Here is a 57671-nt window from a genome sequence, read left to right on the forward strand (position 1 = left end):
AGATGTATCAGCGGCATCTCGATAAACCGATCCCGGTGCGCCGCGCGCTGGCGCTGGCTCACCACCTGGCGGAGCGCACCATCTGGATCAAGCACGATGAGCTGATCGTCGGTAACCAGGCCAGCGAAGTGCGCGCCGCGCCTATTTTCCCAGAATACACCGTCAGCTGGATTGAGAAAGAGATCGACGATCTCGCCGACCGCCCCGGCGCCGGCTTCTCGGTCAGCGAGGAGAATAAACGCGTATTGCATGAAGTGTGCCCATGGTGGCGCGGCCAGACCGTACAAGACCGCTGCTACGGTATGTTCACCGATGAGCAAAAGGCGCTGCTCGCCACCGGCATTATTAAGGCGGAAGGCAATATGACCTCCGGGGATGCTCACCTCGCGGTCAACTACCCCTTGCTGCTGGAGAAAGGCCTCGACGGGATGCGTGCGAAAGTCGCCGAACGCCGCTCGCGTATCAATTTGACGGTACTGGAAGACCTGCACGGCGAGCAGTTCCTGAAAGCGATTGATATCGTGCTGGAAGCGGTCAGCGATCACAGCAAACGCTTCGCCGCGCTGGCGCGCGAGATGGCGACAGCAGAATCCCGCGAATCACGCCGCCACGAACTGCTGACGATTGCCGAAAACTGCGACGTCATCGCCCATGAGCCGCCGAAAACCTTCTGGCAGGCGCTGCAGCTGTGCTACTTCATTCAGCTTATCCTGCAGATTGAATCCAATGGCCATTCGGTATCCTTCGGCCGTATGGACCAGTACCTCTACCCGTACTACCGCCGCGACGTTGAGTTGCAACAGTCACTGGATCGCGAACAGGCCATTGAGCTGCTGCACAGCTGCTGGCTGAAGCTGCTGGAGGTCAATAAGATCCGTTCCGGCTCGCACTCCAAAGCCTCTGCCGGCAGCCCGCTATACCAGAACGTCACCATCGGCGGCCAGAATCTGGTGGATGGTAAGCCGCAGGACGCGGTCAACCCGCTGTCGTATGCGATCCTGGAATCCTGCGGTCGCCTGCGTTCTACCCAGCCGAACCTCAGCGTGCGCTACCACGCCGGGATGAGCAACGACTTCCTCGACGCCTGCGTCCAGGTGATCCGCTGCGGTTTCGGCATGCCGGCGTTTAACAACGATGAAATCGTCATCCCGGAATTCATTAAGCTGGGCATTGAGCCGCAGGACGCCTACGATTACGCGGCTATCGGCTGTATCGAAACCGCGGTCGGCGGTAAGTGGGGCTACCGCTGTACCGGCATGAGCTTTATTAACTTCGCGCGGGTGATGCTGGCGACGCTGGAAGGCGGCCGCGATGCCACCAGCGGTCAGGTGTTCCTGCCGCAGGAGCACGCCCTGTCGAAAGGCAACTTCGCTAACTTCGATCAGGTGCTGGCCGACTGGGACCGCCAGATTCGTTACTACACCCGTAAATCCATCGAGATTGAGTACGTGGTCGATACCATGCTGGAAGAGAACGTCCACGATATTCTCTGCTCGGCGCTGGTCGATGACTGCATCGAACGGGCGAAAAGCATTAAGCAGGGCGGCGCGAAGTATGACTGGGTTTCCGGCCTGCAGGTGGGTATCGCCAACCTCGGCAACAGCCTCGCGGCGGTGAAAAAACTGGTCTTCGATCAGGGCGCCATCGGCCAGCAGGAGCTGGCGAAGGCGCTGGCGGAAGATTTCGACGGACTGACCCACGAGCAGCTGCGCCAGCGGTTGATCAACGGCGCGCCGAAGTATGGTAACGATGATGACAGCGTCGACGAGTTGCTGGCGCGGGCCTACCAGACCTATATCGACGAGCTGAAGCAATATCACAACCCGCGCTATGGCCGCGGCCCGATTGGCGGCAATTATTACGCTGGCACCTCCTCTATTTCCGCTAACGTCCCGTTCGGCGCGCAGACCATGGCGACGCCGGATGGCCGTAAAGCGCATACCCCGCTGGCGGAGGGGGCCAGCCCGGCCTCCGGTACCGACCATCTGGGTCCGACGGCGGTTATCAGTTCGGTGGGCAAGCTGCCGACCGGGGCGATCCTCGGCGGCGTGCTGCTTAATCAGAAGCTGAATCCGTCAACGCTGGAGAACGAGTCCGATAAGCAGAAGCTGATGGTGCTGCTGCGCACTTTCTTCGAGGTGCACAAAGGCTGGCATATCCAGTACAACATCGTGTCGCGCGACACGCTGCTGGAAGCCAAGAAACATCCTGACCAGTACCGCGATTTAGTGGTCCGCGTCGCTGGATACTCGGCATTCTTCACCGCCCTGTCGCCGGATACCCAGGACGATATCATCGCCCGTACCGAACATACGCTGTAATCCTTCGTGCCCGCTGGCGCTATGCTTAGCGGGCCAACCCTGTTCTGCAGGCCGGAAAAGACATGCCCTTCCGGCATTTTCTGAATGCGTGAACTTTCATTCGAAATAAATTTGTGCTCCTCATCACATTGTAATTAGAATGTTACTGGTCGAAGTTAAGCCAGGAGCACTCTCTTATGACCGTTAAAGTTATCGTCACCGATATGGACGGAACTTTTCTCAATGACGCCAAGCAGTACGACCGCCCGCGTTTCCTCGCCCAGTTTGCGCAGCTCAGGCAGCAAGGTATTGAATTCGTTGTCGCCAGCGGCAATCAGTACTTTCAGCTGATCTCATTTTTCCCGGAAATTCGCGAGCAGATTTCATTCGTCGCAGAAAACGGCGCTCTGGTTTATGAACATGGCAAGCAGCTGTTCCACGGCGAACTGACCCGCCACGAATCACAAGTGGTGATTGGCGAATTGCTCAAAGATCCGCAGCTCAACTTTGTCGCCTGCGGCCTGCAGAGCGCCTACGTCAGCGATAAAGCTCCGGACGCCTTTGTTGAGCTAATGTCGAAGCACTACCATCGCCTACAGCGGGTGAGCGACTATCACGCCATCGACGATACGCTGTTTAAATTCTCTCTCAACCTGCCGGACAGCGAGATCCCACAGCTGATTGATAAACTGCACGTGTCGCTCGACGGCATCATGAAGCCGGTCACCAGCGGCTTTGGCTTTGTCGATTTGATTATCCCTGGCCTGCATAAAGCCAACGGCATCAGCCGTTTGCTCAAGCGTTGGGATCTTTCGCCGCAGCAATGCGTCGCCATCGGCGACAGCGGCAATGACGCCGAAATGCTGAAGCTGGTGAAATACGCTTTCGCCATGGGTAACGCTGCCGACAGCATCAAGGCCATCGCCGGCTACGCTACCGACGATAATAACCATGACGGCGCGCTGAACGTTATCCAGGCCGTCCTCGATAACACCCCGCCCTTCAACGCCTGACCCTTCGCCGGGGCATCGCGCCCCGGTTTTCCATTTTGTGCGCCGCAGCAAGATTTTAAACTTGCATTAACTCCATTTTAACTTAAATTAACGTTTGTAAGATTTAATACTTTCGAATGAAAGATACAGCGAGGTTATTATGGCTGCTCTCCCGACCCACGAAACCCTTCCCGCCGATCACAAAGCGGCGATTCGCCAGATGAAACAGGCCCTGCGGGCGCAAATTGGCGACGTCCAGGCGGTGTTCGATAAGCTCTCAGCGCGCATCAGCGAGCGGCTGCAGGAGATTGAGACACTGAAAGCCGCAGGCCAGGAGGTCTGGCCAACCGTTCCGTTCCGCGATATCGCCGAAGGAACAGTGAGCGATGAGCAGCGCGCGGCCATTAAGCGACGGGGCTGCGCGGTGATTAAAGGCCACTTCCCACGCGAACAGGCGCTGGCGTGGGATACCGCGATGCTGGAATATCTGGATCGCAACCATTTCGACGATGTTTACAAAGGGCCTGGCGACAGCTTCTTCGGTTCGCTGGAGGCTTCGCGCCCGGAGATCTACCCGATCTACTGGTCGCCCTCGCAAATGCAGGCGCGGCAGAGCGATGAAATGGCGGCGGTGCAATCTTTCCTCAACCGCCTGTGGCGTTTTGAACAGAATGGCAAACGCTGGTTCGATCCGGACGTCAGCGTGATCTATCCCGACCGCATCCGCCGCCGCCCGCCGGGAACCACTTCGAAGGGGCTGGGGGCGCATACCGATTCCGGCGCGCTGGAGCGCTGGCTGCTTCCCGCCTATCAGCAGGTTTTCGCCAACGTTTTTAATGGCAATATCGACGCCTACGACCCGTGGGACGCCGCGCACCGTACCGAAGTGGAAGAGTATACCGTCGACAACACCACCAAATGCTCGGTGTTCCGCACCTTCCAGGGCTGGACCGCGCTGTCGGACATGATCCCGGGTCAGGGGCTGCTGCACGTGGTGCCGATCCCGGAGGCGATGGCTTATGTGCTACTGCGCCCCCTGCTCGACGATGTGCCGGAAGATGAGCTGTGCGGCGTTGCGCCGGGCAGAGTGCTGCCGATCTCTGAGCAGTGGCACCCGCTCTTAATTAAAGCGTTAAGCTCGATTCCAGCGCTGAATGCCGGGGACTCCGTCTGGTGGCACTGCGACATCATTCACTCGGTGGCGCCGGTGGAAAATCAGCAGGGCTGGGGAAATGTGATGTACATTCCGGCCGCGCCGATGTGCGAGAAGAACCTCGCCTACGCGCAGAAAGTAAAAATCGCCCTGGAAAAAGGCGCCTCGCCGGGGGATTTCCCGCGCGAGGACTATGAAGCCAGCTGGCAGGGGCGCTTCACCCTGGAGGATCTGAATATCCACGGCAAACGGGCGCTGGGTATGCCGGTCTAATCGTCATACAGCCCCTGCGGCTCGACGGCGGTATGGCCTTTGCCCGGCCGGATCCGCCGTACCGAATCGCGTACCACCAGCGTGCCATGCAGCAGTAGCGAGCCGTGCGGCGCCTCCGGGCGCAGCAGGCGCTGCTGCAGGAGATGCACCGCCTCGCTGCCCAGCTCATCCCGCGGCACATGCACCGCGGTCAGCGGCACCTCCTGAATCGCCGCCAGATTAAATCCGTCAATGCTCATCACCGAGACATCCTGCGGCACCCGCAGGCCACGCTTTTGCAATGCGCTGACGGTGCCGGCGGCCATAAAATCGCCGCCCACCAGGAAGGCGGTGGGCAACGGCCTGCCCTGTAAGCCGTCAAGCCAGGCGCCCACCTGCTCTTCCGTCTCTCTGGCGCTAAAGTTGGCGACGCTGATAAGATCCCGGCTGGCGGTAAAGCGCAGATTACGCGCGCGCCACGCCTCCTGAATCCCCCCCAGCCGCAGCTCCATGGTATAGCGGCGCAGGCACATCACGTTCATCACCGCCCGATGCCCCATATCAAACAGATAGCGGGCCGCGCACTGGCCGATCAGCCGATGATCGGGAGCGATGGACGGCAGCCGCATCCCTTCATCCCGACAGTTGATCAATACGCAGGGTTTGCCCAGATCCGCCGCCAGGCCATGAATATGCGGATCGTCGATCCCCAGCAGCACCGCGGCCTGGGTCTCAGGTTCATTCATGCGGGCAAGAAACAGGTTGGCGTCGCTGTCGTTCTCATCCAGCGCGCAGTAGCGCAGGCGCACTTCATGCGCCGCCAGCGCGTTATTGATACTCTGGATCACCCGGTAGTAGAAGATATCCGATCGCTCATCGAATGCGCGCTGCGGGGCAAACACCAGCAGATGATTGAGCAGCAGACGCCCGGCGGCCAACCCCTGCATGACACCCAGCTCGCGGGCGCACTCCAGCACCGCCCGGCGCGCCTTGTCGCTGGTATTCGCTTTCCCGGCCAGGACGCGTGAAACGGTGCTGGGCGATAGCCCGGTGCGGGCGGCAATTTCGGCGACGCGCAGCTTTTTATCCATTTTGTGATCCAGCTCCGATTGAAAAATGAAAGAATTTTCATAATCGCCAAAGCACACGTTACAAGCAAATTCCGCTGTCAAATATGCGATCTCGCTCATTTCATGAAAAAACTTGCATAAATAGCGCTTTGCCAGACGATTTTTCTGCCCTAGCCTGAATTGGTCCAATATCTCCCATACTAGTTATACCAATGATGTTGAGATTAAAAATAGACTATTCAAATAGTTAATAAATCTACGTGACCACTCAGGGAGTGAGACCGTCACTTTCCCCTACAAACGTCTTGTGGAGTGTGCTATGAGTCAAGGCCTCAACAATGATATCGCCGTCAGCAAAACGCGCCGGGTAGTGAAAAACCTGCGCTGGTGGGTGCTGGTCCTGTTTTTACTTGGCGTTACCGTCAACTACATCACACGCAACTCGCTGGGAATTATCGCGCCGGAACTGAAAGCGACCCTCGGCATTACTACCGAACAATACTCGTGGATCGTCGGCGCGTTTCAGCTGGCTTACACGATTTTCCAGCCGCTGTGCGGCTGGCTTATCGACGTCATCGGCCTGAAGCTTGGCTTTATGATCTGCGCCACCCTGTGGGCGCTGGCCTGTATCGCCCACGCCGGGGCCGGTAGCTGGCTGCACCTGGCTATGTTGCGCTTCTTTATGGGGGGGGCCGAGGCGGCCGCTACTCCGGCCAACGCCAAAACCATCGGCGAATGGTTTCCGAAATCTGAACGCCCGATTGCCGCCGGCTGGGCTGGCGTTGGGTTCTCCATCGGCGCGATGCTGGCCCCGCCGATCATCTACTTCGCCCACGCCTCCTTCGGCTGGCAAGGGGCGTTTATGTTTACCGGCGCGCTGGCGCTACTGTGGGTAGTACTATGGTGGGCCTTCTATCAGACCCCGGAAAAGCACCCCAATCTCAGCAAAAGCGAGCTGGAGTACATCAAACAGGATAACGAAGCCCCGCCGGTAAAACAGCCCTTCTTTACCGCGCTCAAAACCGTCTCGAAAAATAAACGTTTCTACGGGATCGCCATTCCCGCCTTTATGGCCGAGCCCGCCTGGGCGGTGCTGAGTTTCTGGGTGCCGCTGTACCTGGCGAAAGAGCACGGCATAGATTTGAAGCAGATCGCCATGTTCGCCTGGCTGCCGTTTCTCGCCGCCGATCTCGGCAGCGTGGTCAGCGGCTACCTCACCCGCCTGTATGTTCGCTGGTTCGGCTGTACGCGAGTGAACTCGGTGATCGCCAGCTCGGTAACCGGCGCGTTCCTGATGCTCTCCCTGGCCCTCGTCGCCATCACCCGCGATCCCTATATCACCATCATCCTGATCTCCATTGGCGGCTTCGGCCATCAGATCATCTCCTGCATGCTCAGCGCGCTGGTGGTGGAGTCTTTCGACAAGGGACAAATGGCGACGGTCAACGGTATGCGCGGCTCCGCAGCGTGGATCGCCAGCTTCTTGTTCTCGTTATTAATCGGGGTGACCGCCGACAAAATCGGCTTCAACCCGCTATTCATCGCCATGGGTTTCTTTGACCTGATTGGCGCCGTTTTCCTGGTGGCATTTATTGCTGAACGTCGCGCCAAGCGCGCCTGAGAGTGGATGTAAGATATGAAGACGCTGAAACACTGGAGTTTGCATCAACAGCTGGAGCATCACGTTGAACTGACGGTCGATGGCCAGCACACCCTGTGCCTGTACGTACTGGAAGAGAATTTGTTCCGCGTCCTGCTAAAACGCCAGGGCCAGCTGGCGCTGGATCGCACCTGGAGCATCGCTCCGCAGCAGGATGTGCCGTGGGAAGGCCGCGCCCGGGATGACCTCAGCGGTTTTAGTCTCCCGGCCTGGCAGCTGGCCCAGGAGGGCGATACGCTGACTATCGCCACCCGCCAGCTGCGCGTCACCGTTTACCAGCCGCTGTGGCTGGAGTGGAGCTATCGCGACGAGGCCGGCGAATGGCAGCCGCTTGCCAATGACCGTCCGACCAGCGCCTACCTGGCGAATGCCCACGGCGACGGCGTCGCCCATTATCTGAGCCGCCGCAAAGACGAGCGTTTTTACGGCCTGGGCGAAAAGGCCGGCGACCTGCAGCGCACCGGTAAACGCTATGAGATGCGTAACCTCGATGCCATGGGCTACAACGCCGTCAGCACTGACCCGCTGTATAAACATATTCCGTTCACCATCACCCAGCGCAGCGATATCAGCTACGGCCTGTTCTATGACAACCTGAGCAGCTGCTGGCTGGATCTGGGGAACGAGATCGACAACTACCACACCGCCTATCGCCGCTGGCAGGCGGAAGCCGGCGACATCGATTATTACCTGTTTACCGGTAAGCAGGTGCTGGATGTGACCAAAGCCTTCGTTCGCCTGACCGGTAAAACGCTGTTTGGACCCAAATGGAGCCTCGGCTACAGCGGCTCCACCATGCACTATACCGACGCGCCGGATGCGCAAAATCAGCTGATGAACTTTATCCGCCTGTGCGAGCAGCACGCGATCCCCTGCGATTCGTTCCAGCTCTCTTCCGGCTATACCTCAATCAACGGCAAGCGCTACGTCTTTAACTGGAACTACGACAAGGTGCCGCAGCCCAAAGTGATGAGCCAGTCGTTTCACGATGCCGGGCTGAAGCTGGCCGCCAATATCAAACCGTGCCTGCTGCAGGATCACCCGCGCTACGGCGAGGTGGCGGAGCGCGGTCTCTTCATTCGCGATTCGCAAACTGACGCTCCGGAGCGTTCCAGCTTCTGGGATGATGAAGGGTCGCATCTCGATTTCACCAATCCGCAAACCGTGGCCTGGTGGCAGGAAGGCGTGACCACCCAGCTACTGGAGATGGGCATCGATTCGACCTGGAACGATAATAACGAATACGAAGTATGGGACGGCGAAGCCCGCTGCTACGGCTTTGGCCGCGAAATCGCCATCAAACATATTCGCCCGGTGATGCCGCTGTTGATGATGCGCGCCTCGCTGGAAGCCCAGCAGCGCTTTGCGCCGCAAAAGCGCCCATATCTGATCTCCCGCTCCGGCTGCGCCGGGATGCAGCGCTACGTCCAGACCTGGAGCGGCGACAACCGCACCAACTGGGATACGCTGCGCTATAACATCCGCATGGGCCTGGGGATGAGCCTTTCCGGGCTGTTTAACGTCGGCCACGACGTCGGCGGTTTCTCCGGCGATAAACCCGAGCCGGAACTGTTTGTGCGCTGGGTACAAAATGGCGTCATGCATCCGCGCTTTACCATTCACTCGTGGAATGACGACCAGACGGTAAACGAAGCATGGATGTATCCGGCCATCACTCCGGCGATCCGCTCAGCCATTGAGCTGCGCTACCGCCTGCTGCCCTATCTGTACACTCTGCTATGGCAGGCGCATGCTGATGATGAGCCGATGCTCCGCCCGACCTTCCTCGATCACCAGCACGATGCGCAGACCTTCGCCGAATGCGATGACTTCCTGCTGGGCCGCGACCTGCTGGTGGCCAGCGTGGTCGAGCCGGGCGCCCGCCAGCGTGAAGTATGGCTGCCAGATAATCAGGCCGGTTGGTACGATTTCTACAGCCATCAGTGGTTCGCCGGCGGCCAGTGGGTGACGCTGGACGCGCCGCTGGAAAAACTGCCGCTGTTGGTCCGCGCCGGCGCCGGTCTGCCGCTTAGTGAACGTATCAGCCATGTCGATGCGCAAAAAGACGATCGTCGCGAACTGCAGCTGTTCCCGCTGAAAGGTACCGGCTCAACCCGCGGTCTGCTGTTTGAAGACGACGGCGAAAGCTGGGGCTATAAACAGGGGGATGCGCTATGGCTGGAGTGGGAAATGACCTGCAGCGCCAGCAGCATAAACCTGGATATCAACGCCCGCGGCAACTATCGCCCGGCGTGGAAAGCGCTGAAGCTGTCATTACCGGTAGGAGAAAAGCGTAAGCTGCTGGTGAATGGCGTTGAAGGAACGGAGTGGAGGTTCTGACCATAGGCCGGCTGAAATGCCGGTATTGGTGGTCTAGAAATCCCCGGTGGCGCTATCGCTTACCGGGGCTACAGCACTATGCGGTTTGGTAGCCCGGGTAAGGCGTAGCCGCTACCCGGGTAACGGACAGGGATTACTCGATACCTTTGCTGCGCAGGTAGTCTTCGTAGTTGCCGCTGAAGTCGATCACGCGGTCCGGAGTGATCTCCAGGACGCGGGTCGCCAGCGAGCTGACAAACTCACGGTCGTGGGAGACAAAGATCAGGGTGCCCTGATACATCTCCAGCGCCATGTTCAGCGATTCAATCGACTCCATATCCAGGTGGTTGGTCGGTTCGTCCATCACCAGGATGTTTGGCTTCTGCATCATCAGCTTACCGAACAGCATGCGCCCTTTCTCGCCACCGGAAAGTACCTTCGCCGGCTTTTTGATATCGTCCTGGCTAAACAGCAGACGGCCGAGGATGCTGCGTACTGCCTGTTCGTCGTCGCCTTCCTGCTTCCACTGGCTCATCCATTCGAAGACCGTCAGGTCGTTTTCGAACTCGTACTCATGGTCCTGCGCGTAGTAGCCGATTTGCGCGTTTTCAGACCATTTCACGCTGCCGTTGTCCGGCTGCAGTTCGCCTACCAGGGTTTTCAGCATGGTGGATTTACCCACGCCGTTGGCGCCCAGAATGGCGATCTTTTCGCCCACTTCCAGCAGCAGGTTGACGTTTTTGAACAGCGGACCTTCATCAAAGCCTTTGGTAAGGGCTTCCACTTCCAGCGCGTTACGGAACAGTTTCTTATCCTGCTCGAAGCGGATAAATGGGTTCTGACGGCTGGAGGCTTTAACCTCTTCCAGCTTGATTTTGTCAATCTGGCGCGCGCGCGAGGTGGCCTGACGCGATTTAGAGGCGTTGGCGCTGAAGCGGCTAACGAACGACTGCAGGTCCGCAATCTGCGCTTTTTTCTTGGCGTTGTCCGCCAGCAGACGCTCACGCGCCTGGGTGGCCGCGGTCATGTATTCGTCGTAGTTGCCCGGATACACGCGCAGCTCGCCGTAGTCGAGATCCGCCATGTGGGTGCAGACCATGTTCAGGAAGTGACGGTCGTGCGAAATGATAATCATGGTGCTGTCGCGATCGTTCAGCGTCTGCTCCAGCCAGCGAATGGTGTCGATGTCCAGGTTGTTGGTCGGTTCATCGAGCAGCAGGATATCCGGATTGGAAAACAGCGCCTGCGCCAGCAGGACGCGCAGCTTCCAGCCCGGCGCGACTTCGCTCATCGGGCCATAATGCTGTTCAACCGGAATGCCGACGCCGAGCAGCAGTTCGCCGGCGCGCGCTTCCGCCGAGTAGCCGTCCATTTCGCCATATTTGACTTCCAGGTCGGCCACTTTGTAGCCATCTTCTTCGCTCATCTCAGCGAGGGCGTAGATGCGATCGCGCTCCTGCTTCACTTCCCACAGCTCGCCGTGGCCCATGATGACCGTATCCAGCACGGTGAACGCTTCAAAGGCGAACTGATCCTGACGCAGCTTACCGATGCGCTCGTTCGGGTCGAGTGAAACGTTGCCCAGCGTCGGTTCGAGATCGCCGCCGAGGATCTTCATAAAGGTCGATTTACCGCTGCCGTTGGCGCCGATCAGACCATAACGGTTGCCGCCGCCAAATTTAACGGAGATATTTTCGAACAGCGGCTTACTGCCAAACTGCATGGTAACGTTGCTGGATACTAGCACGGGGATATCCTGAAAAAAGAGTATGAGGGGTGTGATACAGCAGACATTATGCCAGCAAATGACACACTTTTCACGGCCTGCGGTAAATTCCACCGCGGCGCTTGTGCTAAGGTCTTTGTCAGATGAGCCGGAAACCCGCGCTCAAACGGTTATTCTGTACGTATTTATAAGGAGTCCCATGACCAGCAGCCTATCGCGACACCCGGCTTTTTTATCCCTGCAGGGCGGCATCAATTTTCGCGACCTGGGCGGCCAGCTTGCCGCCGACGGACGCCGCGTCCGCAGCGGCAAGCTATTGCGATCCGGCGCGCTAAACCGGTTAACGGCGGAGGATCTCAACCACCTCGATACTTTGCCGCTCAGCCGGGTGCTCGACTATCGCGACCCCGGAGAGGTAGCCCGTACTCCGGACAAGCTTAGCCCGCTTACCCATTATCTTAACGCGCCGGCCAATCCGCCGGTGAGCGAGGTTAATGCGAAGGTCACCGAGCTGAATGCCGCCACCCTTAACGCGCTGAACGGCGAGCAGTTTATGCTGCAACTCTACCGCCAGCTGCCGTTTAACAACCCGGCCTATCGCCAGCTCGCCGCGTGGCTGACCACGCCTTTTGAAGGCGCTTTACTGCAACACTGCGCGGTCGGCAAAGATCGCACCGGCGTCGGCTGCGCGTTAACGCTGTTCGCCGTCGGCTGCGACAGCGAAACGGTGATGGAGGAGTATCTCCTTACCCACGGCATGCTGACGCAGGTGGAGGCCTGGATGTTGGAGCTGCTCGGCAACGACCTCACTGCCCAAGGGCGCCAAAGCCTGGCGGATATTCTGACGGTAAAAGAGTCCTATCTCGCCGCCGCGCTGTCGGCTATTCACCAGCGCTATGGCACCGTCGACGCCTGGCTGGCGGCAGAGTACCAGCTTACCGCGCCGGTTCGCGCCGCGCTGCAGGCCCGGCTGCTGGAAGAGTAACCGCCCGTTACCCGCGCGGCGAGCGATGCTTCGGCCGCCTGCCGGACCGCGGCAGCCGAGGCGACAGGGAAAAAAATGTGATTTCGTACACATCTGATTTACCTGTTCAGCGGAATGCACATATAATGCGCTCCCATCTACTGTCTCAATCATTAACAAAGGCCTGTGTGGCGTTGATTTCGCACACGACATTAAAGACTATGAAATTATCTACACTCTTAGCGGCAGCCTTCGCCATCGTAGGCTTTTGCAATACAGCGTCTGCTGTCACCTATCCTTTGCCAACCGATGGCAGCCGTTTGGTTGGTCAGAATCAGGTCATTACCATTCCGGATGATAACAAACAGCCGCTGGAATACTTCGCGGCGAAATATCAGATGGGGCTTTCCAACATGCTGGAAGCCAACCCGGGGGTGGATACTTACCTGCCGAAGGGCGGTAGCGTCCTGAACATCCCTCAGCAGCTGATTCTGCCGGATACCGTGCATGAAGGGATCATTATCAACAGCGCGGAAATGCGTCTGTACTACTACCCGAAAGGCACCAATACCGTGATCGTTCTGCCGATCGGCATCGGCCAGTTAGGTAAAGATACGCCGATCAACTGGACCACCAAAGTCGAACGCAAGAAGGCCGGCCCGACCTGGACACCGACCGCCAAAATGCATGCTGAATACGCCGCCGCCGGCAACCCGCTGCCCGCCGTCGTACCGGCCGGTCCGGATAACCCGATGGGGCTGTACGCGCTGTATATCGGCCGTCTGTACGCCATCCACGGCACCAACGCTAACTTCGGTATCGGCCTGCGCGTGAGCCACGGCTGCGTGCGTCTGCGTAACGATGACATCAAATTCCTGTTTGAGAACGTGCCGGTCGGCACCCGCGTACAGTTTATCGATGAGCCGGTAAAAGCGACCACCGAGCCGGACGGCAGCCGTTACATCGAGGTGCACAACCCGCTGTCGACCACCGAAGCGCAGTTCCAGGGCGGCGAGATCGTGCCGATCACCCTGACTCAGCCGGTACAGGCAGTTACCAGCCAGTCTGATGTCGATCAGAACGTGGTTGAGCAGGCTATCCAGAACCGCTCCGGTATGCCGGTGCGTCTGAACTAAGTTGTGCATGACAAGAAAAACGGCGGGCCTGATGCCCGCCGTTTTTTTATCGGCATTTTCCCTCGAGGCGGCTAACGCTCGCCCGGGCTACCAAACCCTACCACGCCGTAACCCCGCTATGCGCAGCCGCCAGCAGGAGCCCCGGCCTAGCCGTTATTCACCAGAATAATCCCGCCGTGATCGTAGCGATAATGGCAGTGGGCGTACTCCAGCGGCGTGCCATCCTCCAGATAGATAACCTGCTCCACCTCCAGCACCGGATCGGTCGGTTCGCAGTGAAGATGCTGTTTATCCAGTTCCCCGGGCTTCATCGCCCGCACCACGCGGTAAGATCCCATCAGCTTCAGCCCCAGCGTCTCCTGCACATAGCGAAACACGGAACCTTCCAGATGGCTTTTGGTTAACCCCGGCACCAGCCCCACCGGCATGACCGTCAGATCCAGCGATACCGGCTCGCCGTTGAGCAGCCGCAGGCGAACAAAGTCATACACCGGGGCATCGGCGTCGATAAGCAGCGAACTTTGCTCCTTGTCGCTGGGAAAGCGCACCGCAAAGCGCACCACTTCGCTTTGCACCTCGCCAAGATGCTCCCAGGTTTTGGTGGCGCCGAAATAGTCGCTGCCGGGCAGCTCCCACTGCGACAGCTGAAGGAAATTTTTCCGCACAAAGGTGCCCTGCCCTTTTCGGGTATAGATCAGCCCTTCGACGATTAACTGGCGCATCGCCTGCTGGATGGTCATCCGGCTGGTGCTGAACTCCGCCGCCAGCGCAAACTGGTCGGGTAGCGGCGCGCTGGCAGGATACTGCTGGCTGATGATGCGTTTTTTTATTTCCCGCGCGATTTGCAGATACTTCGCCGTCATTTCCCGGTCCTTATCCATTCAGTGAGTGGCTGGCAGGCTGGATACACCATCTGACCGCCAGGGCAGCGTTACATCGCTTCGCCGTTGCTGCGGAACACCTGCTTCAGCCATGCATAGCTCTTCTTCGGCACCCGCCGCAGGTCCTTGAGGTCATGGTTTTCGCGATTGACGTACACCACGCCGTAGCGCTTACGCATATCGCCCTGTGAGCTCAGGATATCGATTAATCCCCAGCCGAGATAGCCGATCACCTGCGCCCCATCCTCAAAGATGGCCGCTTTCATGGCGTTGATATGGTCGCGATGGTAAGCGATGCGGTAATCGTCGGCAATGGGATGTTCGCCGTCCCAGGACTCAATCACCCCGATGCCGTTTTCAATCGGGAACACCGGCAGGCGCCAGTCGTTATAGTAACGAGTGATGATCGTCCGGAAGCCCAGCGGATCAATCTGCCAGTTCCATTCCGTCGCTTTCAGGAACGGGTTATCCTGGTTGCCAAACAGCATATAGTTGTTGACCGCCGTTCCCGGCGGGATCGCGTCGCTGTTCAATGTGCGGCTGGCGTAATAGCTGAACGCCAGATAATCGACCTTCACCGTCGCCATCAGGGCGAGATCCTCCGGACGATAGATATCATCGAACCCTTCCGCGGCGACAAAATGCATCACCTCCGGACTATAACCCTCACCCGCGTAGGCGCGCAGCAGGTTCTGGTTTAAGAACTCATCCAGCTGCTGGGCGCAGAGGATATCGCGTGGTTTGCAGGTAGCCGGATAGACCAGAGCGTGAGCCAGCATTCCGCCCATCAGACACTGCGGCTTCGTCTGGTGCAGATAGTGAGTCAGATGGACGTGCGCCATCATCACATGATGCTGGATCAGATACAGTTCGCGCAGGGTCTTCTCCCCCTGCAGATAGCCGGAAATCAGAAACGCTTCCGGCGAATGGTACAGATTCTGCTCATTAAAGGTGAGCCAGTATTTCACCTTGTCGCCATAGCAGGCGATCATCTTCTGGCCGTAGCGGATAAAAGCGTCCATCACCCGGCGGTCGGTAAAACCGTTGTAGCGCTCCGCCAGCGACAGCGGCATATCGAAGTGGTACAGGCAGATCATCGGCTCAATGCCGCGGGCGATCAGTTCATCTATAAATTGATGGTAGAAGGCGATCCCCTGTTCATTGAATTCGCCATCTCCGTCAGGGCACACCCGGCTCCAGGCGATCTGAAAACGGTAGCAGTTCATGCCCAGATCCTGCATCAAATCGAAATCTTCCCGATAACGATGATAAGAGTCGGTCGCCACCTTCCAGTCGGAGGCGAACTCCGCCGGTTGACGGATATCATACACCGACATCCCCTTGCCACCCTCGTTCCACGCCCCCTCCGTCTGCATGCTGGAGACGGAGTTTCCCCATAAAAAATCTGCCGGTAGTCTGTTCTTCATGCTGCGCCTCGGTATATGACTAGTCATTTAAACGTAATGACTAGTCATATACCGGAAAGTGAAAAGGTAAGCAAAGGCCGGGATCGGTTTCTGTGAGCCGGACAAAAAAAGATCGCCCCGAAAGGCGATCCTGGCGATCGAAGTGAATGATGGCGCGATTCTGTTGAGATCAGGCGCTGAGTTTGAAGAGCCAGTAGCCGCTGAGTGCCGCCCATAGCAGCATTGGAATGGAGTAGAGATGGAAGCGCCACCAGATGCGCCGATCGCTGGCCATACGCAGGGCGATAATATTGGCCAGCGAGCCCGGCAGCAGGCCAAAGCCGCCCACGTTAACCGCCCAGGCGAGCAGTATTGACGGCGGGACATAGTTGAGCAACAGAATAGTCGAGGGCACATTACTGATCACCTGCGACAGGCCAATAGCGGTCAGCCACAGTCCACCGCCGGAGAGGGTCCCCACCCCGCTCAGCACCTGGTGCAGCGCCGGAAGCTGGGTCAGCAGATGGACGTCAATAAACATCACCATAAACACCAGCAACAGCGACCAGTCGACATGGACGATCACCGCCCGGGCCAGCACCAGGAAGCCCAGCAGCACCAGCGCCAGCCCCCACAGGGCCTGATTCATCTCCAGCGCCGTCAGAAACACCACATACAGTCCCAGACAGCTCCAGACGAGCTTGGGTTGCCATGACGGCGCCCTGTCGCTGCTCTGGTAACTGAGCCGCTTCGCCGGAAAACAGAACCAGCACAGCGCCAGCAGGGTCAGCATCATCGCCGCTGCCAGAGGCAGCATCTGACCGATAAACCCGAAGAAAGAGAGGCCGGATCGTCCCCACAGCAAAATATTCTGCGGGTTGCCGATCGGCGTCAGCAGCGAACCGGCGTTCACCGCCAACGCTTCGAAAATAATCAGCCGGTTCACCGGGATGGCGCACCATTTTTTTAGCGTCAGCGTCAACGGCACCACAATAAACAGCGCAACGTCGTTGGTAAGAAAGGTAGACAACAGCGCCGCCGCCAGCACCATAAAGATGGCCAGCTGGCGCTCAGTCACAAAGCGGCGGGCCATTTTTCGGCCCAGCACGTCAAAATAGCCGCTCAGTTCGATCCCCTTAGTCAACAACATCAGGCCGCTAAGCGTGACGATGGTATGCCAGTCAATGGCCGCCGGCCAGCTTGCCGGGACAAACGGCACGATGGCGCTGAGCACGCAGGCGATAATCAGCAGCAAATGGAGAAAACGATCGCGCAGCAGCGACTGGACGAAGGGAAGAGTCATGCTTCCTGAGATCCCTGTGTTTGGGTAAATTTCAGGAACATCGCCAGCGTCTCTTCGCTCACGTGATGCTCCATCCCTTCCGCATCACGTCGGGCAATCTCCGCGCTGACGCCGATCGCCAGCAGGAAGTTCTCCACGATTTGATGGCGCTCGCGGCTCTCCTGGGCTAGCTTCTCACCTTCCGGGGTTAAGAAGATCCCGCGCCAGGGGATCTGTTCAATAAGACCGACGCTGGCCAGGCGTTTAAGCATTTTAGCGACCGTAGGTTGCGAAACGCCAAGACGCGCGGCCATATCCACCTGGCGCGCCTCGCCCACTTCGTTGATCAGATCGGAGATCAGCTCCACATAGTCATCGATCAGCTCGCGGCGATGCGCTTCCCGCACCTGGCGAAACCCTTCCACGTGCTCTTCAACATTCACTAACTGCGTCACTTTTTTTGTTATTGGCTTACCTGCGCGACGGTTCATTGTGCTTCCTCATTCGTGTGACGCGTCAAGCATCGTATAAAAAGATCCACATTGTAATGGATTGCGCCAAGAGCACAAAAAATTAACGTTTTAGCCATAGCTATAAAATATAGCCTGTGCTATATCTGTATATAATGCAAACATCCATCAGGGAATGACGGAGCGAACTGGCAGGAGGAGAGCAGATGAATGAATTCAAGAGGTGCATAAACGTGTTTAGCCATTCACCCTTTAAAGTACGATTAATGCTGATCGGTATGCTGTGCGAGATGATCAACGGTAAACCGCAGCAGGGTAAACCCAATTCCTAAGGCGGCGTCGCGGTACGCCGCTTCATTTTTCTGTCATTTTCTGCCGGTAAAATGACCGGTTCCCCCCGTTTCCCTGACCTTTTTTCAAGTTTTGTAAGCGCCCTCGCAAAACAATCTGTTATGTCTGGTTGACCTTACCATTTACAAGCCCTATCTTTGCACAGCCCTGCCACATTCGCGGCTCGCAGAGACCCTCTTCACGCACTGTCCAGCAGGTTTTACCCCTTGACGCCAGGGGATGCGCATGGCCTCTTTTTGATTGTTTACTATGAATGTCACCACCCTGAAAGATACGCTGGTCGCCCGCCGACTGGCACTGAACCCATGGACGGGATTCTACTTTTTACAGTCGCTGTTAATTAACCTGGCGCTGGGCTATGAATTTAGCCTGCTTTATACCGTGGCATTTACCTGTGTGTTACATCTGCTGTGGCGCGCCTTTCCGCGCGTCCAGAAAGCGGTGGTCGGCGCCTATTCCCTGCTGGCGGCTCTGTACTATCCCTTTGGCCAGGCCTACGGTGCCCCCAACTTCAACACTCTGCTGGCGCTGCACGCCACCAACGTGGAAGAGTCTACGGAAATCCTGACCATCTTCCCGTGGTACAACTATCTGCTGGCGGTCTTCATCTTCGCTCTCGGGGTCATTGCGGTTCGCCGTAGGATCGTTGAGCCATCACGCTGGGGAAAAATGGATACGCTGGGCCTGTTGTTCAGCATCGGGATCTTCTTTCTCCAGCCGGTGCAAAACCTTGCCTGGGGCGGTGTATTCAAGGTGATTGACACCGGTTATCCGGCCTTTCGTTTTGTCAAAGACGTGGTGGTGAATAACAACGAGGTGCTGGACGAACAGGCCCGGATGGCGCAGCTGGCTGGCATGAAAGACAGCTGGCACGTGTTGGCGGTAAAGCCAAAATACCATCTCTATGTGGTGGTGATCGGTGAAAGCGCGCGCCGCGATGCCCTCGGCGCTTTCGGTGGCCATTGGGACAACACGCCGTTTGCCAGCTCGGTAAACGGTTATCTGTTTAACAACTACATCGCCGCCAGCGGCTCAACGCAGAAATCGCTCGGCCTGACGCTTAACCGGGTGGTCGATGGCAAACCACAGTATCAGGATAACTTTGTCACCCTCGCCAACCGCGCCGGTTTCCAGACCTGGTGGTTCTCCAACCAGGGGCAAATTGGCGAGTACGACACCGCTATCGCCAGCATCGCCAAACGGGCGGATGAAGTACAGTTCCTGAAAAACGGCGATTTCGAAGCCAATAAAAACACCCAGGACGAGCAGTTGCTGAAGCTGACCGAGCAGGTGCTCTCAACCCAGCGTACCCAGCCGCAGCTGATTGTCCTGCACCTGATGGGCTCTCACCCACAGGCCTGCGATCGGACCAAGGGCAAATACACGGTTTTCGTTCAGTCGAAAGAGACCTCATGCTACCTCTACAGCATGACGCAGACCGATTCGCTGCTGGCTAAGCTTTATCATCAGTTGCAAAATTCCGGTGACACTTTTTCCCTGACCTATTTTTCCGATCATGGTCTGGCGTTCAAGGAGCGGGGCAAAGAGGTGCAGTATCTGGCGCATGACGATAAGTTCCAGCAGAACTTCCAGGTGCCGTTTATGGTGCTATCCAGCGATGACAAAGCGCATAAAGTGATTAAGGCGCAGCGTTCGGCGAATGATTTCCTCAGTTTCTTCTCCCAGTGGACCGGGATCCAGGCGGCGGAAATCACCCCACGCTATCGGTTTATCTCTGAGCAAAAGGCCGGTCCGGTGTACATCACCAACTTCCAGCTGCAGAAGGTGGACTACGCTCACCTCGGTACCGATGAGTTCACAGTCAATTAATCGCGCCGGCCCGGCCAGTCGCCCGGGCCGGCCGTCAGCAGGCAAAAAAAATCCGCCCCGAGAGGCGGATTTTTCATATCACCGGAGTGATTAGAAGCGGTAACCCACGCCAGCAATCCAGGTGCCGACGTCAACGTTACGAATACGAGACTGCTCGTAGGAGAAGTCCAGAGCAACGTTTTCGATCGGGTTGAACTGCAGACCAGCACCGTAGGAGAAACCGTAGTCGCTCATATCGGATTTATGAGGGTAGTTGTTGTTCTGGAATTTACCGTAACCAACACCCACTACGCCGTAGATGCTTGCCCAGTCGTTCAGACGGTAAGCCGGACCAGCGGTGATGCCGTAGTACTGACCTTTGTTGTAAGTACCGTTGCTGTTGTTATCCTTCTCGGTGTAGGTGAAGGAACCGATAACGCCCAGCGGGTTGTTATCTTGCTCGTAACGGTATTTCAGGTTGAAACCGCCAGCTTTGTTCGCTTTACCCTGCATGTCGCTCTGCGCGTAACCGCCGGTTACGGTAGAAGTTGCAGCAAATGCAGTGGTACCTACGGATGCAGCCAGAACAACGGCCAGTGCTGAAAGACGTGCAATTTTATTCATAACCACCTCAAATGTGTTTCTAATAAGTCCTAAGCCTTAAATATATCAAAAACTTTTGGGAAACTCTTTGGAGTTTACATTGTCTAACATACTTTTTCATGTAACCAAAAGTTTCCATATTTCTGTAACAATATGGAAAACAACAATTTTTGGCGTTAACTTACATCTTAACGCTCATTAAGAAATTCGCAAGCATCCAGATTAATCCTAACCGCCTGGTGAATTTCTCAGCAGTTTTCGCCATTGTACTGTTTTTGCCCCTGTTTTTTTCAACATTAGCTCAACCGCCGGCAGGTAATTCCAGTACACTGGAACTTTTACCCCTTTTGACAAAACCTGACAGGAGAAAGGATGCCCGGTCCATCCAGAAAAGCGGCGGCATGGTTGCCGATACTGGTGATTTTAGTCGCCATGACCTCGATTCAAAGCGGCGCATCGCTTGCTAAATCGCTGTTCCCGGTGGTCGGCGCCCCGGGCGTCACCGCCCTGCGTCTGGCCCTGGGAACGCTGATTCTGGTGGTGGTGTTCAAGCCATGGCGGCTACGTTTCTCCCCGGCGCAGCGCGTGCCGCTGCTACTGTACGGCCTGGCGCTCGGGGCGATGAACTATCTCTTTTATTTATCCCTGCAGCGCATTCCGCTCGGCGTGGCGGTGGCCCTGGAGTTTACCGGCCCGCTGGCGGTGGCGCTGTTTGGTTCGCGCCGCCCGCTGGATTTTGTCTGGGTGGCGCTGGCGATCCTCGGACTATGGTATCTTCTGCCGCTGGGGCAGAACGTGGCGCAGGTCGATTTAACCGGCGCGCTGTTCGCCCTCGGCGCCGGGGCGTGCTGGGCGGTCTATATTCTGACCGGACAGCGTGCCGGTGAAGAGCATGGTCCAGCCACGGTAGCGATGGGGTCGCTCATCGCCTCGCTGGTGTTTGTGCCGTTAGGTATGGCGCAGGCCACCGATACGCTGTGGCAGTGGTCGCTGCTGCCGCTGGGTTTGGGGATCGCGATTCTCTCTACCGCGCTGCCCTACTCCCTCGAGATGATGGCCCTGACGCGCTTGCCGACGCGCACCTTCGGCACGCTGATGAGCCTTGAGCCAGCGTTAGCAGCCCTCTCCGGTATGATCTTCCTCGGTGAAACGCTGAAGCTCTCCCAGACTCTGGCGCTCGGCGCGATCATTATCGCCTCGATGGGCGCCACGCTGACTATGCAACGGCAGAGTAAAGTCGAGCAGGTCGATATCAATTAACATTCTGTTACGGCGCCGGCCCGAGAGAAATCCGGGCCGTTCAGCCAAATATAAACACCTGATATTTAAATATTTTTAAAATAACCACCCACTTTGCGCTATCGGAGTGATATAGCCTGCCGATGCCTCACTCTTGAAAACCCTTGCTATACTTATTTCCGAAGTCATTTGGGACAACGCTCCACATCATTCAGATCTGAAGTGTGATGAGCATCAATATCAAGAGGATATGAAACGATGAGTACCGCAAAACTGGTTAAATCAAAAGCGTCTAATCTGGTCTATACCCGCAACGATGTCGCTGACAGCGAAAAGAAAGCGACCATTGAGCTGTTGAATCGCCAGGTGATCCAGTTCATTGACCTGTCACTTATCACCAAGCAGGCACACTGGAATATGCGCGGTGCGAACTTTATCGCCGTGCACGAAATGCTGGATGGCTTCCGTACCGCGCTGACCGAACATCTGGACACCATGGCCGAGCGCGCGGTGCAGTTGGGCGGCGTCGCCCTGGGTACCACTCAGGTCATTAACAGCAAAACCCCGCTGCAGAGCTACCCGCTGGACATCCATCACGTTCAGGATCACCTGAAAGCCCTGGCTGACCGCTACGCGGTAGTGGCGAACGATGTGCGTAAGGCGATCGACGAAGCAAAAGACGAAGACACTGCAGATATCTTCACCGCGGCTTCCCGCGATCTGGATAAATTCCTGTGGTTCATTGAAGCCAACATCGAGTAAGGCTTTGCCGCCGGCCCAGCGCGGTCGGCGGCGCCTCAGCGTTTCTCCCTGCCCTATATTCCATCCTTTGCTTTTCATCCTCCACTGGCCTTGCACCGTTTCAGGGCACCAGATTGATGAAAATGCGCGCAAAAGTAAAAAGATTGTAATAATCACCTCACACAATCGTTACGTCGAGATTGTTTTCCCATCAGGGTTTGCGCTAAAAATGGGCTGGTAATTCAGCACCCTTATGACGCACCAAAATGACGCCCCATCATGGTGCAGTCACTGCCTGAAATGATCGATCTTGTGCAACGACTTACGCTTCGTTTGTTGAAAAACAACAGCTTGTAAAAGTGGCACGATTTTTTCATTAGGCTAGTCGTTCTCGCAGGGGATCGTCCCGTGGATATAAAAGGAAATGCTATGAAGTCTGTATTTAAAGTTTCACTGGCTGCACTGACCCTGGCTTTTGCGGTTTCTTCCCATGCCGCCAATAAGACCCTGGTTGTCGCCACCGATACGGCGTTCGTCCCGTTCGAATTTAAGCAAGGCGATAAGTATGTGGGTTTTGACGTTGACCTGTGGGCGGCTATCGCCAAAGAGCTGAAGCTCGACTACACCCTGAAGCCAATGGACTTCAGCGGCATTATCCCGGCGCTGCAAACCAAAAATATCGATCTGGCGCTGGCGGGGATCACCATTACCGACGAGCGTAAAAAAGCGATCGACTTCTCCGACGGCTACTACAAAAGCGGCCTGCTGGTGATGGTCAACGCCAATAATAACGACATCAAAGATGTCAAAGATCTGAACGGTAAAGTGGTCGCGGTGAAGAGCGGCACCGGCTCCGTTGACTACGCGAAAGCCAATATCAAAACCAAAGATCTGCGTCAGTTCCCGAACATCGATAACGCCTATATGGAGCTGGGAACCGGTCGCGCGGATGCCGTGCTGCACGATACGCCGAATATTCTGTACTTCATCAAAACCGCGGGCAACGGTAAGTTCAAAGCGGTAGGCGAATCACTGGAAGCGCAAAACTACGGTATCGCCTTCCCGAAAGGCAGCGACGAGCTGCGTGAGAAAGTGAACGGTGCGCTGAAAACGCTGCGCGACAATGGTACCTATAACGAAATTTATAAAAAATGGTTCGGCACTGAACCCAAATAATAAAAACGTACTTCGCCGGACCGAGGTCCGGCGACACCACAACGGTCTTCCGGCACAGGCTCGGCGGGAGACGGTATTTTGGCGGAGGCTTTCCTCTGCTCTCGACACGGTAACAGGAACGTATTATGCAGTTTGACTGGAGTGCCATCTGGCCTGCCATTCCGATTTTGCTGGAAGGCGCCAAAATGACGCTGTGGATTTCCGTCCTCGGCCTGGCCGGCGGTCTGATAATTGGTCTGGTGGCCGGTTTCGCCCGCTGCTTCGGCGGCTGGATCGCCAACCACATCGCGCTGGTCTTTATTGAAATCATTCGCGGCACCCCGATTGTGGTGCAGGTTATGTTCATCTACTTTGCGCTGCCGATGGCCTTTAGCGATCTGCGCATCGACCCCTTCTCCGCGGCGGTAGTGACCATCATGATAAACTCGGGCGCCTATATCGCGGAAATCACCCGCGGCGCGGTGCTCTCCATACATAAAGGCTTCCGCGAAGCGGGCCTGGCGCTTGGCCTGTCGCGTCGCGAAACCATTCGCCACGTGATCCTGCCGCTGGCGCTGCGCCGCATGCTGCCGCCGCTGGGCAACCAGTGGATCATCAGCATCAAGGATACCTCGCTGTTCATCGTCATCGGCGTCGCCGAACTGACCCGTCAGGGACAGGAGATCATCGCGGGCAACTTCCGCGCGCTGGAAATCTGGAGCGCCGTAGCCGTGATCTACCTGATTATCACCCTGGTCCTGAGCTTTATTCTGCGTCGTCTTGAAAGAAGGATGAAAATCCTGTGATTGAATTTAAAAACGTCTCCAAGCACTTTGGTCCGACCCAGGTGCTACACGATATCTCTCTGAAAATTAATCAGGGTGAAGTGGTGGTCATTATCGGCCCTTCCGGTTCCGGTAAATCAACGATGCTGCGCTGCATCAATAAGCTGGAAGAGATCACCAGCGGCGATCTGATTGTCGATGGTCTGAAGGTCAACGACCCGAAGGTGGACGAACGTCTGATTCGTCAGGAAGCCGGGATGGTTTTCCAGCAGTTTTATCTGTTCCCGCACCTCACGGCGCTGGAAAACGTGATGTTTGGCCCGCTGCGGGTACGCGGCGCCAGCAAGCAGGCGGCAGAGAAGCAGGCGAAAGAGCTGCTGGCGAAAGTCGGTCTGGCTGAGCGCGCGCATCACTATCCGTCCGAACTCTCCGGCGGCCAGCAACAGCGTGTGGCCATCGCCCGCGCGCTGGCGGTGAAGCCGAAGATGATGCTGTTTGATGAACCGACCTCCGCGCTCGACCCGGAGCTGCGCCATGAAGTGCTCAAGGTGATGCAGGACCTGGCGGAAGAGGGCATGACGATGGTGATTGTGACCCACGAAATCGGCTTTGCCGAAAAAGTGGCCTCGCGACTAATCTTTATCGACAAAGGACGAATTGCTGAAGACGGCAATCCCCAGGAGCTGGTGAAGAACCCGCCCAGCCCGCGCCTGCGTGAATTCCTGCAACACGTCGCCTGACCCACAACGGCTCTCTCCCCCACGATGAGAGCCGCTTTTCCAGAATCCTCTTCCCTCCCCTTCCGCCAGCGGCTTCTATACTTACCCGTTTACGTTGCAACGGAGGTGCCCATGCCGTGGATCCTGCTTTTGCTCGCTGCACTGTTTACTGCCCCGCTTTCCGCCGCCACCCTGCCCGGCGTGCCGACGGCTAACACTGATAAAAACAGCGCCAGCGAACCCGATGTGGAACAGAAAAGAGCGGCTTATGCCGCACTGGCCGATGTGCTGGCCAACGACTCCGCCCGTCAGGAGCTCATTGACCAGCTGCGTAAAGCAGCCGCCACGCCGCCGCCCGACAGCACCCCGACGCTGACGCCACCGGCGGTAAAAGAAGAGACCACGGTACTGGAGAACGTCACCCAGATAAGCCGGGAATATGGCGAACAGCTCTCATCACGCTTTTCCCAGCTGTGGCGCAATATCACCGGCTCACCGCATAAGCCCTTTAATCCGCAAACCTTTACCAGCGCGGCCTGGCATTTTTTACTGCTGGCCGGGCTGGTGTTTGCCTTCTGGTGGCTGGTACGCCTCGCGGCGCTGCCGCTGTATCGCAAAATGGGCGAATGGGGACGGCATAAAAACCGCGATCGCGGTAACTGGCTCCAGCTGCCCCTGACCATCGCCGGGGCGTTTATCATCGACCTGCTGCTGCTGGCGCTAACCCTGTTTGTCGGTCAGCTGCTAAGCGATCGCCTGAATGGGAATAACCCTACCATCGCCTTCCAGCAGAGCCTTTTCCTCAACGCCTTCGCGCTGATCGAGTTTTTTAAAGCTATTCTGCGGCTCATTTTCTGCCCGCGCATTCCTGCCCTGCGGCCCTTTAACCTCAGCGACGAGGCCGCGTCATACTGGAGCCTGCGCCTGAGCGCGCTCAGCAGCCTGATTGGTTACGGTCTGATCGTCGCGGTGCCGATTATTTCCAATCAGGTGAATGTTCAGGTTGGCGCGCTGGCTAACGTCATCATCATGCTGTGCATTACGCTGTGGGCGCTGTACCTGATTTTTCATAACAAAGCGGTGATTACTCAAGGGTTGATCCACCTGGCCGACCACTCACTCGCTTTCTTTAGCCTGTTTATCCGCGCCTTCGCGCTGGTCTGGCACTGGCTGGCCTGCGCCTACTTTGTGGTGCTTTTTTTCTTTTCCCTGTTCGACCCGGGCAACAGCCTGAAATTCATGATGGGCGCCACCCTGCAAAGCCTGGCGATTATCGGCGGCGCGGCGCTGGTGTCTGGCATCCTGTCGCGCTGGATAGCCAAAACCATCACCCTGTCGCCCGCCACTCAGCGCAACTACCCTGAACTGCAAAAGCGGCTAAATGGCTGGATCTCCGCCTCGCTGAAGGCGGCGCGCATTCTCACCGTCTGTGTCGCCATCATGCTGCTGTTGAGCGCCTGGGGCCTGTTTGACTTCCGGGAATGGCTGCACAACGATGCCGGGCAAAAAACGGTGGATGTGCTGATCCGCATCGCCCTGATCCTCTTCTTCTCCGCCATTGGCTGGACGGTTCTGGCCAGCCTGATTGAAAACCGGCTGGCATCGGATATTCATGGCCGTCCGCTGCCCAGCGCGCGGGCCCGGACGCTGCTGACGCTGTTTCGCAACGCGCTGGCGGTGGTGATCAGCACCATCACGGTGATGATCCTGCTCTCGGAAATTGGGGTAAACATTGCGCCGCTGCTGGCGGGCGCCGGGGCGTTAGGGCTGGCCATTTCGTTTGGTGCGCAAACCCTGGTCAAAGACATTATCACTGGCATATTTATCCAGTTTGAGAACGGGATGAACACCGGCGACCTGGTCACCATCGGTCCTTTGACCGGCACCGTGGAACGAATGTCGATTCGCTCCGTGGGGGTACGTCAGGATACCGGCGCCTATCACATAATTCCCTGGTCCTCGATCACCACCTTTGCCAACTTCGTGCGCGGCATTGGCTCGGTTGTGGCTAACTATGACGTTGACCGCCATGAGGATCTGGATAAAGCCAGCCAGGCGCTGAAGGCGGCGGTGGACGATCTGCTAGCCCAGGAGGAGATCCGCGGTCTGATCATTGGCGAACCGTCGTTCGCCGGGCTGGTGGGGCTGAGCAATACCGCCTTTACGCTACGCGTCAGCTTCACCACCCTGCCGCTGAAGCAGTGGACGGTGCGTTTTGCCCTCGACACTCAGGTGAAAAAGCACTTCGATCGCGCCGGGGTTCGCGCGCCGGTACAGACCTGGCAGCAGCTGCCGATGCCGGGCGCCGACAGCCCGGCCGCCGAGTAGCGTTAGAATGGACGACGGCGTTTGGCGTCGTCCATAAAGCTCCAGGCGATAAAGCGACTTTGCTTTTGCCCCTGGGCCATCTCCTTTTTCACCACTTTCACTGCGCCGACCTCGGTCAGCAGGCGGTAGAGCGGCGGCAGATTATCGCCGCGCGACACCAGCGAGGTAAACCATTTCACCTGGCGGGCGAAGGCCTGGCTTTCGCGGATCATCTGCGAGATAAAGGCTACTTCGCCCCCTTCGCACCACAGCTCCTGCTGTTGACCGCCAAAATTGAGGCCACTTTCGGCGCCGAGTCCGAGGTTGCGGCGCTTGCGCTCGCCCCCCGCCCGGGCGCTCTCTGCGGAGTCATGGAACGGCGGATTACACAGCGTGGCGTCGTAGGTCTCGTTTTTATGGATCACGCCGTGAAAGATAGCCTGGCTCTCTTTTTGCCGGCGCAGGCGGATCTGCCGGGTCAAGCCCGGGTTGCCATTGATAATCGCCTGCGCGCTGGCGAACGCCTGCGGGTTGATTTCACTGCCGGTAAAGCGCCAGCCATACTCGTGAGCGCCGATCAGGGGATAGATGAGGTTGGCGCCGGTGCCAATATCAAGGATCGTGGCATCCTTCGGCACCTCGCCGCTATCCCCGGCCAGCAGATCCGCCAGATGATGAATATAGTCGGCCCGCCCAGGCACCGGCGGACAGAGAAAGCCGTCAGGAATGTCCCAGTGTTTGACCGCGTAGAAATGCGCCAGCAGCGCTTTATTCAACGCCTTCACCGCCTGCGGATTGGCAAAATCAATGGTCTGCTCACCCAGCGGATTGAGCGTAATGTAGCCCTGCAGGTCAGGATGGGCCTGGCAGAGCGCGGGCAGGTCGTAGCGTTGATGGTGGCGGTTACGCGGGTGTAACCCCGGTTTCTGGGCTTTCATGACAATCTCCTTTGAACAGCCGCGTAAGATACCCGTTGACGGCGGCGCGGTAAATAAGGGAGTCTGGATATCTCCATTATCCGTGACAGGTGCAGCATGTACTTTTATCAACCTTCGCAGGGCCACGGCCTGCCGCATGACCCGCTGAACGCGATAATCGGGCCTCGCCCGATAGGCTGGATCGCCTCGCAGGACGCCGAGGGCCAGCGTAATCTGGCGCCATACAGCTTTTTTAACTGCTTTAACTATCGGCCGCCAATCATTGGTTTCGCCAGCAGCGGCTGGAAAGACAGCGTGCGAAATATCGTCGAAACAAAGGAGTTTGTCTGGAACCTGGCGACGCGACCGCTGGCCATGGCGATGAATGAAACGTCAGCCTCGATTCCGCACCATGAGGACGAATTCGTGCGCGCCGGCCTCACCGCCGCCGCCAGCCGCCTGGTCAGCGCTCCCCGGGTCGCGGAGAGTCCGGTGAACTTTGAGTGCCGTCTGTCGCAGTGTATTCAACTCACCACCGCCGACGGCAACCCTGTCGATACGTGGCTGGTGCTCGGTGAAGTGGTTGCCGTGCATATTGATGAATCACTGCTGGACAACGGTATCTATCAAACCGCCCGGGCCCAGCCGATCCTGCGCGCCGGTGGCCCGAGCGCCTATTACGGTATTGATGACAGCCTGCGCTTTGACATGATCCGCCCTGACGCCCGTTAAATAATCTACCGGCCAGAGTAGCGCTCCCCTGCGCCGGTAGCATGCAAAACGCACTGTTTTGCATTAAACATTCCCTGTCGCGCGGTCTGGAAAGACCTACACTTAAGCTATGTCCCATGCGGTTTATGAGGATATGCTGATGAAATTCGTCTCGCTGCTGTTCGCCGCGGCGCTCACCGCTCATGCCACCGCGGCCTCTCCCCTGCCACCGCCACCCGTACTGCCCTATGCCGGGCCGCTCCGCCCTGTCGGCACCGTCTCCGCCTTCGGTGCCAGCACCCTGGACGACCTGGCGGCCGCCCTCGCGGATAAGGCCCACCGTCATGGGGCGATAGCCTGGCGGATCAATGCCGCCAGCAGCGGTAACCGGCTGTACGGTTCAGCTATAATTTATCAATAACCTTTTACAGGAGGCAGACGATGGCATCAGGTTGGGCAGGCGACGGCGCCGTACAGGATCAGATCGACAGCACTATTGACGATGCGGTGGCTCGCGCCCGCCGCGAGCTTCCGCGCGGCGAAAGCAACAAATTTTGTGATGAATGCGGAGAGCCGATTCCGGAGGCCCGTCGACAGGCCATCCCAGGGGTCAGATACTGCGTGAAGTGCCAGCAGGAGAAAGATTTACATAACAATACATTTTCAGGATATAATCGTCGCGGATCCAAGGATAGCCAGCTACGCTGACTTTCCTTTACCGATTATGACAGCCTTTCGCATTATCTTTTCGCGCACATTTTTTGGCGGAAAAAGTTGCAATATGTGCCCTTAAGCGCGTCGGTCTTCCTCGCTACGCTTCGTGACGAAAAGAATGAGAAATAATTTATTAATAATCAGTAAATTATTAATCATTCAAAAAATTCGATGAAGACTGTGAATTTCCTTCGATTTTATCTCCCGCAGAAAAGCGTGATACTTATCATATCGACGGAACATCGTCCCCTGAACAGAACAACCTGCGAGAGATTAACTATGAAAAACATCAAATATGCTGCCGCTGCCATCGCTCTGACCGCTCTTTCCTTCGGCGCCTTTGCCGCCGAACCGGTTACCCCCGCTCAGGCTGAAAGCATGAATAAGATCGGCGTGGTGTCTGCGCAAGGCGCAACCACTTTAGATGGTCTGGAAGCAAAACTGGCTGCTAAAGCCGAAGCCGCTGGCGCGACCGGCTACAGCATTACTTCCGCTAACACCAACAACAAACTGAGCGGTACTGCGGTTATCTATAAATAATCGCTGCACCCATCTGTAAGCCACTGAATTAACCCTGAAAAGACCTTTAATACCCTTGCCTTGCCCGTCCGAGCCACCGGACGGGCTTTTTTTTATCCTGCAGATCCGATTACCAGCAGTCGTTGACGCGGCTGAGGCCCTGCTCCAGCGAGGTCACTTCCCCGCAGGCCAGCAGACAGCAGGCAAGCTGGATCTTCAACGAGTTGGGCACCGGTTCGACGCCAGCGACGCAGCGTTCAATCCAGCGCGCGGTGACCTCAGGGTCTTTCGAGGTCGGCAGGACCACCGCCTCCGCTGCCATCTCAGTCTGGCGTTCGTACAGCACCCGCACGCCCTGCTCATCAATCAGGCTGATCTGCGGACAGCGCTGCGGGTTGGCGTACACTTCGCCCTCGGTACCATGCATCAGCAGCGCGCGGCCACCGGTCTCGCGAAAGAAGTTCGCCACCCGGGGAGCATATTCCGGATGCGACACGCTGGAGAGACGCAATGCCTCCCCTTCGCCAAACGGCGTGGCCAGCTTGGCCAGGGTATGGGCGCTGTTGCGTACGCCCATCCGCCAGCGCATCGCCAGCTGTTTCTCCAGCGGCGGACAGAAGGCCCCCACCGGGATATACACCGGTTCATGGCCCTCCAGCTGCGCCTGAGCCTGTCCGGCGTGCAGGGTGGCCGGAATGTCCAGCAGGGTAAAAATGGTTTCGGTCAGCACCCGGGTGGGATCGTGACTGACGCCGTGAACCACCACCGGAAATCCCAGCTTGTGCAGGAGCATCGCCAGCAGCGGCGTGAGGTTCGCCTGCTTGCGCGCGCCGTTGTAGCTGGGGATAACGATCGGCATCGGCTTGCCGGCCGGCGGGGTCAGGCGCAGCGTATGCTGCTGCATCGCGGCGTAAAAACCTTTCATCTCCGCTTCGCCTTCGCCTTTAATGCGCAGGGCGATTAATATTCCCCCCAGCTCCAGCTCCGGCACCTCGCCGTTCAGCATCCGCGCGTAGAGCGCACGGGCGGTCTCTTCATCGAGATCGCGGGCATGATTCTTACCGCGACCCACCTCTTTTATAATTTTGCTGTACTCCATGGCTCCCCCTGGTGCATCACGCGCCGGCGTCAGCGACGTTTGCGGCCCGTCTGTTTTGCTGTCTGTTTTGCTTTCCGTTTTACTATAACCTCCGGAACGCCCGGCTGCTCTATGGGAAAAACAGGTAACGCGTTCAGTAGACGCGCGCCGTAGTTTTTGGTCAACAGACGCTTATCGTAAATCACCACCTCTCCCCAGCAGTTATGGCTACGGATCAAACGCCCCACCTGCTGAATAAGATTAAAGGAGGCGCTGGGCAAACTCTGTACCTCGAAGGGATAACGATTGAGGCTTTTCAGCCATTCGCCTTCGGTGATCACTACCGGGCTGTCGATGGGCGGAAAAGCGATTTTATGGATATGCACCTGGCTCAGCAGATCGCCTTTTAAATCGAGACCTTCGGCAAAGGACTGCAGACCCACCAGCACGCTGCGCTCGCCGCTTTCCACCCGTTTGCGATGCAGCTCCACCAGCCGGTAGCGCGGCTGGTCGCCCTGCACCAACAGCATCAGGCGCAGATCGGTCACATGCTCGAGGAAGCGGTTCATCGCCCGCCCGCTGGCAAACAGCACCAGCATCCCGAGATGTTTTTTGCTCTCCACCTGCTGGCGAAAATAGGCCGCCATCTCGGCAATGTGCTGCTCTTCGTTATCCATCAGCGGTTCATAACGCATTTGAGGAATAATAATTTTCCCCTGCTCCACGTGGTTGAACGGCGAATCCAGCGCCACGAAGCGGTCCCCCGCTTTCTCCTTCAGACCGCTCATCTCCTGCAGGCGCGAGAAGCTGTTTAGCGAGCGCAGCGTCGCTGACGTCACCACGATATGCGGCACGCTGCGCCACAGCAGCCGTTCAAGCTGATCGCTGACGCGGATCCCGACGCAGTGGAACCAGACGTGGATCTGGCCGTCGCGCACCACCCGCGTCGCCCATTTGGTTACCGGCGCGCCTGAGGACTGCGCCAGCGACGCCAGGCGCCACAGCTTGCTTTGGCTTTCAAACATGCCAAGGGCGCGGTTCATCTGCAGCAGCACCCGATGCAGGCGCACCACGTCATGGCTGCCGGTCTTTTCGCTGAGATCGTTCAGGAACAGCTCCGCCAGGCCGCGCAGCAACTCGGTGAGCTTCGCCAGCCGCTGGCAGATCTCCATCACCTCCTGCGGCAGTTCGCCCATCGGGAAGCGATGCTCCGCTTCCTGACCGGCGGGCATATAGAGATTGAGAATATTATTCAACGAAGCAATCAGCTCGAAAAGCTCTTCGCAATGAGCGGTGAGCCGCTCCGGATTGGCCAGCGGCGGCGTGGTTTTCGGACGAAACTGCTCCATGCAGGTGGCCACCAGCTTGCAGAACAGATCCAGCTGCAGGCGAAACCAGGGGGCGGTGATCTCGGCGCTCATCTCCAGCGCGTCGCGGGCGACGTCCGGCAGATGATGGCCTTCATCGAGGACCAGCAGCAGGTTTTTCGGTTCCGGCAGCACCGCTTCGCTCTCCATCGCCGCCATCACCAGCGCATGGTTGGCCACCACCACTTCCGCCTCCTGAATTTCCCGCCGCGCCACAAAGAACGGGCACTCGCGATAGTAGTGGCAGTTGCGGTTCAGGCAGCTGGCCTTATCGGTGCTCAGCCGGCTCCATAGCCCATCGTCGATGGCTTTGTCGGTATGGTCGCGCAGGCCGTCCCAGCGGTAGCTGTCGAGATCCTGCTTCAGGGTCGCGCACAGCTTCTGCTCCGCCTGATTATTCGGGGTGAGATCGTCATCGAGAAAGGCCAGCAGATCCTGCTGCGACGGCTCGGTGCTGGCCAGCGCCGTCAGGTTGCGCGGACAGACGTAGCGTCCGCGGCCAAAGGCGGCGGTGAAGCGCAGGTCGGGAATGATTTTACGCAGCAGCGGCAGGTCCTTACTGTAGATTTGATCCTGCAGGGCGACGTTGGCGGTGCTGACCACCAGCGTTTTTTGTTCCTCGCGGGCGATGGCGATGCCCGGGATCAGATATGACAGCGTTTTGCCGACACCGGTCGGCGCTTCGATAGCCAGATGCCTGCCCTCTTCCCCGGCAAGGGTTTTCGCCACATCGGCGATCATCTGCCGCTGCGGGGGACGCGGAATAAAGTCCGGGATCTGTTCCTGAAGCGCCTTATACCAGGCGGCGATTTGCGCTTTCAGCGCAGCGGTCAAAGCCATGAGAAAACCTGAATACTGTATAAACAGCCACTATTGTGCCATTTTTGCCCGCCCGGAGGTATTGCTTTCTGCGGAGTGTGGAAGCCTGCTCGACAAATAGTGTAATGGAAAGAAAAAGGCCCGCCGCCGCGTAGCGGACAGACGGGCCTGAGCCGGGGCGCGTTATCGCGGCCCGGACATCAGCGTGTTATTCGCCAGCCGGTTTACGCGGGCGACGGCGGCGCGGCGGTTTGCCGTCCTGAGTGCGCGCTTTCGGCGCCTCGCCGTCCTGACGGCGCGGGGCATTATTCTGGCTGCGCGGCTGTCCGCTGCGTCCCTGACCCTGGCCGCCGCGCCCCTGACCTTGCCCACGACCGCCGCCGCGCTGCTGGCGACCGTTCTGGATAGGTTCGGCTTTAATGGACGGATCCGGCTCATAGCCGGCAATCGCGATGCGCGGGATCTCTTTTTTCAGCAGGCGCTCGATATCGCGCAGCAGCTTATGCTCATCCACGCACACCAGCGATAAGGCTTCGCCGGTGGCCGCCGCGCGACCGGTACGGCCGATACGGTGGACGTAATCTTCCGGTACGTTCGGCAGCTCGTAGTTCACCACGTGCGGCAGCTCTTCGATATCCAGACCGCGGGCGGCGATATCGGTCGCCACCAGCACGCGAATGCCGCCGGATTTAAAGTCGGCCAGCGCGCGGGTACGCGCTCCCTGGCTCTTGTTGCCATGGATCGCCGCGCTGCGGATGCCGTCTTTGTTGAGCTGTTCCGCGAGGTGGTTGGCGCCATGCTTGGTACGGGTAAACACCAGCACCTGCTGCCAGTTGCCTTCGCCGATAAGCTGCGACAGCAGTTCACGCTTGCGGTTCTTGTCAACAAAATGGACGTGCTGGGTGATCTGCTCGGACGCGGTGTTACGACGCGCCACTTCCACTTCCAGCGGGTTGTGCAGCAGTTTCTCGGCCAGGCCCTTGATCTCGTCGGAGAAGGTCGCCGAGAACAGCAGGTTCTGTCGACGCGCCGGCAGTTTGGCCAGTACGCGACGGATGTCATGGATAAAGCCCATATCCAGCATACGGTCCGCTTCGTCCAGCACGAGGATTTCAACTTTATCAAGACTGACGGCGTTCTGATGTTCGAGGTCCAGCAGACGGCCCGGGGTGGCGACGAGGATGTCGACGCCGCCGCGCAGCTTCATCATCTGCGGGTTGATACTCACGCCGCCGAAGACCACCAGCGAGCGAATATTTAGGTATTTACTGTAATCGCGGACGTTCTCGCCCACCTGCGCCGCCAGCTCACGGGTCGGGGTCAGGATCAGCGCGCGCACCGGACGACGGCCCTTTGCGTGCGGCTCATTCTGGATCAGGCGCTGCAGCAGCGGCAGGGTAAAGCCCGCCGTTTTACCGGTGCCGGTCTGGGCGCTAGCCATCAGGTCACGGCCCTGCAGTACCGCCGGGATCGCCTGCTGCTGGATAGGGGTCGGCTCAACGTAGCCCTGCTCAGCGACAGCGCGCAGGATATCGGGATTCAGGCCAAGGGAATCAAAAGACATAACAACTCCGAACCGCCCCGGCCCGGTGAAGGGCGTAGTTTTCAGGGAGATTATTGCGATAAGAGATGGCAAAAACCACAATGCCATGAAGGGGCGCAGTCTAGCAGATTTTGTGACAGGCCGCATAAAATCTGCAAAAGAATGCCGCGCCTGGCTGGCGGGCATGAGAAGGCCGCCGAGCGCGCTCAGCGGCCAGTGGGTCATAGCAGTGCGGTTAACGCAGACGATACTTAATTTTTTCGACAATCTTCGCGGTGGAGATGCCGTAGCGATCGTGGAGGGTCGGCAGGGCGCCGGCTAACAGGAACGCGTCGGGCAGCCCCACGCTATCCAGCTCACAGCGTACGCCCTTACGCATCAGCAGCGCGGCCACCGCTTCCCCCAGGCCGCCGACCGCGGTGTGGTTCTCCGCAGTTACCACCAGGCGGCCCGGCTTCGACGCCTGTTCAATAATCGCTTTCTCATCCAGCGGTTTGATGGTCGGCACGTGCAGGACCGCCACGCCGATATTATCGGCCCGCAGCTTTTCAGCCGCCTCCAGCGCGCGCATGGTCATCAGCCCGGAGGAGATAATCAGCACATCGTTGCCGTCCTCCAGCAGCTTCGCCTTACCCAGTTCGAACTGATAGTCATATTTATCCAGCACCAGAGGCACCTTACCGCGCAGCAGACGCATATACACCGGCCCCTGGTGATCGGCAATGGCCGGTACCGCCTGCTCTATCTCCAGCGCATCGCAAGGATCGACGATAACCATCCCGGGGATACCGCGCATGATCGCCAGATCTTCGGTGGCCTGATGGCTGGGGCCATAGCCGGTCGTCAGGCCCGGCAGCGCCGCGCAGATCTTCACGTTCAGATGCTCTTCGGCGATGACCTGGTGAATAAAATCATAGGCGCGACGGGTTGCAAAGGCGGCATAGGTGGTGGCGAAAGGAATAAATCCCTCCTTCGCCATCCCCCCTGCCGCCGCCATCAGCAGCTGTTCGGCCATGCCCATCTGGAAAAAGCGATCCGGGAAGGCCTGGGCGAAAATATGCAGGTCGGTATATTTTGACAGGTCCGCGGTCATGCCGACGATGTCCGGGCGCTGCGCCGCCAGTTTTGACAGCGCGACGCCGAAGGGCGCAGGGACGGTCGCCTGGCCTTCATCAGCAATCGAGGCGATCATCGCCGACGTTTTTAAACGGGGTTGACTCTGGCTCATTACAGCACTCCTTCCGGTTTGTTAGCGTCCAGCACCGCGATCGCTTTTTGCCATTCGTCGGCATCGACGCGAATAAAATGGTTTTTATCGCGGGTTTCGAGGAACGGCACCCCTTTGCCCATCAGCGTGTCGCATAAAATGACCCGCGGCTGATTGCCGGAATAACTTTTCGCGTTGTCAAAGGCGGCCATCACCGCCGGCAGATCGTTACCGTCCACGCGCTGTACGTACCAGCCGAAGGCGGCCCATTTATCCTGCAGCGGCTCAAAGCCGAGGATTTTGCGTGAATCGCCGTCAGCCTGCTGTTTGTTGACATCGACAAGGTTAATCAGGTTGCTCAGGCCATAGTGAGCCGCCGACATCGCCGCCTCCCAGGTCGACCCTTCGTCCAGCTCCCCATCGGACATGGAGTTGTAGACCCAGGCCTTACTCTGTTTCTGCCGCAGCCCGAGCGCCATGCCGACGGCGATAGACAGCCCCTGCCCCAGCGAGCCGCCGGACATCTCCATCCCCGGGGTGTAGGTCGCCATGCCGGACATCGGCAGGCGGCTGTCGTCGGAGCCGTAGGTTTCCAGTTCGGCTTCCGGGATAATGTCCGCCTCCAGCAGCGCGGCATAATAAGCGATAGCGTAATGGCCATGAGAGAGCAGGAAGCGATCGCGCCCCTCCCACTCGGGATCTTCCGGGCGATAGGTCATGGCATGGCTGAAGGCGGTGGCGAGCACATCGGCATAGCCCAGCGCCTGGCCGATATAGCCCTGCCCCTGCACTTCCCCCATTTGCAGGGCGTAACGGCGAATACGCCACGCCGCCGCGGCGACTTTTTGTGATTCGGTCATCTTCATCTGTTTGCCTCGCTTAGTGAATTAACATGCCGCCGTTAACGTCCAGGGTGATGCCGGTGGAGTAGGAGGAAAGATCGCTGCCGAGGAACAGCGCGGCGCGCGCGATGTCTATCGCGTCGCCAAGGCGGTTCATCGGAATGCCGGCAAGAATGTTGGCCGTCATGTCATCAGTCAGCTTGCCGGCGGTAATGTCGGTCTGAATCAGCCCCGGGGTGATGCAGTTAACGCGGACGTTATCCGGGCCAAGCTCGCGCGCCATCGCCCGCGCCAGACCCAGCACCCCGGCTTTTGCCGCGCTGTAGTGCGGTCCGCCGAAAATACCGCCGCCGCGCTGGGCGGAGACGGACGAGATGCAGACGATGCTGCCGGATTTTTGCGCCCGCATGGTGGGGATAACCGCCTGCGACATCAGCAGCGTGCCGCGCAGGCTAACATCAAGCACCGCGTCATAGTTGGCGCGCTTGATATCCATCAGCTTCAGCGGCTGGGTAATCCCGGCGTTATTGACCAGTACATCAACCCGACCGTATTTCGCCAGGATCTGTTCGATGGCCGCCTGCACCTGCACTTCATCAGCGACGTTGGCTGCCAGGCCGAGATGGCCTTCGCCTAATGCCGCCGCGGCGGTTTTACTGGCTTCGCCATTGAGGTCGATAATGACCACTTTCGCGCCGTTTTCGGCGAATAATTTCGCAGTCGCGAAGCCCAAACCGCGTGCGGAGGCCGCGCCAGTAATAATGGCGACTTTATCTTTTAATAACATAGTTTCACTCCATGACATTACGTCATATTAATTAACAGGATATATTTCCGTTATTGTGGTTCATCGAGGAAAAGAATCACCACCAAACCAATGGCGGCGCAGATACCAAAATAGGTAAATACAGAATTAAAACTCCCGGTTTTATCAAGCAAGAAACCAGCCGCCATCGGCGCGACAAATCCACCGAGGTTGCCGCCGCTATTAATTATGGAAGAGGCGATTGGATAGGTTTTGCTATCCGAAACGGCCATACCGTACGCGGTAAAGGCTGGCCAGCCGATATTTAAACAAAAGCCGACAAAGAATAATCCAATACAAACTGCCAGGGTGCTGGCCGGGATATTCAGCATAATTAGCATCATGACCACCGTTGACACCGCAGTGAACATCATGGTGGGTTTACGCCGGCGGCCTAATAGCTTATCCGAAACCCATCCGCCGCCGATCGCGCCAATAAAGCCGCCGATGCACGGCATACTGGCCACGAAGCCCATACTCATTACATCGAAACCGCGCTCTTTGACTAAATACAGGGGGATCCAGGTTAATAATCCGTACAGCACGCTAACCATCATAAAATACGCCAGGCAGTCACCGAGAATATTTTTTGAGGTGAATAAGCCTTTCGCCGTATCAATTGGCGCCATTTTCTTTACCCGAATGATTTTATCCAGCCAGGTGAATCTTTCGGCAATTAAGATATTTTCGCGTACGCTATTATCATGACTTTCACGCCCGGCATTAATCTCTGCCAGTTCGCTTTGGGAAACAAATCCGCTCTCAGCAGGCTTGGATTTGACCAGCAGATACCACGCGATGGCCGCCACAATTCCGGGTATCGCGAAGGAGAAAAAGACCCACCGCCAGCCCCAGGTCACCGCAATCCACACCGCCAGCGGCGGCACAATAATCGGCGCAAACATGGTCGCCGCGATGTAAACGCCGGTTGCCGTGGCTTTCTCCTTTGGTGGAAACCAGTTATTTATGGTGGAAGCCAGCCCCACCGGGCAAGGCCCTTCGCTCAGCCCCAGTCCCAGCCGCACCAGCTTCAGGCCAAACACGGAGCTCACCGTGCCCATCAGCCAGGTAAAGGCGGAGAAGCCGAAAATGGAGAGCGATACCAGCCCCCGGGTACCGCGTTTGGCGATGAAAAAGCCGGCCGGGATCTGGCTTACCGCATAGCCGAGGAAAAACATACTGGCGATGGCCCCGGCTTCAAAATTATTGATATGAAACTCATCAATGATGAAAGGCAGTACCGCGCCAATATTCGTTCGGTCGGCGTAATTGATGGCATACACCAGAAAAATCATCGTCAAAACCACGAAACGATATTTCGTTTTCCTGGCGTCAGTACAGACCAGCGTATCTATACGTGACATAGGGTTTCCTCGTTTTATACCTCATCCACTTCGCTGTAAGCTGCCGCTTCGGATCACCGCGTTTTACTATCCATACAGGAGCAAGAGATAAATGCTTTTCGCCAGCGAAACAGGTGGTTAGGTGTTTTATAATTGCGATGCAAGCACATCGCAGTTTGTTATCAGGCCTGTGAGAGGAATATAACAACCCCAAAATGAAACGGTATTCAAAAAACCTCAATTATGATTGAGAAAAATTGAGTTAGTGACTTCCCGCAAATTTTTAGCGTTTACTGACCTGCGCGCTTTTAACAAGATAAATTGTTAAGCCCATCACAAATTAACGTTGTTTTTTCGCTTTTCCCTATGCTGTACATCCCGGCTGCGCCACGCTGTTCGCTATTTTCTTTTATTCGCGCCCCGCGCAGGATGCCGCCATGAGCCAACCGCTACCCAATAAAAATCTGCCGATGCCCTCTTTACGCAATATCCAGGCTTTTATTGAAGTCGCCGCTACCGGCAGCCTTAATCTGGCCGCAGAGAATCTCAATATTACCGCCTCGGCGGTCAGCCATCAGATAGCCAGCCTGGAGCACTTTCTGGGGAAAAAACTGTTCTCCCGCAGCAGCAAAGGCGTCACGTTAACGGCGGTGGGAGAAAAATATCTCAAAGAGGTCTCCGGGGCGCTGAATATGATTGGCCAGGCCACCAGCCAGGTGATCAACGATATCCATCAGGATTATTTACGCATTCATTCGGCGCCGAGCTTCGGCCTGCTATGGCTGATGCCCCGTCTGGATAAATTCCGCCAGGCGTGGCCGGCGTTAAAAATCAGCCTGACCTGTTCATACGAAAGCATCCAGTTCTCCCGGGATAATATTGATATCGATATTCGTCACGGGCTGTCACAGTGGCCGACGTTGCTGGTCAGAACCATTAAAAATGAGCGCGTCCTGCCCTACAGCGCAGCGTCTTATTTAGCCAGCCATCCTGTGCAGGCTGTGGAAGATCTGCTGGCCTGCGATCTGATCCACTCCGACAGCACCTTGATTAACTGGAGCAACTGGCTGTCGTGGCACAAGGTCCGCGGCTGGCATAAAAACTTCATTTTTAATTTCGACCGGTCATATATGAGCATCGAGGCGGCCAGAATGGGGATGGGCGTGATCCTCGAGAGCAATCTGCTGGCCGGCGGACACGTGCGCCAGGGACAGCTGACGCCGGTATTTGCCGACGAGCGGAGCATGCCGGTCGGCGCGCACCACTTCGTCCTCCCCCACGCTAATGAACAGAAGGAGAAGGTCCAGCGTTTCTTCGCCTGGGTCGCCGGAGAGCTGAAAGAGGAAGGGTTCCATATTTGATCCCGGCTGGTGGACAAACCGCCAGTCGGCGCCTAAAGTTAATCAATCGATTGATTAATTTTTACCGAGCGCGATGACCAGTAAAGGCGAACAGGCAAAAAATCAGCTTATCGCGGCCGCTATCGCCCAGTTTGGCGAGTACGGCCAGCACGCCACCACCCGCGATATCGCCGCCCAGGCCGGGCAGAATATCGCCGCTATCACCTATTATTTTGGCTCGAAAGACGATCTGTATCTTGCCTGCGCCCAGTGGATCGCCGATTTTATCGGCGACAATTTTCGCCCGCAGGCCGAAGCGGCGGAGCACCTGCTTGCCGGGGAAGCGCCGGATCGCCAGGCGATCCGCGACCTCATCCTTAGCGCCTGCCACAACATGATCCTGCTGCTCACCCAGGACGATACGGTTAACTTAAGCAAATTCATTTCCCGTGAGCAGCTGGCGCCGACCGCCGCCTACCATCTGATCCACCAGCAGGTGATTGCCCCCCTGCACCATTATCTCACCCGGCTGATTGCCGCCTGGACCGGCTGCGAAGCCAGTGATACGCAAATGATCCTCCATACCCACGCCCTGCTGGGCGAGGTGCTCGCTTTCCGTCTCGGGCGTGAAACTATCCTGCTGCGCACCGGCTGGACGCAGTTTGACGCGCAAAAAACGGAACAGATTTTCGAAGTCATTACCTGTCATATCGATTTCATCCTGCATGGGTTATCGCAAAGGAGTTTGGGCTGATGAAAAAACCCGTCGTCGTCATTCTGCTGATCGTGATTCTTCTCGCCGCGCTGGGCGGCGGCTGGTGGTGGTACCAGAGCAGCCGGCAGCAGCCGCTGACCCTGTATGGCAATGTCGATATCCGCACCGTCAACATGAGCTTCCGCGTTGGCGGTAGGTTGGCCTCGCTGACCGTCGACGAAGGCGACAGCATCCGCGCCGGGCAAACTCTCGGCGAGCTTGACCGCGCGCCGTATGAAAATGCCCTGCTGCAGGCCCAGGCCAATGTCTCCACCGCCCAGGCGCAGTATGACCTGATGATGGCCGGCTACCGCGCGGAAGAGATTGCCCAGGCCGCGGCGGCGGTGAAACAGGCGCAGGCCGCTTACGACTATGCGCAAAACTTTTATCAGCGCCAGCTCGGGCTGCGCGCCAGCAGCGCCATTTCCGCCAACGATCTGGAGAATGCCCGCTCCTCGCGCGATCAGGCGCAGGCAACGCTCAAATCGGCGCAGGATAAGCTGCGTCAGTATCGCGCCGGTAACCGCCCGCAGGAGATTGCCCAGGCCAAAGCCAGTCTGGAACAGGCGCAGGCGGCGCTGGCCCAGGCCAAACTGGACCTGCACGATACCGTGCTCACCGCCCCTTCTGACGGTACGCTGATGACCCGCGCCGTCGAGCCCGGCACTATGCTCAACGCCGGCGGTACCGTACTGACGCTGTCGTTAACGCATCCGGTGTGGGTCCGCGCCTATGTTGACGAGAAAAATCTCGGCCAGGCGCAGCCGGGACAAGAAGTGCTGCTCTATACCGACAGCCGGCCGGATAAGCCCTATCACGGCAAAATCGGTTTTGTCTCGCCGAGCGCTGAATTCACGCCGAAGACCGTCGAGACCCCGGATCTGCGCACCGATCTGGTCTACCGTCTGCGCATTGTGGTGACTGATGCCGACGGCGCGCTGCGCCAGGGAATGCCGGTGACCATCTCCTTTAGCCACGGGAACGGACATGAGTGAGACCGTCATCGCCTTAAACGGCCTGAGCCGCCGTTTTCCCGGTATGGACAGGCCAGCGGTAGCGCCGCTCACCTGCACGATCCGCGCCGGCTACGTCACCGGGCTGGTGGGGCCCGACGGCGCGGGGAAAACCACCCTGATGCGAATGCTCGCCGGATTGCTCAAGCCTGATGAGGGCCGCGCCAGCGTGATAGGCTTCGACCCGCTAAAAGACGACAGCGCCCTGCACGCGGTGCTCGGCTATATGCCGCAGAAGTTCGGCCTGTATGAAGATCTGACGGTGATGGAAAACCTGACCCTGTACGCCGACCTGCGCAGCGTCACCGGCGAGGCGCGGAAGAAAATTTTCGACCGCCTGCTGGAGTTCACCTCCCTTGGTCCATTCACCGAACGGCTGGCAGACAAGCTTTCCGGCGGGATGAAGCAAAAGCTGGGCCTCGCCTGTACCCTGGTGGGCGATCCGAAAGTACTGCTGCTCGATGAGCCCGGCGTCGGCGTCGACCCTATCTCGCGCCGCGAGCTATGGCAGATGGTGCACGAGCTGGCCGGCGACGGCATGCTGATCCTGTGGAGCACCTCCTATCTCGATGAAGCCGAGCAGTGTCGCGATGTGCTGCTGATGAACGAAGGCAAACTGCTCTATCAAGGGGAGCCGACGGCGCTGACGCAAACCATGGCCGGGCGCAGCTTTCTGGTCTCCAGCCCGCAGGAGAACAACCGCCGCCTGCTGCAGCGGGCGCTGAAGCTGCCGCAGGTTAGCGACGGGGTGATCCAGGGCAAATCGGTGCGTCTGATCCTGAAAAAGGACGCGCGCATTGAGGAAGTCCAGCAGCATGGCGACATGCCGCCGCTGCAGGTGGCCGACACCGCGCCGCGCTTTGAAGATGCGTTTATCGACCTGCTCGGCGGCGCCGGGACCGCTGAATCGCCGTTGGGGGCGATTATCCATCGCGTTGACGGCAGCAAAGAGGAAACGGTCATTGAAGCCCAGTCGTTAACGAAAAAGTTTGGTGATTTCGCCGCTACCGACCATGTCGATTTCCAGGTTAAGCGCGGTGAAATTTTCGGCCTGCTCGGCCCCAACGGCGCCGGGAAATCCACCACCTTCAAAATGATGTGCGGCCTGCTGGTGCCCACCTCCGGCAAAGCGCTGGTGCTGGGAATGGATCTCAAGGTCAGCTCTGGCAAGGCGCGCCAGCATCTGGGCTATATGGCGCAAAAATTTTCGCTGTACGGCAACCTCAGCGTCGAGCAAAACCTGCGCTTTTTCTCCGGCGTCTATGGCCTGCGCGGCCGGGCGCAAAATGAAAAAATCGCCCGGATGAGCGATGCCTTTGGCCTGGAAAGTATCGCCCGCCACGCCGCCGACGAGCTGCCGCTCGGCTACAAGCAGCGGCTGGCGCTGGCCTGCTCCCTGATGCATGAACCCGATATTCTGTTTCTCGATGAACCCACCTCCGGCGTCGACCCCCTCACCCGCCGCGAGTTCTGGCTACATATTAATAGCATGGTTGATAAAGGCGTGACGGTAATGGTCACCACCCACTTTATGGATGAGGCGGAATACTGCGACCGCATCGGGCTGGTCTATCACGGCAAGCTTATCGCCAGCGGGACCCCGGATGCGCTGAAGGCCCAGGCGGCGGACGACAGCCAGACGGACCCGACCATGGAGCAGGCGTTTATTACCCTGATTAACCGCTGGGACAAGGAGAATAGCCATGGGCAATAGCATTCTCTCCTGGCGGCGGGTCCGCGCCCTGTGCGTCAAAGAGACCCGGCAGATTGTGCGCGATCCCAGCAGTTGGCTGATCGCGGTGGTGATCCCCCTGCTGCTGCTGTTTATCTTCGGCTACGGCATTAACCTCGACTCCAGCAGGCTGCGGGTCGGCGTATTGCTTGAGCAGCAGAGCGAAGAGGCGCTGGATTTCGTCCATACCATGACCGGCTCGCCCTATATCGATGCCACCGTCAGCGACAGCCGCAGGCAGCTGATTGAGATGATGCAGGCCGGGCGCATCCGCGCCATGGTGGTCATTCCGGTGGATTTCGACCGCCAGATGGCCCGCCCCGGCGCCGACGCACCGCTGCAGCTCATCACCGACGGCAGCGAGCCCAATACCGCCAACTTCGCTCAGGGCTATGTGGAAGGTATTTGGCAAATCTGGCAGCAGCAGCGGGCGGAAGACCGCGGCGAAACCTTTGAACCGCTGATCGACGTGCAGATGCGCTACTGGTTTAACCCGGCGGCTATTAGCCAGCACTTTATTATCCCCGGGGCGATCACCATCATCATGACCGTGGTCGGCGCCATACTGACCTCGCTGGTGGTGGCCCGCGAATGGGAGCGCGGCACCATGGAGGCGCTGCTGTCGACGGAGATCACCCGCGCCGAACTGCTGCTGTGCAAGCTTATTCCCTACTATTTCCTCGGCATGCTGGCGATGCTGCTGTGTATGCTGGTGTCGGTATTTATTCTCGGCGTGCCCTATCGCGGCTCGCTGCCGATCCTGTTTGTCATTACCAGTCTGTTTTTGCTCAGCACCCTGGGGATGGGGCTGCTGATCTCAACCATTACCCGCAACCAGTTTAACGCCGCGCAGGTGGCGCTGAACGCCGCCTTTTTACCGTCGATTATGCTGTCCGGGTTTATTTTCCAGATAGACAGTATGCCGGCGGTGATCCGCGCGGTGACCTATGTGATCCCGGCGCGCTATTTCGTTAGTACTCTGCAAAGCCTGTTTCTGGCGGGCAATATTCCGGTGGTGCTGCTGGTCAACGTGCTGTTTTTGATTGCGTCGGCGGTGATGTTTATCGGTCTGACGTGGCTGAAAACCAAACGGCGTCTGGATTAGGTTTTGTCCGGTGGCGCTGCGCCGACCGGGCCTACGGTTTAACCAACATCGATTATACGGTTCGCCGATCCCGTAGGCCGGGCAAACGCAGTGCCGCCCGGCGTGGTTGAATGGGCCAAAGGAGCTATTATGTTTCACCGTTTATGGACATTAATCCGCAAAGAGCTGCAGTCGCTGCTGCGCGAGCCGCAGACGCGGGCGATTTTAATCATGCCGGTGCTGATTCAGGTGCTGCTGTTTCCCTTTGCCGCGACGCTGGAGGTGACCAACGCCACCATCGCTATCTACAACGAGGACAGCGGTCGCCACGCGGTGGAACTCACTCAGCGCTTTGCCCGCGCCAAAGCCTTTACCCACGTCCTGCTGCTGCAAAGCCCGCAGGCGATCCAGCCGACCATCGATGAACAAAAAGCTCTGCTGGTGGTGCGCTTCCCGGCCGATTTCTCGCGCAATCTGGATAACTATCAAACCGCCCCGCTGCAGCTTCTGCTCGACGGACGCAACTCCAACAGCGCGCAAATCGCCGCCAACTATCTGCAACAGATTGTGAAAAACTATCAGCAGGAGCTGCTGGAGGGTAAAGCGAAGCCGAACAACAGCGAGCTGGTGGTGCGCAACTGGTACAACCCGAATCTCGACTATAAATGGTTCGTGGTGCCGTCGCTTATCGCCATGATCACTACCATCGGGGTGATGATCGTCACCTCGCTGTCGGTGGCTCGCGAGCGCGAGCAGGGCACCCTTGACCAGCTGCTGGTCTCCCCCCTCGCCACCTGGCAAATTTTCGTCGGCAAGGCGGTGCCGGCGCTGATCGTCGCCACCCTGCAGGCAACTATCGTGCTGGCGATTGGTATCTGGGCCTATCAGATCCCGTTTGCCGGCTCGCTGCTGCTGTTCTATTTCACCATGGTGATTTACGGTCTATCGCTGGTGGGCTTTGGCTTATTGATTTCGTCGCTGTGCGCCACCCAGCAGCAGGCGTTTATCGGCGTGTTCGTCTTTATGATGCCGGCTATTCTCCTGTCGGGGTACGTCTCACCAGTGGAAAACATGCCGCAGTGGCTGCAGGATCTGACCTGGATAAATCCCATCCGCCACTTTACCGATATCACCAAGCAAATTTATCTGAAGGATGCGAGTCTGGAGATTGTGTGGGGAAGTTTGTGGCCGCTACTGGTCATAGCGGCCACCACCGGCTCAGCGGCGTATGCGATGTTCCGAAGGAAGATTGCGTAATACCCGTCATCGTTCAAACTACAACGGCGTTGGCTTTCCTTACTCACCCCAGTCACATAGTTATCTATGCTTCTGGGGATTCGCTGCGTTGCCGCCTTGTTGTAGCCCGAACGCTTTAGGGTAACGGCTCTTATCTTTCGCCAGCAGCGAGACCACCGCCGGGCCTGCCAGTATCACCAGCCCGGCGAGGGCCAGCAGCAGGTTGTTGTGCAGCACGCGCGACAGCAGCCACAGCGCTATCATGGCCGCGCCGAAGTACCAGGTCGTGGTGAGCTCCTCAAGGAAGTCTCCCACATCGCGCCAGCGCGCCTCATGGTGACGCTGTAAAAACAGCATCGCCAGCAGCGTGACGCTGTAGAGGACGCACAGTCCCAATCCGACGCGCACCAGCGCGCCGCTCATCCAACCCATCACCAGTACTGCCACGACCAGTAGATGCAACATAATCTGCCAGCAACTAAGACCCGTTGCGACGCGTACACGTTGTTGCCACTTCATGGCTTCTCTCCTGAAGGATTTTTCTCTGCTACTCAGAGTACCGCACTTTACGGAAAATTCCGTAACACCGCATCTTTTTGTGACGTCTACTACACTATTTTATTCAGGAAAGTGACATTTACTGGAGAATTATGGCTGAGCCAACGGCGGGATTTTCGTTGAACGTGCTGACAATTAACACCCATAAAGGCTTTACGGCGTTTAATCGGCGTTTTATTTTGCCCGAACTGCGCGACGCCGTGCGCAGCGTTAGCGCGGATATTGTTTGCCTGCAGGAGGTGATGGGCGCTCATGAGGTACATCCGCTGCACATCGAAAACTGGCCGGATACGACCCATTATGAATTTCTCGCCGACACCATGTGGAGCGACTACGCCTACGGGCGCAATGCGGTTTATCCGGAAGGCCACCACGGCAACGCCGTGCTGTCGCGCTTTCCCATTGAATACTACGAAAATCGCGATATCTCGGTCGGCAACGGGGAGAAGCGCGGCCTGCTGTACTGCCGCATCGTGCCGCCGCGGAGCGGGATAACTATTCACGTGATTTGCGTCCATCTCGGTCTACGCGCCGACCAACGGCAGGCGCAGTTGACCATGCTGGCGGAGTGGGTCAATACCCTGCCCGCGGGCGAGCCGGTGGTGGTGGCTGGCGATTTTAACGACTGGCGTCAGCAGGCTAACCAGCCGTTAAAAGCCCAGGCCGGGCTGGAAGAGATCTTTACCCGCGCCCGCGGACGGCCGGCGCGCACCTTTCCGGTCAGTTTTCCGCTGTTGCGCCTCGACCGCATTTACGTCAAGAACGCCCACGCCAGTCGCCCGAAGGCGCTGGCCCTTAAACAATGGCGGCATCTGTCCGATCATGCACCCCTTAGCGTGGAGATACATTTGTGAAATGTCGTTGGCAGGAAGGCAACCGCATTACGCTACTGGAGAATGGCGACCAGTACTATCCGGCGCTGTTTGCGGCCATCGGTCGCGCCAGCCGGCGGGTGATCCTCGAATCCTTTATCTGGTTTGAAGATGAGGTAGGCCGGCGGCTGCACGCGGTCCTGCTCGAGGCTGCCCGCCGCGGCATCCAGGTGGAGGTGCTCCTCGACGGCTATGGTTCCCCGGATCTCAGCGATGAATTTGTCGGCGAGCTCACCGCCGCTGGTGTGATTTTCCGCTACTACGATCCGCGTCCTAAGCTGATGGGGATGCGCACCAATCTGTTCCGTCGCATGCACCGTAAAATCGTGGTAATCGACGACACCACCGCCTTTGTCGGCGGTATTAACTACTCCGCCGAACATATGAGCGACTACGGTCCGGAGGCGAAGCAGGATTATGCGGTGCAGGTCGAAGGGCCGGTGGTGCTCGACATCCTGCAATTCGAGCTGGAAAACCTGCCCAACAGCGAAACCGCCCGCCGCTGGTGGCGACGTCGTCGCCACCAGCCGGAGATTAACCAGACCCCCGGCGAGGCGCAGGCGCTGTTCGTCTGGCGCGACAACCAGGAACACCGCGACGATATTGAACGCCACTACCTGAAGATGCTGACCAGCGCCCGCCGGGAAGTGATTATCGCTAACGCCTATTTTTTCCCCGGCTACCGCCTGCTGCATGCGATGCGCAATGCCGCGCGGCGCGGAGTACGGGTTAAGCTGATCGTGCAGGGCGAACCGGATATTCCCATTGTGAAGTTTGGCGCCCACCTGCTCTATCACTATCTCGTTAAGGGTGGGGTGCAGATTTACGAATATCGCCGTCGCCCGCTGCATGGCAAGGTCGCTCTGGCAGACGACCACTGGGCCACCGTTGGGTCAAGCAACCTGGATCCGCTTAGCCTGTCGCTGAATCTGGAAGCCAATCTGATCATCCACGATCGGGTGTTTAACCAGACGCTGCGCGATAATCTCAACGGGCTTATCGCCCGGGATTGCCAGCGGATCGATAAAACGATGCTGCCGAAACGCAACTGGTGGCGGCTGGGCGTCAGCGTGATGGCTTTCCACTTTCTGCGCCACTTCCCGGCATGGGTCGGCTGGCTACCGGCTCATACCCCGCGGCTGGCCAGAGTCAGCCCGCCGGTCCAGCCGGAAATTGAAACTCAGGACCGCGTCGAGTCTCCAGCCAGGGATAATCCACTATGAGCAAATCACATCCCCGCTGGCGGATGGCGAAAAGAGTGCTGACCGTGCTCTTTTTTATCGCCGTCATCGTCCTGTTGGTGATCTACGCGCAAAAAGTCGACTGGCAGGACGTGTGGAAGGTGATCCGCGGCTACGATCGGCTGGCCTTGTTTAGCGCCATTGCGCTGGTTATCGTCAGCTACCTCATTTACGGCTGCTACGATCTGCTCGGTCGGGCCTATTGCGGGCACAAGCTGGCGAAACGCCAGGTCATGCTGGTGTCGTTTATCTGCTACGCCTTCAACCTGACCCTCAGCACCTGGGTCGGCGGGATCGGTATGCGCTACCGGCTGTACTCGCGGCTGGGGCTGAACGGCAGCACCATCACCCGTATTTTTTCCTTAAGCATTACCACCAACTGGTTGGGCTATATTCTGCTGGGCGGGGTGATATTCACGGCAGATCTGGTGAAGCTGCCGCCGCACTGGTACATCAGCCAGACCACTCTGCGCATTATCGGCGGGGTGATGCTGATCCTTACGCTTTGCTATCTGTTCGGCTGCGCGTTCGCCAAACGCCGTCACCTGACGATTAAAGGCCAGCGGCTGGTGCTGCCCTCCTGGCGCTTCGCGCTGCTGCAGATGGGGCTCTCGGCGGCGAACTGGATGGCGATGGGGGCGATAATCTGGCTGCTGTTGGGCAGCGAGATTAACTATTTTCTGGTATTAGGGGTGCTGCTGGTGAGCAGTATCGCCGGGGTGATTATCCATATTCCGGCTGGGATCGGCGTGCTGGAGGCGGTGTTTATCGCCATGCTCTCCGGGGAAGATATTTCGAAGGGCGCGATCATTGCCGCCCTGCTCGCCTGGCGCGCGCTCTATTATTTCCTGCCATTGCTGCTGGCGACGGTGGCCTATCTGCTGCTGGAGAGCCGGGCGAAAAAGCTGCGGCAAAAGAACCAGCGCAAACTGGCCCGCGAATGAAACGGCCAGGTCGCGCTGCGCTTGCGCGGGCCTGCGGGGTGTGAGCCTGTGAGAGGATCCTGTAGGCCGGGTAAGGCGCAGCCGCCACCCGGCAATACCACGGGTACCGTACCTGATATCTCGCCCGGCGGCGCTGCTGGACTGACCCCATAAAGTTGGATGGTTCATATTAAGCGGCTCTCAGAGCCTGGGTTCGGTACTCTACCGGACTCAGACCTTTTAATTTCAGGCTTATCCGCTCGTTGTTGTAGTAATGGATATAGTCCTCTACGGCTTTTCTTAGCGCACTGACACTCCTGAACTCCCTCAGATAAAAACACTCCGATTTCAGGGTCCCGAAGAAGTTTTCCATCACTGCATTATCCAGGCAGTTTCCTTTACGCGACATACTCTGCGTCATCCCATGCGCCTTTAAACGTTCCTGATAGCTCCTCATCCTGTAATGCCAGCCCTGATCCGAGTGCAGCAGCGGAGCATCTCCCGGTCTGAGCTTCGGGAACGCACCGTCCAGCATCGTATTCACCATCTCCATCACCGGCCTTTCCGACAGGCTGTAGGCGATAACCTCCCGGTTAAACAGATCGAGAACTGACGACAGGTAAAGCTTTTTTCCCTGTACCGGGAACTCTGTCACATCTGTTACCCATTTTTCGTTGGCTTTTGACGCACCGAAGTTCCGGCTCAGGATATTGGGCGCGGCCTCGCCCGTTCTCCCTTTCCAGGCACGATATTTTTTCGCCCTTATCACAGACCGGAGTGACAGTTCTGCCATCAGCCGCTGCACTGTTTTATGGTTTATCCGCAGCCCCTGTTTTCTCAGTGCGAGCGTGATCCTGCGGTAGCCATAACGACCTTTGTGATAGTGGTATATCTTCCTGATGTTCTCTTTAAGACCCGCATACCTGTCCCCTTGCTTCAGTGCATTCATATTGTAATACCACGTGCTACGGGACATACCGGCCGCCCGCAGAAGGTCCCGCAGAGCGTGTTCATGCCTTAGTTCACTGATTATCAGGGCTTTTTGCCATTTTTTTCGCTCTGAACCAAGGCTTTCAACTTTTTTAGATAGGCATTCTCTGCCCGCAGATAACGCAGTTCGGCCCTGAGCTCTTCGGGGGAGAGTTTTTCCAGCTCTTTATCTGTCAGTGGTGGGATATTTTTTGGCTTTGTCATTTGTCCGGGCCGTCCGCATTGCATGTTTAAAAGACCTTCCGCTCCGGCATCGTTGTACACGTCGAGCCAGCGCCGGACAAGTATTTCTGCGGAGAGGTTAAACCGGGCAGCCGCTTCACGCATCGTCAGGCGGTCACTGATAACCGCCCGGACGACCACGAGTTTAAATTCATCGGAATAATGATTATTTTTTGCAGTCAGGCCTTCTGCACCGTGGAACTGCCATGCCCTGACCCAGCGACGGACAGATGTTCTTTCAATACCAAAAAGGTCGGCTGTACTCTGTTCTCCGTCTTTACCGGACAAATAATGATTAACCACAGCCAGTTTTGTTTCAGGGGAATACTTTGGTTTAGCCATAAAATTGCACCTTACTCAGTTGGGTGTCCAACTTTTGGGGTGCAGTCCATGCGCTTGCGCGGGCCTACGGAGTGTGAGCCTGTGAGAGGATCCTGTAGGCCGGGTAAGGCGCAGCCGCCACCCGGCAAAATCAAGGGTACCGTGCCTGATGCCATCGCCCGGCGGCGCTACGCTTGCGCGGGCCTGCGGAGTGTGAGCCTGTAGGCCGGGTAAGGCGCAGCCGCCGCCCGGCAATACCACGGGTACCGTACCTGATATCTCGCCCGGCGGCGCTGCGCTTGCCGGGCGTTCGGAGATGCAACCCCTTGATATAAAGAGGTTAGCGGCGGTTGCCCATAATACGCAGCAGCATCAGGAACAGGTTGATGAAGTCCAGATACAGCGTTAAGGCGCCAAGGATCGAGTATTTACGCAGCGTGGCGCTGTCGCGGGTATCAATCTGCTCGCCGATGTTTTTCAGCTTCTGGGTGTCATACGCCGTCAGGCCGACAAACAGCACCACCCCAATGTAGGTCACAGCCCACATCAGCGCCTCGCTCTTCAGCCACAGGTTGACCAGCGACGCCAGCACGATGCCAATCAGCCCCATAAACAGCATGCTGCCGAAGCCGCTCAGATCGCGCTTCGTGGTGTAACCATACAGGCTCATCGCCCCAAACATCCCGCCGGTGACCACAAAGGTGCTGGCGATCGATGAATAGGTATAGGCGATAAAAATGCTCGATAGCGTCAGTCCGGTCAGCGCCGAATAGAGCATAAACAGCGTGGTGGCCATCCCGGCGCTCAGCCGTTGCACCATTCCCGACAGCACAAACACCAGCGCCAGCTGGGCAATAATCAGCCCGAAGAAAGTGATTTTGCTCGAAAAGACGAACATCATCACTGCCGGAGTATTCGCTGCAAACCACGCGATAAACGCCGTCAGCAGCAGGCCGACCGTCATCCAGCCGTACACCTGCGCCATGTAAGTCTGCAGGCCGGTACGGCCCTGCACTATTGAATCGGAACGCGGATATCTGTCCATGACTCTCTCCTGATTAACAAAGTTTCACCCTGTAAGCGTATCACACTACCAGCGCTCTGCCGCCTGGCGATCGCTGTCGCGGGCGTCGACCCAGCGTTCGCCATCCGGCGTCGCTTCACGCTTCCAGAACGGCGCGCGGGTTTTCAGGTAATCCATAATAAACTCGCCGGCGGCGAAGGCGCTGCCGCGGTGAGCGCTGGTGACGCCGACAAACACAATCTCTTCCCCCGGCCACATTTCGCCGATGCGATGGATAACCGTCACCCGGCCCAGCGGCCAGCGCTCGCGCGCCAGCTCGACAATTTCCGCCAGCGATTTTTCAGTCATCCCCGGATAGTGCTCGAGGGTCAGCGCCTTCACGCTGTCGCCGAGGTTGTGGTTACGCACTTTACCGGTGAAGGTGACCACCGCGCCGTCTTCATCGCGTTCCGCCAGCCAGGGATATTCCTCACTGACGCTAAAGCGCGCCGGGCTGACCACGATACGGGTTTGCGTCATGTCAGCCCCCCGTTACCGGTGGGAAGAACGCCACTTCGTCGCCGCTGGCCACTGGATGTTCGAAAGAGGTTAGCGTCTGGTTAACCGCCGCCAGCAGCTTGCCCTCCTCCAGGGCCAGCGCCCAGCGATCGCCGCGGGCGGCAAGCTGCTGACGAACCGCTTCGACAGTCGCCAGTTCGCTGGCATCAAGGGTCAGCGAATCGGTACCGACCAGCTCGCGCACCTGGGCAAAAAACAGAACCTTAATCATGGCATTCACCCACCTTAAAATCGCCGGACTTGCCGCCGCTTTTCGCCAGCAGGCGCACCGGGCCAATCACCATATCCTTCTGCACCGCTTTGCACATATCGTAAATGGTCAGCGCGGCAACCGAGGCGGCGGTCAATGCTTCCATCTCGACGCCGGTTTTCCCGGTGAGTCGGCAGAGCGATTCAATGCGCACCCGGTTATGTTCCGGCTGCGCCTGCAGATTGACTTCCACTTTGCTGAGCATCAGCGGATGACACAGCGGGATCAGCTCCCAGGTACGTTTTGCCGCCTGGATCCCGGCGATACGCGCGGTGGCGAACACATCGCCTTTGTGGTGGCTGCCGTCGATAATCATCGCCAGGGTCGTCGCCTGCATTTCAACGTAAGCCTCGGCGCGCGCTTCGCGCACCGTTTCCGCTTTGCCGGAGACATCGACCATATGGGCTTCACCCGCGGCGTTAATATGGGTCAGTTGTGACATAGATTATTTCTTCAGGTGTGGAATGAAGTTACAGGGACGGGTGCGGGCATCAAGCTGCGGGGCGATGATGTTGTCCCACGCCGTACGGCAGGCTTTGGTTGAGCCCGGCATGGCGAAAATCAGCGTGCGGTTGGCGACGCCGGCCACGGCCCGGGACTGCAGCGTCGAGGTGCCGATCTCTTCGAAGGACAGCATGCGGAACACTTCGCCAAAGCCTTCGACCTCACGGTCAAACAGCGGCAGCAGCGCTTCCGGCGCCTGATCGCCGTCGGTAAAACCGGTGCCGCCGGTGATCAGCACCACCTGGACGTTATCGCTGGCTATCCACGCCGATACCTGAGCGCGGATGGCGTAGCGATTCTCTTTGACGATCGCCTTCTCGACGACTTGGTGCCCCGCCTCCTGCGCCGCCTCGCGCAGCCAGTGACCGGAAGTGTCGTCCTCTTCGCCGCGACGGCTGGAAACGGTAAGAATAGCAATACGGGTCGGGATAAACTCAGCGCTAGCCTGGCTCATCTGAATGCTCCTTTCGAAAACGATTAACCGCCAATATAGGACAGGTTCTGCGTAATACCGGTGTTGCCCTGATGCAGGAAATGGGTCTGCTTTTTATGGGTTAAGGCTTCGGCGATCCGCGCCTCCAGCGCGGCCTGCTGCTGGTCTTCGGCCATCAGGTCGCGCAGGTCGACGCCGCCTTCGCCAAACAGGCACAGGTGCAGTTTGCCAACGGACGAGACGCGCAGCCGATTGCAGGTGGCGCAGAAGTCTTTTTCATACGGCATGATGAGGCCGATCTCGCCGGCGTAGTCCGGGTGACAAAAGACCTGCGCCGGGCCATCGCTGCGCTGGCGGATCTGATGGATCCAGCCGCGGCGCAGCAGTTCATCGCGCAGCACCATGCCGGAGAGATGGTGACGGCGGAACAGGTCGCTGCCTTCACCGGTTTCCATCAGCTCAATAAAGCGCAGCTGGATACGACGGGGTTGGATCCACGCGAGGAAGGTATCGAGCTGGTGATGGTTAACATCACGCATCAGCACGGTATTCACCTTTACCTTGTCAAAGCCGGCGGCGAAGGCGGCGTCAATGCCGTCCATCACCTGGTGGAACTTGTCCTGGCCGGTGATGGCATGGAACTGGCGGGCGTCGAGGCTATCAACGCTGACGTTAATCGCCGTCAGGCCGGCATCGCGCCAGCGTTCGACATCGCGCGCCAGGCGGTAACCGTTGGTAGTGACCGCAATCTGACGGATCGCCGGGTTTTCACGCACGGCGGCAATGATCTCGGTGAAGTCGCGGCGCAGGGAGGGTTCCCCACCGGTGAGGCGAACTTTTTCGGTGCCCAGCGCAGAGAAAGCGCGCGTAACCCGGCGTACTTCGTCTACGCTGAGAAAGCCATTGTTATTGACGGCGCCGGGCTTATAACCGTTCGGCAGGCAGTAGGTGCAACGGAAGTTGCACACATCGGTAATCGACAGACGCAGGTAATAAAACTTACGCGCGAATGCATCGGTAAGCTGTGAGGCCATATACACCTTTCCAAATACGGGAGACGCGGTCATTTCTTTCCACGCCCTGGCGACAACCGGCGGCGTCGCGGCCAAATCGCCATATCTTTTGACACAGGCGAAGAGGCTAGAGTGTTAACAGGTTATGTCGATAGTAGCGCGTTACAGGCAGTTTCGCCATTGGCGATTTCGCTATATAATTTTATACATATCGCTATCTTCGTGCATTTTCGCTACAGAATAGCCATAAATCATTTTTTTGCCTTGATGTCGGTCAGTTTGTCGGGCTCCTCCCATCGTCTTTTAGGGGTAGATCGGGTAGTGTGTGGCCGTTTATGTGAAATAAGGAATTTCTATGCGCAATCGTACATTCGCTGACCTCGATCGGGTGGTAGCGCTCGGCGGCGGGCATGGTTTGGGCCGGGTGATGTCCTCCCTCTCCTCGCTCGGTTCACGGCTGACCGGCATTGTCACCACCACCGATAACGGGGGTTCCACCGGGCGGATCCGTCGTTCGGAAGGTGGCATTGCCTGGGGCGATATGCGCAATTGCATCAACCAGTTAATTGCCGAGCCGAGCGTAGCGTCGGCGATGTTTGAGTATCGTTTTGGCGGTAACGGCGAGCTTTCCGGACATAACCTCGGAAATTTGATGTTAAAGGCGCTGGATCACCTGAGCGTGCGGCCGTTAGAGGCGATCAATTTGATCAGAAACCTGCTGAAAGTGGACGCTTTCCTGATCCCGATGTCAGAACAACCGGTGGATTTGATGGCGCTCGATCATGAAGGCCATGAAGTTTATGGCGAAGTGAATATTGATCAGCTTGATAATGTGCCGCAGGAGCTGATGCTCACCCCGCCGGTACCGGCCACCCGCGAGGCGGTAGAGGCTATCGCCGAAGCCGATTTGATCCTCATTGGGCCGGGCAGTTTTTACACCAGCCTGCTGCCGATCCTGTTGCTCGACGAGATGGCCCAGGCGTTGCGCCGCACCCCGGCGCCGATGGTTTTTATCGATAACCTCGGCAAAGAGCATAGCCCGGCCGCGAGGCTGTCGCTGGCGGAGCGCATCGCGATTATGGAGCGCTATGTAGGCAAACGGGTGGTGGATGCGGTGATCGCCGGTCCAAAAGCCGATATCAGCGGCATCGACGACCGGTTGGTGATCCAGACGCCGCTGGAGGCCAGCGACGTTCCCTATCGTCATGACCGGGCGCTGCTTCGCGGGGCGCTGGAGAAAGCGATCCAGCTGCCGGGCTGATCCTGCGCGCCGGAGGCGGCCCTCTTCGGCGCACCTTAAAATCTTAAGGTTGTCTTAAAATAGGGCTGGCACTATACCCTCATCTTTTTCTGTGGGTGTGCATTATGTCGTTATTGACTCTGCGTCGGCCGGTGCTCAGCCGCACGACTTATCTGATTCTCTTTGCTTGCTATATCGGTATCTGTCTCAACCTGGCTTTTTATCGCCAGGTTTTCCCGTTACTGCCGGTAAATAGCCTGCATAACTGGCTGGTATTCCTCAGTATGCCGATCGTGGCCATTAGCGTGATGAATATCCTCACCACTCTCGCCTCGTTCCTGAAGCTGGACCGGCTGGTGATTAGCCTGTTCATTCTGCTCAGCGCCTCGGCGCAATACTTCATCTGGAACTTTGGCGTGGTGATCGACCGCAGCATGATCACCAATATCCTCGACACCACTCCGGCGGAAAGCTTTGCTCTACTCTCCGGCGAAATGATTGCCGTCCTCGGCCTTTCCGGGGTTTTGGCGGTATTCATCGCCTGGTGGGTGAAAATCCGTAAGCCCGCCACGCGGTGGCGCGGCGCGGCGATGCGCCTGCTCAATATCGCCGTTTCGGCGCTGCTGATTATTCTGGTGGCCGCGCTGTTCTACAAAGATTACGCCTCGGTGTTCCGTAACAACAAAGAGCTGGTGAAATCCCTGAGCCCTTCCAACAGCATTGTGGCCGTGAACTCCTGGTATGCTCATCATCGGATGGACAACCTGCCGCTGGTGAAGATTGGCGAAGATGCCACGCAGAAAGCGGTGATGCATAACGCTCCCCGTAAGAACCTGACGATCGTCGTGCTCGGCGAGACTTCGCGAGCGGATAACTTCTCACTGGGCGGCTATTCGCGCGACACCAACCCGCTGATGCGGCAGGACGGCGTGATCTATTTTCCGCATACCACTTCCTGCGGCACGGCAACCGCAGTTTCCGTGCCGTGCATGTTCTCCAATATGCCGCGCGCGCATTATGACGAAGAGCTGGCGCACCATCAGGAAGGCGTCCTAGATATTCTACAGCGCGCAGGGATCCAGGTACTGTGGAACGATAATGACGGCGGCTGCAAAGGCGCCTGCGACCGGGTACCACACCAGAACGTCACCGACCTGAAGCTCATCGGGCAGTGCATC

At 57.8% G+C, this 57671-nt stretch carries 53 protein-coding genes, 1 pseudogene and 1 riboswitch (2 of these 55 only partly in view); of the genes and pseudogenes, 30 read left to right on the forward strand and 24 right to left on the reverse strand.

Annotated features, from left to right (window positions below; genetic code table 11):
- The 3 genes from IB144_RS17900 to IB144_RS17910 form a co-directional block, all read left to right on the forward strand.
- Positions 1-2321 carry the 3' portion of a formate C-acetyltransferase/glycerol dehydratase family glycyl radical enzyme gene (locus IB144_RS17900; protein ID WP_004893251.1) on the forward strand. 112 nt of this gene lie to the left of the window's left edge, so the window shows 2321 of its 2433 coding nt (coding positions 113-2433); its start codon lies off the left edge, out of view; its stop codon occupies positions 2319-2321.
- A gap of 176 nt (positions 2322-2497) precedes the next feature.
- Complete coding sequence (locus IB144_RS17905; protein WP_040216698.1) at positions 2498-3313, forward strand: Cof-type HAD-IIB family hydrolase; 816 nt, start codon at positions 2498-2500, stop codon at positions 3311-3313.
- Positions 3314-3452: 139 nt separating this feature from the next.
- Positions 3453-4718 carry a DUF1479 domain-containing protein gene (locus IB144_RS17910; protein ID WP_004176744.1) on the forward strand — a complete coding sequence of 422 codons (1266 nt, stop codon included), beginning with the start codon at positions 3453-3455 and terminating at the stop codon, positions 4716-4718.
- Here the strand turns inward: IB144_RS17910 and IB144_RS17915 are convergent.
- Positions 4715-5845, reverse strand: a complete 1131-nt coding sequence (locus tag IB144_RS17915) for a LacI family DNA-binding transcriptional regulator (RefSeq protein ID WP_020802532.1) — start codon at positions 5843-5845, stop codon at positions 4715-4717. The genes IB144_RS17910 and IB144_RS17915 overlap by 4 nt on opposite strands.
- Positions 5846-6086: 241 nt before the next feature.
- On the opposite strand from IB144_RS17915, the gene IB144_RS17920 reads away from it, so the two are divergent.
- Entirely contained in the window at positions 6087-7388 is a 1302-nt protein-coding gene (locus IB144_RS17920) for an MFS transporter (protein WP_149358934.1), read from the forward strand.
- 15 nt (positions 7389-7403) lie between these two features.
- On the forward strand, positions 7404-9767 hold the full coding sequence (locus IB144_RS17925) for a glycoside hydrolase family 31 protein (RefSeq protein ID WP_032419156.1): 2364 nt from the start codon (positions 7404-7406) through the stop codon (positions 9765-9767).
- A 133-nt stretch (positions 9768-9900) separates the two neighbouring features.
- On the opposite strand, the gene IB144_RS17930 is transcribed toward IB144_RS17925, so the two are convergent.
- Positions 9901-11493, reverse strand: coding sequence for an ABC-F family ATPase (locus IB144_RS17930; RefSeq protein ID WP_002895876.1), 1593 nt, complete (start codon positions 11491-11493; stop codon positions 9901-9903).
- A gap of 48 nt (positions 11494-11541) precedes the next feature.
- On the opposite strand from IB144_RS17930, the pseudogene IB144_RS17935 reads away from it, so the two are divergent.
- Positions 11542-12457: pseudogene (locus tag IB144_RS17935) on the forward strand (tyrosine-protein phosphatase).
- Positions 12458-12657: 200 nt separating this feature from the next.
- Positions 12658-13572 carry a L,D-transpeptidase gene (gene ldtB, locus IB144_RS17940; protein WP_002895871.1) on the forward strand — a complete coding sequence of 305 codons (915 nt, stop codon included), beginning with the start codon at positions 12658-12660 and terminating at the stop codon, positions 13570-13572.
- Between the two features lie 146 nt (positions 13573-13718).
- On the opposite strand, the gene IB144_RS17945 is transcribed toward ldtB, so the two are convergent.
- The 4 genes from IB144_RS17945 to mntR all read right to left on the reverse strand — a co-directional run bounded on the left by IB144_RS17945 (position 13719) and on the right by mntR (position 17632).
- On the reverse strand, positions 13719-14435 hold the full coding sequence (locus tag IB144_RS17945; protein WP_004151705.1) for a GntR family transcriptional regulator: 717 nt from the start codon (positions 14433-14435) through the stop codon (positions 13719-13721).
- Between the two features lie 68 nt (positions 14436-14503).
- Positions 14504-15880 carry a glycoside hydrolase family 1 protein gene (locus tag IB144_RS17950; RefSeq protein WP_004176762.1) on the reverse strand — a complete coding sequence of 459 codons (1377 nt, stop codon included), beginning with the start codon at positions 15878-15880 and terminating at the stop codon, positions 14504-14506.
- A 169-nt stretch (positions 15881-16049) separates the two neighbouring features.
- Entirely contained in the window at positions 16050-17162 is a 1113-nt protein-coding gene (locus IB144_RS17955) for an anion transporter (protein WP_002895863.1), read from the reverse strand.
- Complete coding sequence (gene mntR, locus IB144_RS17960; protein ID WP_004183487.1) at positions 17159-17632, reverse strand: manganese-binding transcriptional regulator MntR; 474 nt, start codon at positions 17630-17632, stop codon at positions 17159-17161. The genes IB144_RS17955 and mntR overlap by 4 nt, the downstream gene beginning before the upstream one ends.
- 185 nt (positions 17633-17817) lie before the next feature.
- Here mntR and mntS point away from each other — a divergent pair, with 185 nt between their 5' ends.
- Positions 17818-17943 carry a manganase accumulation protein MntS gene (gene mntS / locus IB144_RS17965; protein WP_002895851.1) on the forward strand — a complete coding sequence of 42 codons (126 nt, stop codon included), beginning with the start codon at positions 17818-17820 and terminating at the stop codon, positions 17941-17943.
- A gap of 268 nt (positions 17944-18211) precedes the next feature.
- Entirely contained in the window at positions 18212-19792 is a 1581-nt protein-coding gene (locus tag IB144_RS17970) for a phosphoethanolamine transferase (protein ID WP_002895847.1), read from the forward strand.
- A 90-nt stretch (positions 19793-19882) separates the two neighbouring features.
- Here IB144_RS17970 and ompX read toward each other — a convergent pair whose 3' ends face one another.
- On the reverse strand, positions 19883-20395 hold the full coding sequence (ompX, locus tag IB144_RS17975; protein ID WP_002895845.1) for an outer membrane protein OmpX: 513 nt from the start codon (positions 20393-20395) through the stop codon (positions 19883-19885).
- Positions 20396-20746: 351 nt separating this feature from the next.
- Between ompX and rhtA the strand changes: the two genes are divergently transcribed.
- From rhtA to ybiO, 6 genes are all read left to right on the forward strand, one after another.
- Positions 20747-21634 (forward strand): threonine/homoserine exporter RhtA, encoded by an 888-nt coding sequence (gene rhtA / locus IB144_RS17980; RefSeq protein ID WP_002895842.1) that lies wholly within the window; start codon positions 20747-20749, stop codon positions 21632-21634.
- Positions 21635-21871: 237 nt separating this feature from the next.
- Positions 21872-22375 (forward strand): DNA starvation/stationary phase protection protein Dps, encoded by a 504-nt coding sequence (gene dps / locus IB144_RS17985; RefSeq protein WP_002895841.1) that lies wholly within the window; start codon positions 21872-21874, stop codon positions 22373-22375.
- 408 nt (positions 22376-22783) lie between these two features.
- Positions 22784-23530, forward strand: coding sequence for a glutamine ABC transporter substrate-binding protein GlnH (glnH, locus tag IB144_RS17990; protein ID WP_002895839.1), 747 nt, complete (start codon positions 22784-22786; stop codon positions 23528-23530).
- Positions 23531-23655: 125 nt separating this feature from the next.
- Positions 23656-24315, forward strand: a complete 660-nt coding sequence (glnP, locus tag IB144_RS17995; RefSeq protein ID WP_002895837.1) for a glutamine ABC transporter permease GlnP — start codon at positions 23656-23658, stop codon at positions 24313-24315.
- Positions 24312-25034: a glutamine ABC transporter ATP-binding protein GlnQ gene (glnQ, locus tag IB144_RS18000; RefSeq protein WP_004142040.1), complete on the forward strand. Its 723-nt coding sequence runs from the start codon at positions 24312-24314 to the stop codon at positions 25032-25034. Before glnP ends, glnQ begins: the two co-directional genes overlap by 4 nt.
- Positions 25035-25145: 111 nt before the next feature.
- Complete coding sequence (gene ybiO, locus IB144_RS18005) at positions 25146-27341, forward strand: mechanosensitive channel protein (protein WP_023312880.1); 2196 nt, start codon at positions 25146-25148, stop codon at positions 27339-27341.
- A 2-nt stretch (positions 27342-27343) separates the two neighbouring features.
- Here the strand turns inward: ybiO and rlmF are convergent, their stop codons facing one another.
- Positions 27344-28258: a 23S rRNA (adenine(1618)-N(6))-methyltransferase RlmF gene (rlmF, locus tag IB144_RS18010; protein ID WP_002895831.1), complete on the reverse strand. Its 915-nt coding sequence runs from the start codon at positions 28256-28258 to the stop codon at positions 27344-27346.
- Positions 28259-28354: 96 nt separating this feature from the next.
- On the opposite strand from rlmF, the gene IB144_RS18015 reads away from it, so the two are divergent.
- The 4 genes from IB144_RS18015 to ybiJ all read left to right on the forward strand — a co-directional run bounded on the left by IB144_RS18015 (position 28355) and on the right by ybiJ (position 30202).
- Positions 28355-28969 (forward strand): flavin reductase family protein, encoded by a 615-nt coding sequence (locus tag IB144_RS18015; protein ID WP_002895828.1) that lies wholly within the window; start codon positions 28355-28357, stop codon positions 28967-28969.
- A gap of 139 nt (positions 28970-29108) precedes the next feature.
- On the forward strand, positions 29109-29369 hold the full coding sequence (locus IB144_RS18020; protein ID WP_004223802.1) for a YdgH/BhsA/McbA-like domain containing protein: 261 nt from the start codon (positions 29109-29111) through the stop codon (positions 29367-29369).
- Positions 29370-29389: 20 nt separating this feature from the next.
- Positions 29390-29656: a DksA/TraR family C4-type zinc finger protein gene (locus IB144_RS18025; protein ID WP_002895824.1), complete on the forward strand. Its 267-nt coding sequence runs from the start codon at positions 29390-29392 to the stop codon at positions 29654-29656.
- Between the two features lie 285 nt (positions 29657-29941).
- The gene (gene ybiJ, locus IB144_RS18030) at positions 29942-30202 is read left to right on the forward strand and encodes a DUF1471 family protein YbiJ (protein WP_004176772.1); all 261 of its coding nucleotides are present in this window, start codon (positions 29942-29944) and stop codon (positions 30200-30202) included.
- 109 nt (positions 30203-30311) lie between these two features.
- Here the strand turns inward: ybiJ and ybiB are convergent, their stop codons facing one another.
- From ybiB to IB144_RS18070, 8 genes are all read right to left on the reverse strand, one after another.
- A complete protein-coding gene (gene ybiB, locus IB144_RS18035; protein WP_032419160.1) occupies positions 30312-31280 on the reverse strand; it encodes a DNA-binding protein YbiB in 969 nt (322 codons plus the stop codon).
- Positions 31281-31309: 29 nt separating this feature from the next.
- Entirely contained in the window at positions 31310-33466 is a 2157-nt protein-coding gene (gene dinG, locus IB144_RS18040) for an ATP-dependent DNA helicase DinG (RefSeq protein ID WP_004147693.1), read from the reverse strand.
- Positions 33467-33653: 187 nt separating this feature from the next.
- Positions 33654-35009 carry an ATP-dependent RNA helicase RhlE gene (gene rhlE / locus IB144_RS18045; protein WP_004151702.1) on the reverse strand — a complete coding sequence of 452 codons (1356 nt, stop codon included), beginning with the start codon at positions 35007-35009 and terminating at the stop codon, positions 33654-33656.
- 214 nt (positions 35010-35223) lie between these two features.
- Positions 35224-36216, reverse strand: a complete 993-nt coding sequence (locus IB144_RS18050; RefSeq protein ID WP_004176778.1) for a transketolase family protein — start codon at positions 36214-36216, stop codon at positions 35224-35226.
- The gene (locus IB144_RS18055) at positions 36216-37061 is read right to left on the reverse strand and encodes a transketolase (protein WP_149358933.1); all 846 of its coding nucleotides are present in this window, start codon (positions 37059-37061) and stop codon (positions 36216-36218) included. The genes IB144_RS18050 and IB144_RS18055 overlap by 1 nt, the downstream gene beginning before the upstream one ends.
- Before the next feature lie 13 nt (positions 37062-37074).
- The gene (locus tag IB144_RS18060; RefSeq protein ID WP_002895750.1) at positions 37075-37824 is read right to left on the reverse strand and encodes a glucose 1-dehydrogenase; all 750 of its coding nucleotides are present in this window, start codon (positions 37822-37824) and stop codon (positions 37075-37077) included.
- A gap of 50 nt (positions 37825-37874) precedes the next feature.
- Positions 37875-39206, reverse strand: a complete 1332-nt coding sequence (locus IB144_RS18065) for an MFS transporter (protein WP_004191230.1) — start codon at positions 39204-39206, stop codon at positions 37875-37877.
- 287 nt (positions 39207-39493) lie between these two features.
- Positions 39494-39631 (reverse strand): hypothetical protein, encoded by a 138-nt coding sequence (locus tag IB144_RS18070; RefSeq protein WP_004142057.1) that lies wholly within the window; start codon positions 39629-39631, stop codon positions 39494-39496.
- Here IB144_RS18070 and IB144_RS18075 point away from each other — a divergent pair.
- The 6 genes from IB144_RS18075 to IB144_RS18100 all read left to right on the forward strand — a co-directional run bounded on the left by IB144_RS18075 (position 39623) and on the right by IB144_RS18100 (position 46365).
- Positions 39623-40546, forward strand: coding sequence for a LysR substrate-binding domain-containing protein (locus tag IB144_RS18075; protein WP_004179102.1), 924 nt, complete (start codon positions 39623-39625; stop codon positions 40544-40546). The genes IB144_RS18070 and IB144_RS18075 overlap by 9 nt on opposite strands.
- A gap of 73 nt (positions 40547-40619) precedes the next feature.
- Positions 40620-41279, forward strand: coding sequence for a transcriptional regulator CecR (gene cecR, locus IB144_RS18080; protein ID WP_002895746.1), 660 nt, complete (start codon positions 40620-40622; stop codon positions 41277-41279).
- A complete protein-coding gene (gene hlyD / locus IB144_RS18085) occupies positions 41279-42274 on the forward strand; it encodes a secretion protein HlyD (protein ID WP_002895745.1) in 996 nt (331 codons plus the stop codon). The genes cecR and hlyD overlap by 1 nt, the downstream gene beginning before the upstream one ends.
- Positions 42267-44006: an ATP-binding cassette domain-containing protein gene (locus IB144_RS18090; protein ID WP_065888829.1), complete on the forward strand. Its 1740-nt coding sequence runs from the start codon at positions 42267-42269 to the stop codon at positions 44004-44006. The genes hlyD and IB144_RS18090 overlap by 8 nt, the downstream gene beginning before the upstream one ends.
- A complete protein-coding gene (locus IB144_RS18095; RefSeq protein WP_002895739.1) occupies positions 43996-45129 on the forward strand; it encodes an ABC transporter permease in 1134 nt (377 codons plus the stop codon). The genes IB144_RS18090 and IB144_RS18095 overlap by 11 nt, the downstream gene beginning before the upstream one ends.
- A 129-nt stretch (positions 45130-45258) precedes the next feature.
- Positions 45259-46365 carry an ABC transporter permease gene (locus IB144_RS18100; RefSeq protein ID WP_004142068.1) on the forward strand — a complete coding sequence of 369 codons (1107 nt, stop codon included), beginning with the start codon at positions 45259-45261 and terminating at the stop codon, positions 46363-46365.
- A 60-nt stretch (positions 46366-46425) separates the two neighbouring features.
- Here the strand turns inward: IB144_RS18100 and IB144_RS18105 are convergent, their stop codons facing one another.
- Positions 46426-46863: a YbhQ family protein gene (locus IB144_RS18105; RefSeq protein WP_004176793.1), complete on the reverse strand. Its 438-nt coding sequence runs from the start codon at positions 46861-46863 to the stop codon at positions 46426-46428.
- A gap of 131 nt (positions 46864-46994) precedes the next feature.
- Here IB144_RS18105 and IB144_RS18110 point away from each other — a divergent pair, with 131 nt between their 5' ends.
- The 3 genes from IB144_RS18110 to IB144_RS18120 are packed head-to-tail and all read left to right on the forward strand — an operon-like array spanning position 46995 to position 49959.
- Positions 46995-47756, forward strand: a complete 762-nt coding sequence (locus IB144_RS18110; RefSeq protein ID WP_004179098.1) for an endonuclease/exonuclease/phosphatase family protein — start codon at positions 46995-46997, stop codon at positions 47754-47756.
- Complete coding sequence (gene clsB, locus IB144_RS18115; RefSeq protein WP_048337607.1) at positions 47753-48997, forward strand: cardiolipin synthase ClsB; 1245 nt, start codon at positions 47753-47755, stop codon at positions 48995-48997. Before IB144_RS18110 ends, clsB begins: the two co-directional genes overlap by 4 nt.
- On the forward strand, positions 48994-49959 hold the full coding sequence (locus IB144_RS18120) for a lysylphosphatidylglycerol synthase domain-containing protein (protein WP_002895728.1): 966 nt from the start codon (positions 48994-48996) through the stop codon (positions 49957-49959). Before clsB ends, IB144_RS18120 begins: the two co-directional genes overlap by 4 nt.
- Before the next feature lie 169 nt (positions 49960-50128).
- On the opposite strand, the gene IB144_RS18125 is transcribed toward IB144_RS18120, so the two are convergent.
- The 7 genes from IB144_RS18125 to moaA form a co-directional block, all read right to left on the reverse strand.
- A protein-coding gene (locus tag IB144_RS18125; protein WP_085955203.1) for an IS3-like element ISKpn1 family transposase occupies positions 50129-51492 on the reverse strand; the annotation gives its coding sequence in 2 pieces (ribosomal slippage) (positions 50129-51024 and positions 51024-51492; 1365 coding nt in all).
- A 319-nt stretch (positions 51493-51811) separates the two neighbouring features.
- On the reverse strand, positions 51812-52516 hold the full coding sequence (locus IB144_RS18130) for a Bax inhibitor-1/YccA family protein (protein WP_004142079.1): 705 nt from the start codon (positions 52514-52516) through the stop codon (positions 51812-51814).
- A 45-nt stretch (positions 52517-52561) separates the two neighbouring features.
- Positions 52562-53014 carry a molybdopterin synthase catalytic subunit MoaE gene (gene moaE / locus IB144_RS18135; protein ID WP_002895674.1) on the reverse strand — a complete coding sequence of 151 codons (453 nt, stop codon included), beginning with the start codon at positions 53012-53014 and terminating at the stop codon, positions 52562-52564.
- 1 nt (position 53015) lies between these two features.
- The gene (gene moaD / locus IB144_RS18140; protein ID WP_002895672.1) at positions 53016-53264 is read right to left on the reverse strand and encodes a molybdopterin synthase sulfur carrier subunit; all 249 of its coding nucleotides are present in this window, start codon (positions 53262-53264) and stop codon (positions 53016-53018) included.
- Positions 53257-53745, reverse strand: coding sequence for a cyclic pyranopterin monophosphate synthase MoaC (moaC, locus tag IB144_RS18145; protein ID WP_002895670.1), 489 nt, complete (start codon positions 53743-53745; stop codon positions 53257-53259). The genes moaD and moaC overlap by 8 nt, the downstream gene beginning before the upstream one ends.
- A 3-nt stretch (positions 53746-53748) precedes the next feature.
- The gene (gene moaB, locus IB144_RS18150) at positions 53749-54261 is read right to left on the reverse strand and encodes a molybdenum cofactor biosynthesis protein B (protein ID WP_002895668.1); all 513 of its coding nucleotides are present in this window, start codon (positions 54259-54261) and stop codon (positions 53749-53751) included.
- 23 nt (positions 54262-54284) lie between these two features.
- A complete protein-coding gene (gene moaA / locus IB144_RS18155; protein WP_002895665.1) occupies positions 54285-55274 on the reverse strand; it encodes a GTP 3',8-cyclase MoaA in 990 nt (329 codons plus the stop codon).
- Positions 55262-55400: riboswitch (molybdenum cofactor riboswitch) on the reverse strand. It overlaps the preceding gene by 13 nt.
- Before the next feature lie 208 nt (positions 55401-55608).
- Between moaA and yvcK the strand changes: the two genes are divergently transcribed.
- Positions 55609-56514 carry a uridine diphosphate-N-acetylglucosamine-binding protein YvcK gene (gene yvcK, locus IB144_RS18160; RefSeq protein WP_004142092.1) on the forward strand — a complete coding sequence of 302 codons (906 nt, stop codon included), beginning with the start codon at positions 55609-55611 and terminating at the stop codon, positions 56512-56514.
- A 104-nt stretch (positions 56515-56618) separates the two neighbouring features.
- Positions 56619-57671 carry the 5' portion of a phosphoethanolamine transferase EptA gene (eptA, locus tag IB144_RS18165; protein WP_040216950.1) on the forward strand. The gene runs 588 nt beyond the window's last position, so only the first 1053 of its 1641 coding nucleotides appear in the window; it begins with the start codon at positions 56619-56621; its stop codon lies beyond the right edge, outside the window.

Origin of the sequence: Klebsiella sp. K4 (genome assembly GCF_014596785.2) — a bacterium.
In the GTDB taxonomy this organism is placed as follows: domain Bacteria; phylum Pseudomonadota; class Gammaproteobacteria; order Enterobacterales; family Enterobacteriaceae; genus Klebsiella; species Klebsiella pneumoniae.

What these genes read in the sequence shown, in the direction of transcription:
- IB144_RS18120 (WP_002895728.1), top strand. Translation starts at nt 48,994, where the DNA reads ATGAGCAAATCACATCCCCGCTGGCGGATGGCGAAAAGAGTGCTGACC.
- IB144_RS17905 (WP_040216698.1), top strand. Translation starts at nt 2,498, where the DNA reads ATGACCGTTAAAGTTATCGTCACCGATATGGACGGAACTTTTCTCAAT.
- IB144_RS18060 (WP_002895750.1), bottom strand. Translation starts at nt 37,824, where the DNA reads ATGTTATTAAAAGATAAAGTCGCCATTATTACTGGCGCGGCCTCCGCA.
- moaD (WP_002895672.1), bottom strand. Translation starts at nt 53,264, where the DNA reads ATGATTAAGGTTCTGTTTTTTGCCCAGGTGCGCGAGCTGGTCGGTACC.
- IB144_RS18095 (WP_002895739.1), top strand. Translation starts at nt 43,996, where the DNA reads ATGGGCAATAGCATTCTCTCCTGGCGGCGGGTCCGCGCCCTGTGCGTC.
- IB144_RS17955 (WP_002895863.1), bottom strand. Translation starts at nt 17,162, where the DNA reads ATGACTCTTCCCTTCGTCCAGTCGCTGCTGCGCGATCGTTTTCTCCAT.
- mntR (WP_004183487.1), bottom strand. Translation starts at nt 17,632, where the DNA reads ATGAACCGTCGCGCAGGTAAGCCAATAACAAAAAAAGTGACGCAGTTA.
- hlyD (WP_002895745.1), top strand. Translation starts at nt 41,279, where the DNA reads ATGAAAAAACCCGTCGTCGTCATTCTGCTGATCGTGATTCTTCTCGCC.
- dps (WP_002895841.1), top strand. Translation starts at nt 21,872, where the DNA reads ATGAGTACCGCAAAACTGGTTAAATCAAAAGCGTCTAATCTGGTCTAT.
- glnP (WP_002895837.1), top strand. Translation starts at nt 23,656, where the DNA reads ATGCAGTTTGACTGGAGTGCCATCTGGCCTGCCATTCCGATTTTGCTG.
- ybiB (WP_032419160.1), bottom strand. Translation starts at nt 31,280, where the DNA reads ATGGAGTACAGCAAAATTATAAAAGAGGTGGGTCGCGGTAAGAATCAT.
- IB144_RS17950 (WP_004176762.1), bottom strand. Translation starts at nt 15,880, where the DNA reads ATGAAGAACAGACTACCGGCAGATTTTTTATGGGGAAACTCCGTCTCC.
- IB144_RS18100 (WP_004142068.1), top strand. Translation starts at nt 45,259, where the DNA reads ATGTTTCACCGTTTATGGACATTAATCCGCAAAGAGCTGCAGTCGCTG.
- IB144_RS18020 (WP_004223802.1), top strand. Translation starts at nt 29,109, where the DNA reads ATGAAATTCGTCTCGCTGCTGTTCGCCGCGGCGCTCACCGCTCATGCC.
- moaB (WP_002895668.1), bottom strand. Translation starts at nt 54,261, where the DNA reads ATGAGCCAGGCTAGCGCTGAGTTTATCCCGACCCGTATTGCTATTCTT.
- IB144_RS17910 (WP_004176744.1), top strand. Translation starts at nt 3,453, where the DNA reads ATGGCTGCTCTCCCGACCCACGAAACCCTTCCCGCCGATCACAAAGCG.
- ldtB (WP_002895871.1), top strand. Translation starts at nt 12,658, where the DNA reads ATGAAATTATCTACACTCTTAGCGGCAGCCTTCGCCATCGTAGGCTTT.
- moaA (WP_002895665.1), bottom strand. Translation starts at nt 55,274, where the DNA reads ATGGCCTCACAGCTTACCGATGCATTCGCGCGTAAGTTTTATTACCTG.
- cecR (WP_002895746.1), top strand. Translation starts at nt 40,620, where the DNA reads ATGACCAGTAAAGGCGAACAGGCAAAAAATCAGCTTATCGCGGCCGCT.
- IB144_RS17945 (WP_004151705.1), bottom strand. Translation starts at nt 14,435, where the DNA reads ATGACGGCGAAGTATCTGCAAATCGCGCGGGAAATAAAAAAACGCATC.
- ybiO (WP_023312880.1), top strand. Translation starts at nt 25,146, where the DNA reads ATGCCGTGGATCCTGCTTTTGCTCGCTGCACTGTTTACTGCCCCGCTT.
- moaC (WP_002895670.1), bottom strand. Translation starts at nt 53,745, where the DNA reads ATGTCACAACTGACCCATATTAACGCCGCGGGTGAAGCCCATATGGTC.
- IB144_RS18090 (WP_065888829.1), top strand. Translation starts at nt 42,267, where the DNA reads ATGAGTGAGACCGTCATCGCCTTAAACGGCCTGAGCCGCCGTTTTCCC.
- IB144_RS18055 (WP_149358933.1), bottom strand. Translation starts at nt 37,061, where the DNA reads ATGAAGATGACCGAATCACAAAAAGTCGCCGCGGCGGCGTGGCGTATT.
- rhtA (WP_002895842.1), top strand. Translation starts at nt 20,747, where the DNA reads ATGCCCGGTCCATCCAGAAAAGCGGCGGCATGGTTGCCGATACTGGTG.
- IB144_RS18065 (WP_004191230.1), bottom strand. Translation starts at nt 39,206, where the DNA reads ATGTCACGTATAGATACGCTGGTCTGTACTGACGCCAGGAAAACGAAA.
- mntS (WP_002895851.1), top strand. Translation starts at nt 17,818, where the DNA reads ATGAATGAATTCAAGAGGTGCATAAACGTGTTTAGCCATTCACCCTTT.
- rlmF (WP_002895831.1), bottom strand. Translation starts at nt 28,258, where the DNA reads ATGAAAGCCCAGAAACCGGGGTTACACCCGCGTAACCGCCACCATCAA.
- rhlE (WP_004151702.1), bottom strand. Translation starts at nt 35,009, where the DNA reads ATGTCTTTTGATTCCCTTGGCCTGAATCCCGATATCCTGCGCGCTGTC.
- moaE (WP_002895674.1), bottom strand. Translation starts at nt 53,014, where the DNA reads ATGACGCAAACCCGTATCGTGGTCAGCCCGGCGCGCTTTAGCGTCAGT.
- yvcK (WP_004142092.1), top strand. Translation starts at nt 55,609, where the DNA reads ATGCGCAATCGTACATTCGCTGACCTCGATCGGGTGGTAGCGCTCGGC.
- IB144_RS18130 (WP_004142079.1), bottom strand. Translation starts at nt 52,516, where the DNA reads ATGGACAGATATCCGCGTTCCGATTCAATAGTGCAGGGCCGTACCGGC.
- dinG (WP_004147693.1), bottom strand. Translation starts at nt 33,466, where the DNA reads ATGGCTTTGACCGCTGCGCTGAAAGCGCAAATCGCCGCCTGGTATAAG.
- IB144_RS18025 (WP_002895824.1), top strand. Translation starts at nt 29,390, where the DNA reads ATGGCATCAGGTTGGGCAGGCGACGGCGCCGTACAGGATCAGATCGAC.
- ybiJ (WP_004176772.1), top strand. Translation starts at nt 29,942, where the DNA reads ATGAAAAACATCAAATATGCTGCCGCTGCCATCGCTCTGACCGCTCTT.
- IB144_RS18110 (WP_004179098.1), top strand. Translation starts at nt 46,995, where the DNA reads ATGGCTGAGCCAACGGCGGGATTTTCGTTGAACGTGCTGACAATTAAC.
- IB144_RS17925 (WP_032419156.1), top strand. Translation starts at nt 7,404, where the DNA reads ATGAAGACGCTGAAACACTGGAGTTTGCATCAACAGCTGGAGCATCAC.
- IB144_RS18105 (WP_004176793.1), bottom strand. Translation starts at nt 46,863, where the DNA reads ATGAAGTGGCAACAACGTGTACGCGTCGCAACGGGTCTTAGTTGCTGG.
- IB144_RS17920 (WP_149358934.1), top strand. Translation starts at nt 6,087, where the DNA reads ATGAGTCAAGGCCTCAACAATGATATCGCCGTCAGCAAAACGCGCCGG.
- ompX (WP_002895845.1), bottom strand. Translation starts at nt 20,395, where the DNA reads ATGAATAAAATTGCACGTCTTTCAGCACTGGCCGTTGTTCTGGCTGCA.
- glnH (WP_002895839.1), top strand. Translation starts at nt 22,784, where the DNA reads ATGAAGTCTGTATTTAAAGTTTCACTGGCTGCACTGACCCTGGCTTTT.
- IB144_RS18015 (WP_002895828.1), top strand. Translation starts at nt 28,355, where the DNA reads ATGTACTTTTATCAACCTTCGCAGGGCCACGGCCTGCCGCATGACCCG.
- IB144_RS18050 (WP_004176778.1), bottom strand. Translation starts at nt 36,216, where the DNA reads ATGAGCCAGAGTCAACCCCGTTTAAAAACGTCGGCGATGATCGCCTCG.
- IB144_RS18075 (WP_004179102.1), top strand. Translation starts at nt 39,623, where the DNA reads ATGAGCCAACCGCTACCCAATAAAAATCTGCCGATGCCCTCTTTACGC.
- IB144_RS17970 (WP_002895847.1), top strand. Translation starts at nt 18,212, where the DNA reads ATGAATGTCACCACCCTGAAAGATACGCTGGTCGCCCGCCGACTGGCA.